This is a genomic window from Enterobacter sp. 725m/11, assembly GCF_011683705.1.
Taxonomy (GTDB): Bacteria; Pseudomonadota; Gammaproteobacteria; order Enterobacterales; family Enterobacteriaceae; genus Enterobacter; species Enterobacter bugandensis.
Window position 1 is genome coordinate 1 of record NZ_JAAQOK010000027.1, and the last position, 57,671, is coordinate 57,671.

The following is a 57,671-nucleotide window of genomic DNA, read 5'->3' on the forward strand; positions in this document are numbered from 1 at the left end:
TCCGTCGTCGGCAGCGTCAGATGTGTATAAGAGACAGATATCGCAGATAACAAAAAAACCGCACTCACTATGAGGGCGGTTTTTTTTTGCGTAAATTACTGGGCTTTTTTGTACTGGGCAATCAGTTCAGGTAAAGGATCGCACCCGCTGGTATCGGCTTTTTTGACCTCGTCCAGCGCGCTTGCCACGGTGTGGCGCGCTAATACCGCGAGCGAGGCCTGCTCTGCTTCTTCGGAAATAGATTTGAAGTACCAGCATGCGTTCGCGCTGACCACGCAGCGGGCCGGCACGTCCGGGCGCGACGCCCAGAGTTTTTTATCTTCGGTGACTGAAAGGTAGATATCGCGCAGGGTAATCTCTTCCGGCGGACGTCCAAGATGAATTGAGCCGTTGCGGCCAAGCGTTGAGACGATAATGCCGTCACGCGTGAGTGGAACCATCAATTTGCGGATAAAGCTCGGGTTGGCTTCCAGGCCGTAGGCCAGAATCGCACTCGTCGAACGTTCACCTAGTTGCTCCGCCATCGCTACGCTGAGAACCATCTGCAAAGCTGTCGGGAAGCGGTAATCTAACATTTTTCTTTCCTGGGTTGCGGTGAATCTTGTTCTTTTTGGCACCGCAGAGGTGAATAAGCAATAAACAACAATATAACAAATACAGTAATTTTTTTGAAGCAATCTGCGGCATTTGCGATCAAACACCCTGTTCCGGTTTAGCTATACGTGCGGTTCGGGAAGTCAACCTTCACCAGGAGGCCACCTTCTGCGGAAGTACTCAGGTTTACGCTGCAGCCGTGCTGCTGTGCAACGGCTTTGACAATGGCAAGCCCCAGTCCGCTCCCGCTTTGCAGCTGATTGGGGTCGCGGAAAAACCGGTCGAATACGCGCTCGCGCAATTCAACCGGGATACCCGGCCCCCGATCGGAGACGCGTAGCTGGGCTGAATTATCTGCTGAGCGTACCTCTACCTGAATCCGCCCGCCCTCAGGACTGTACTTCACGGCGTTTTCAATGAGATTGTCTATAAGCGACATCAGACGCTCCCTGACGCCAGCGATCCAAATCTCATCCTCAGCAAAGAATTCCAGCTCAATCTTGCGCCCGGACGCTAGCGGCTCCAGCGCAGCCATTCGCTCTTGTATGAGCGAGGTTAGCGGCACGGGCTCCATCGCGGTGTCAATGCGCGCTTCACTGTGCATCATCAGCAGCAGCTGGTTGACGAGACGGGCCGCCCGGCTATTGCTGCGCACAATCCCTGCAAGCAGCTGCCGCTGGCTCTCGCTGCTCACCCAGGACTGCAGCGCCTCCACGTTGATGCGCATCGCGGCCAGCGGCGTACGCAGTTCGTGCGCGGCGTCCGCAATGAAAACCCGTTCGCGTTCAGCGCTTTCCCGCACTCTGGCAAGAAAGTCATTAATCGCGTCCACCATCTGGCGGAGTTCCTTATGCCTGGGAACAGCCTTTAAAGGGGAGAGATCGTCAGGCGAACGTAATGAGATCTCATTAACCACCTTGCTCCAGGGGCGCATCGCAATGCGGATTGACAGCCACGCAGGAAACAGAAGAAAAGGAATGCATACCAGCAGCGGCATAATGTAGTAGCCCCGCGAGTTCAGGTAGATAAAGAAGTTCCAGCTTCCGGCAGGGGTGAAAAGGGTAACCTCCACGTTGGAGTGGGGGGATTTAAGCGTGCGGCTCGTCCAGGCGTGACCTTCACTCTGAACGCGCTGCATTTCGCCCAGTCTGGTGTTTTTTACCCCCGTAGGTGCACCATCAGAAGAGAAAATAACCTCGTTGTTTTTGCGAACGATCAGATTAATCGACAGCTCCGGATCTTCACCGCCGCCATAGCCTTCCCGCAACGCTTTGCTGAATGCTTCCAGGACATCATTACGATCCTGCGGGCGCTCGTCACTGAGATCAACCAGAGTAAAAATGGTTTCGTAAGTCTTACTTCCCGTGAGTATCGGAGGGCTACGCAGGTCTTCCAATAAAATAAAGGTTAAAAAAAGACACCACAGCAGGGTAAGTAGCAGCATCTGGGCGATGATAATTCGCCGTACCAGCGTTGGGCGCCTCAGTTGGTGCCAGACATTTCGCATTAATCTGTCACCTTCTGGATAGCGACGGTATCAATGACATACCCGACGCCCCGCACCGTTCGTACATAGCCGTCACCAATTTTTCGCCGCAAATTCCCCATATGCACGTCGAGCGCATTGCTGAGATTTTCCTTCGCGCCAAATATCCTCTCTTCCAGGAACCGCCGCGTGGTCACCCGGTCAGCGCGCAGCATCAACGTTTCAAGCAGCGCATATTCACTGGCCGTCAACTCAACGTGACGCGCGTTCACCGTTACGCGACGCGTCGGGATATGAAGCGATAAGCTCCTGATTTCTATCGCTTCATTTTCAAAACCGTAGCTGCGTCGCGCAAGGGCTCTGACTCGCGCCAGCAGTTCGGCGAGAACGAAGGGTTTGACAAGATAGTCGTCTGCGCCAGCATCCAGCCCGCACAGGCGATCCTGCAGGGTGCCTCGCGCCGTCAGGATAATGACGGGGATCCCCTTAAGCTGCTGGCGCAAACGCGTCATCAGGCTCATGCCGTCGCCGTCGGGCAGCCCCAGGTCGAGCAGAATAAGTTCCGGCACGCCGACCTCAAGCTGATGCAGCGCATCCTCTTTACGGCGAACCCATATGACATCAAATCCTTGATCTGAAAGGGCGATACGTACGCCATTGCCGAGATCCAGGTCGTCTTCGATTAGTAAGATTTTCACATTGGTAACTGTATCAACAGTGAATGAAGAACAACTTAAGAAAAAAACGGTAGCAGGAAATCCGTTCGGTTGACAGCGCACGCACGCGCTTCAGCCTTTCTTCATTTTCGGCTCATAAGAACCTCAGGGTGAGTATTCAGAATGAGTGCTCTGGCGTGTAAACCGCTTGCATTGCAATCATTTGAATCCAAAGGACTTCTTCAATGAGTAACATCGAACTGCGTCATTCTTTCCCCTATTTACTTCCGAGCCGCAGACTGAAAAACATCGTGCCGGGCGTTATTCTGGCGTTACTGGCTACCCCGGTACTGGCGGCAGAGCAGAAACAGGGCAATGTCTTAACCCTGGGGGGAGGCGTTGACGTCGCGCCACGCTACTCGGGTTCGGATAAAAGCCGGGTCTCGGCAGCTCAGGTAGTAGATTATTCCATGGCAAATGGTTTCTTTATCAGCACCACGCGGGGTATCGGTTACGGAAACAACATTGGCAACCTGGATTACAACGCCGCAGTGAGCTACCGAACAGGCCGTAAAGATAAAGACGTGAGCAGTGATTCGATCAGCTCCGGCAGCGACTACCTGCGGGGGATGGGCGATATCAAAGGTTCCGCTATCGTGGTGCCGGGTCTGGGGTATAAGGTGACCGACTGGCTCAATCTGCAGCTGCAGGCTGAGATCCCGGTTTCTGAGAGAGACAACGGTGAGGCGGTGCATTTCGGCATTTCCAGCCCGCTCTACACATCGTCGAAAAATGCGGTGACGCTGGGGCTGACGGGCAGCTGGGGTTCCGGCAAGTACATGCAAACGTACTATGGGGTTAATGCTGCCCAGTCCGCCGCATCGGGATTTGCCCGACATGACGCCGGAGCGGGAATTTACGCCTGGTCGATGAACCTTGACTGGACCTACAGGCTCACCTCGCGCTGGAGCGTTCTCACCTCCGCGGGCGTAACGCAGCTGACGGGGGATGCGGGTGATAGCCCGATCGTGCAACGTAAAACGTCGCCAACGGGAAGCCTGAAGGTGACGTACAGTTTCTGATTGCGGGTTGCTTATAAATATGAGCGCGCAATAGCGACGAATTTGAGCCGCCCCGGAAAGATGATGGGGCGGTAGTTTTTAAATGATGTTTAACAGCAGTCAGAATAATGAGTTGACTGACGTTTTATTAAGAACTGAGAGGCATCGACCTGACTCCGGAGCATTTGGAAACCAGAACCTCACTGAGAAGTGTGCCAATATGACGTGGCTATCATCCCTGTCCGGAGAATAAAGTGCTCGGAAAATTATTGTTAAAGTACATGCCAGGGTTACAAAATTTGTTAGCCTACGATAAAAGCTGGCTAAAACATGATGTTAAAGCTGGATTATCCGTTGCGGCTGTAGCGCTACCCGTTGCTATTGCTTATGCTGAATTGGCGGGTGTTGGGGCAATAGTGGGGCTCTATTCCTGCGTTTTACCGATGATAGCTTATGCACTGTTTGGTTCTTCACGTCAGCTTATTGTTGGCCCTGATGCAACGACCTGCGCCGTGATTGCAGCCGTCGTGTTTCCTCTTTCTGCAGGCAATCCTGAACTGCACTGGCAACTGACGATCGTCATGACGTTGATGATGGGCGGGTGGTGCCTGCTTGCCAGTAAATTCCATCTGGGTGCACTTGCCGATCTCCTTTCTCATCCCATTCTTACAGGGTTGCTTAATGGCGTAGCCGTGACGATTATTGTCGGGCAATTAGGCAAGGTTTTGGGGATCAAGCTCGATGAAGCGCAGGTTATTGAGAAAATACTGGCCTTGCCAGGCCGACTTTTAGACAGCCATGTATTAACAATAGGGATATCACTTTTAACGTTAATTATTTTAATGGTTATCAAAACGTATCGCAGCCACTGGCCAGCACCTCTGATTGCCATTGTGATGACAACGATACTGGTATGGGGAACATCTGCGCAACAGTATGGTATTGCCACGATTGGGGGGGATGGCTTCCAGCCTGGTTTACCCGTCGTTAACTGGGGTGCGTTCCAGCCCGGTCCGATGCGAGAATTAGTGATCCCGGCGCTGAACCTGGCTTTAGTGAGTTTTGTCAGTCTGATGCTGACCGCTCGCAGTTTCGCCGCAAAAAATGGCTATGAAATTAATGCTGATGCAGAGTTCCGGGCACTGGGTATTGCGAACATTATGTCTGGGCTATCTCAGGGATTTGCCATCAGTGGAGCCGATTCCCGGACCGCGGTTAATGATTCCGTTGGGGGGAAAAGTCAGCTGGTTTCCATAGTCGCAGCCTTACTGATAGGTTTAGTGGTGGTATTTTTCACGCAGCCATTACAATTTATTCCGGTATCTGCATTAGGTATTGTTCTAATGTATGCATCGTGGTCATTAATTGATTTACGTGGTTTATGGAACCTGAGGCGAAGAAATAAACAGGCATTTCGCCTGGCCTTCTTTACGTTTGGCTGTGTTTTAATCATCGGTGTAATTCAGGGGATCGGCCTTGCGGTGTTGCTTGGCCTGTTACAGTTCCTGCGTACGGTATTTCGTCCCTCTGAGCACTTACTGGGGACTGACGAAAATGGAATGATCCACTCATTAGGGAATACAACCGATATTAAAATGGTCCCGGGCGTGCTGATGTATCGATTTAACTCACCGTTGACCTATTTTAATGTGGCTTATTTTAAACGTCGGGTATTGAACCTGGTTGATGGTGCAGCATTACAACCTAAATGGGTGGTTATTGATGCCGTGGCTTGCTTCACCTATTCAGATATCAGTGTCCTGGCAACCATTAATGAGTTAAAGCGTGACCTGAAAGCCCGACAGATTATGTTAATCCTTGCGGGCAGGAAAACGGAATTAACACGTTGGTTTAAAGAAAGTCGGCCAACGATGAATGATGATGACATGATTCTGGCGCCAGACCTCTATTTGGCACTCCGGTTCATTCAAAGCAAAGAGAGTGTGAGTGAATCAGGTGGTGATGCACAACCAAACCCTGGTTAAAGGCTTGCTCGCCACCCGCGGGCAAGCCATATCCCTTAGCGGTACAACGTCTTTTCCGCAACCGGAACAACCAACGCCGATCGCCAGTCCGCCAGCGTCAGCTGCGCAAGCCTGCCGAGCGCGATATAGAACGGATGCCCGGCATTGTCGACAAACACCGACAGAAAGCGAGTGCTCCACGGCAGCAGATGCCACGCCAGAAGCCGATCGCACTCCGACTCGCGGCCATTCTCGGCCAGCCATGCCGCCAGCAGCAGCAGGGTGCCGAAATGATCTTCCGGTTCATTTTGCTGCATCTGAAACGCGATATTGTTTTCCCGCATCCACTGGCGCAGCGCGAGAGTCGAATCGCCAAACAGCACGGATTCACGGTCCAGCCAGACGGAACCCCACGGCGGAGCGGGCAGGGCATAAGGACCAATAAACAGCCGTTGCCAGGCATCCGTCAGCGGCTCATCGGAAGATGAGGCAAAGGTTTCGGCAACGGGCAGCAGCGTTTCCGGCGGCAGGGGCCAGTCCTCTATCCATTCGCCAGCGGTAAGTGCCTGCACCAACGGGGCTGTCTGCTCGCTGTCAGGGGCGAAGTAAAATAGCGCGCCCAGTACGCGGGCGCTGAACGCGAACGAGTCACGGTGTGAGACGTCTTTCATTAAACCTTCCTTGCTCGCGCGGTTATGTCCGCGCGACGTGGTTAACCATTAATACAGACCAAAGCATAAACCAGGGTCATAGAATTCACCCCTTACACCTTCTCAATCTGCACCAGATTGGTGTGCTGCGGGTTGCCTTTTGCCAGCGGTGACGGGCGGTGCGTGGTCAGGGTGTTGATACACGAGCCGTGGTCGATACGATCGCCATTCATATTGGCATCGTGCCAGGCTCCCTGGCCCATGGCGCTTACGCCTGGCATGATGCGCGGCGTGACTTTGGCTTCTATTCTCACCTCACCGCGATCGTTAAAGACGCGCACCGTATCGCCGTTTTTAATGCCACGTTTCGCGGCATCAACGGGATTCAGCCAGACCTCCTGGCGGCAGGCCGCTTGCAGCACGTCGACGTTACCGTAGCTCGAGTGGGTGCGGGCTTTAAAATGGAAGCCAAACAGCTGCAGCGGGAACTGCGCGCGCTCGGGCGCATCCCAGCCGTCAAAGGTGGATGCATAGACGGGCAGCGGGCTGATGGTCTCATCTTTTGCCAGCTCCCAGGTCGCCGCAATATCCGCCAGCTTGCTGGAATAAATTTCAATCTTGCCTGAGGGCGTTTTAAGCGGGTTGGCTTCCGGGTTCTCGCGGAATTTTTTATAGGCCACAAAGTGTCCGTTCGGATCTTTGCGCTTATAGATGCCCATTTTTTTCAGCTCGTCATAGGACGGCAGCGTGGGATCTTTAGCGAGCATTTTGGCATACAGATACTGCAGCCACTCTTCCTGCGTTCGCCCTTCGGTAAATTTCTGATAGATATCCGGTCCGAGGCGTTTCGCCACTTCGCTCATGATCCAGTAGATAGGCTTGCGCTCAAACTTCGGCGCGGTCACGGGCTGGAGAAAAATCAGGTAACCCATGTTCCCGGCGTAATCGTTAGGGATAATGTCTTCCTGCTCGACGGTCATTAAATCTGGCAGCAGGATATCGGCGTATTTCGCCGATGAGGTCATAAAGTTGTCGATCACCACGATGGTTTCGCACTTGCTTTCGTCCTGCAGAATATCGTGGGTTTTATTGATATCGGAGTGCTGGTTAATAATGGTGTTGCCCGCATAGTTCCAGATGAACTTAATCGGCACGTCCAGCTTATCTTTACCGCGTACCCCGTCGCGCAGAGCGGTCATTTCCGGGCCGCGGGCGATGGCGTCCGTCCAGCTGAAGCAGGAAATTTGCGTTTTGACCGGGTTTTCCGGCAGCGGCATACGTTCGATAGTGATGGTGTAGGTCGACTCACGGGCGCCGCTGTTGCCGCCGTTGATCCCCACGTTGCCGGTCAGAATCGGCAGCATCGCGATGGCGCGGGAGGTCAGTTCACCGTTCGCCTGACGCTGTGGTCCCCAGCCCTGGCAGATATAGGCCGGCTTCGCGGATCCAATCTCGCGGGCCAGTTTAATGATGCGGTCTGCAGGAATGCCGGTGATGCGCGAGGCCCACTCCGGCGTTTTCGCCGTGTTGTCCTCACCCTGGCCGAGAATGTACGCTTTATAGTGACCATTCGCGGGGGCACCTTCCGGCAGCGTTTTTTCATCGTAGCCAACGCAGTATTTGTCCAGGAACGGCTGGTCAACCAGGTTTTCGTCGATCAATACCCAGGCAATCCCCGCCACCAGGGCGGCATCGGTACCCGGACGGATCGGGATCCACTCGTCTTCGCGTCCGGCTGCCGTATCGGTATAGCGCGGGTCGATGACAATCATGCGTGCGTTAGAACGCTCGCGGGCCTGCTCCAGATAGTAAGTAATCCCGCCGCCGCTCATGCGCGTTTCCGCCGGGTTATTGCCGAACATCACCACCAGTTTGGTATTTTCGATATCCGAGGTGCTGTTGCCGTCGTTGCTGCCGTAGGTATAAGGCATCGCGCAGGCGATTTGCGCCGTGCTGTAGGTGCCGTAGTGGCTCAGGAAACCGCCGTAGCAGTTCATCAGGCGCGCCACCAGCGAAGCGTAAGGGGAGGAGCGGGTGATATTGCCGCCGACAATCCCGGAGGAGTAATTAATATACACCGCTTCGTTGCCGTACTTGCTGACCACGTCTTTCAGGCTGGCGGTGATGGCGTTCAGCGCTTCGTCCCAGCTGATGCGCTCGAACTTGCCTTCACCCCGCTTACCCACGCGTTTCATCGGGTAGTTCAGACGGTCAGGGTGGTTGATGCGGCGGCGAATAGAGCGCCCGCGCAGGCAGGCCCGGACCTGGTGATTGCCGTAGATATCCTCACCGGTGTTATCCGTTTCGACCCAGTACACTTCGTCATCGCGGACGTGCAGACGCAGCGCACAGCGGCTGCCGCAGTTGACCGAACAGGCGCCCCAGACCACTTTATCTTCTGCCGGTTTCATTGCATTTTGTACCGCGGCTGCGGCGCTTTTCAGTCCAAAAGGCAACGAAATTCCGCCAGCGGCAAGCGCCAGAGAACCTATCGCCGTAGATTTCACGAGTGTTCGACGGCTAATCCCGCCGTGATGTTCGATATCGGACATGGCTCACCCCACCATTGTGATTACATATTATTTTTCCCGAAACGATAACCGGGCTAATGATGGGGTGAGTGTTACTTATTTGGAGGTATTAAATATTAATCCTTGTCAAATCAAAGGGGATTGACGGTGATTTACTGAGGTTCAGCCGGCGCATTATCCTGATTGCCGGACGCCGCCCCGCTGCCCGTACGGGTGTACAAAATTTTAAAGGTGTCGTTGGCACAGTGGCCCACCACCTGAGCGTCCGGCTGGTCAGCCTGATCGTTCGGCACAATGTTCAGCGTAAAACCTGACTCCGGCACGCCGTTGTTGATGATCTTCTGCTGAATGTCGCTTTTCACGCGCTCGCAGGAGTCCGGTGCCGCCAGCGCGGCCGTTGAGGCACTCATTAACAGCAGGGCGGTAATCCAGGGTAACCGTTTCATCTGTAGCTCCTTTTCTCTGTGTAGAGATTAATTTTAGCAGGCTTCGTGTAAACAACTGTATTTGCTAATATGATTGGGAATAATCTCTCTGTATTGGTAAAGAATGTGAAGAAATATGCAGCGATAACGCTCCTGGCAGCTACTCTCGCAGGGTGTGATAACAACTCCGCGCCGCTGTCGTTTACGCCCGAGATGGCGAGTTTTTCGAACGAATTTGATTTCGACCCTCTTCGCGGCCCGGTCAAGGATTTTACCCAGACGCTGTTCAACGAGAAGGGTGAAGTGTCCAAACGGGTCACCGGCACCGTGTCGGCGGAAGGGTGTTTCGATACGCTGGAGCTGCACGACCTGGAGGCTAACACGGGCGTAGCGCTGGTGCTGGATGCAAACTACTACATCGATGCAGAAACCCAGCAGCGTAAGGTGAAGCTGCAGGGCAAATGCCAGCTGGCCGAACTGCCGTCAGCCGGGGTGACGTGGGATACCGACGACAACGGCTTCGTGGTGGCCGCACATGGTAAAGAGATGGAGGTGAAGTACCGCTACGATGCGGATGGCTACCCGCTGGGCAAAACCACCGTCTCCGGGGATCAGCATTTATCGGTACAGTCGACGCCGTCTAAGGATCTGCGCAAAAGAATGGATTACTCGGCCGTGAGCCTGTTAAACGATAAGCCGCTGGGCAACGTGACGCAGAGCTGCGACTACGATCGCCACAATAACCCGGTGAGCTGCGATCTGACGATCACGGACGACAGCGTCAAACCCGCCGTTGAGCGCAAGTACACCATCAAAAACACGATTGAGTATTACTGAGAATGAAACCGCGCAGGCTACTGCGCGGTTGGTTTCAGCAGGCTGGCACCTGACGGCTTGTGACCGGCCAGATGCTGATGCTGGAAAATGCACATGCGGATGGTATTCCGGTATTCACCGTTGATAAAGAACTCATGAATCAGCTCGCCTTCTACCATAAAGCCCAGCTTGCGGTAGATATGGATCGCTTTTTCGTTCTCTTTATCCACGATCAGATAAAGCTTGTAGAGATTCAGTACGTTGAATCCGTAATCCATCGCCAGCTTCGCCGCCCGGGAGGCCAGGCCTTTCCCCTGGTGCTCCGGCGAAATAATGATCTGGAACTCCGCCCGGCGGTGAACATGGTTGATCTCAACCAGCTCCACCAGCCCGGCTTTGTCGCCTTCACACTCCACCACAAAACGACGCTCGCTCTGATCGTGAATGTGCTTGTCGTAAAGATCCGACAGCTCGACAAAGGCCTCGTACGGCTCTTCGAACCAGTAGCGCATCACGCTGGCGTTATTGTCGAGCTGGTGGACAAAGCGCAGGTCTTCACGCTCCAGCGGCCGGAGTTTTACGTCACAGGGCGCCGACATTATGGGGCTACCGTACGACCAGTGCGGCGATCCAGGCAGCGCAGGGTGTTCGGCTCCCAGTAGGCATTGACGTTCGCACTTTGCTGACACTTATCGCGTGCGTCAAAGGCGACATCTTCTTTGTCCCATTCTTTTTCAGCACGTTTGTTGACCTTCTGACGAAGGCTGCGGGTGTCATTCCATTGTTCTTTGTCCATCGCGGCGTTCTGGCGGCTTTGCGCGCTGTCACCAGACTCAATAATGAGCTTGCTGGTTTCCGCTGTCGCAGAGGCGGCAAAGGCGAACGATGACAGCGCCAGCAGGGCTGTCAGACAAAGGCGTTTGCTTAATGTAGTCATAGCGTTTCCTTTTAAATGGGTGCAGATGAGCAAGTTTCCCCGTTCAGATTCTACACCAAAGAGCAATAACGGCATACCCGCGACACGGGTATGGAAAAGTAAAAGATATCTTCAGGTACGCTGCCTAAATGAATCGTCACCTGAAGTGAAACAGGCACAAAATGATGGGTTTTAGGGGGACGAGCAGGCGACCGTTTTTGTGATCGTTAGCCGATTTTATGATCATCATACTTGTATGGTAGTTATATGAGTGGGTAAATTTCCGTCATCACAACGAACGATGTAAGGAAAGCAATTATGAAGATTGTCGCGGCTGACGTGTTTGTTACCTGCCCGGGGCGGAACTTTGTCACCCTTAAAATCACTACCGATGAAGGGATCGTTGGCCTCGGTGACGCCACGCTGAACGGGCGTGAGCTCTCCGTTGCTTCCTACCTGAAAGATCACCTCTGCCCGCAGCTGATTGGCCGCGACGCGCACCGTATCGAAGATATCTGGCAATTCTTCTATAAGGGCGCCTACTGGCGCCGCGGGCCGGTCACCATGTCGGCAATTTCCGCCGTGGATATGGCGCTCTGGGACATCAAAGCCAAAGCGGCCAATATGCCGCTCTATCAGCTGCTGGGCGGCGCATCCCGTGAGGGCGTAATGGTCTACTGCCACACCACCGGGCACACCATTGACGACGTGCTGGAAGATTACGCCCGCCATAAGGAGATGGGCTTTAAGGCGATCCGCGTCCAGTGCGGCGTGCCGGGTATGAAAACCACCTACGGCATGGCTAAAGGGAAGGGGTTGGCCTACGAGCCCGCCACCAAAGGCGACTGGCCGGAAGAGCAGCTCTGGTCCACCGAGAAATACCTCGATTTCACGCCAAAACTGTTTGACGCGGTGCGCAGTAAATTTGGCTTCAATGAGCATCTCCTGCATGACATGCACCACCGCCTGACGCCCATCGAAGCGGCGCGCTTCGGCAAGAGTATCGAAGCGTTCCGCATGTTCTGGATGGAAGACCCAACGCCTGCGGAAAACCAGGAGTGCTTCCGCCTGATCCGCCAGCATACCGTCACGCCAATTGCGGTGGGCGAGGTGTTCAACAGCATCTGGGACTGCAAGCAGCTTATCGAAGAGCAGCTTATCGACTATATCCGCACCACTATTACCCATGCGGGGGGGATTACCGGGATGCGCCGCATCGCGGACTTCGCGTCGCTCTATCAGGTGCGTACCGGCTCGCACGGCCCGTCCGATCTGTCGCCGATCTGCCACGCAGCCGCGCTGCATTTCGACCTGTGGGTGCCGAACTTCGGCGTGCAGGAATATATGGGATACTCCGAACAGATGCTGGAAGTCTTCCCGCACAGCTGGCGCTTTGATAACGGCTATATGCACCCGGGCGAGAAGCCGGGGCTGGGCATTGAGTTTGATGAAAAGCTGGCGGCGAAATACCCGTACGATCCGGCCTATCTGCCGGTAGCCCGTCTCGAAGACGGCACGCTGTGGAACTGGTAACCGAGGAGCGAACGATGAAAAGCGTAGTGATTCAACAGCCGAACCAGCTGGTGATTGAAGAGCGTCCGCGCCCGGAGCCAGGCGCAGGGGAAGTCCGCGTCAAAATCAAGCTGGCCGGGATCTGCGGGTCAGACAGCCACATCTACCGCGGGCATAATCCGTTTGCAAAATATCCGCGCGTGATTGGCCACGAGTTTTTTGGCACGATCGACGCCGTGGGCGAGGGCGTAGAACCGTCCCGGTTAGGGGAGCGCGTTTCGGTGGATCCGGTGATCAGCTGCGGGCACTGCTACCCGTGCTCCGTCGGCAAGCCTAACGTCTGCACCTCGCTGGTGGTGCTGGGCGTCCACCGCGACGGCGGATTCAGCGAATATGCCGCCGTGCCCGCTAAAAATGCCTGGCGCATCCCGGATGCGATCCCGGATAAACACGCCGTGATGGTTGAACCTTTCACCATTGCCGCCAACGTGACGGGGCAGGCTAGCCCTACCGAACAGGACGTTGCGCTGATCTACGGCGCAGGGCCGATGGGACTGGTCACCGTACAGGCGCTGAAGGGCGTCTACAACGTGAAGCAGGTTATCGTCGTCGACAGAATCAATGAGCGTCTGGCCATGGCCCAGCGCAGTGGCGCGGACTGGGTCTTTAATAACGGCGAAAAGTCGCTGCAGGCCGCGCTGGACGAAAAAGGCATCAAGCCGACGCTGATTATTGATGCCGCCTGTCATCCGTCGATTTTGCAGGAGGCGGTCACCCTGGCTTCCCCGGCGGCGCGCATCGTGCTGATGGGCTTCTCCAGCGAGCCGAGCCAGATAGTCCAGCAGGGGATTACTGGTAAAGAGCTGGCGATCTTCTCCTCGCGCCTCAATGCCAACAAATTCCCGGTCGTCATCGACTGGCTTGAAAAAGGGCTGATCGATCCGGAAAAACTGATCACCCATACCTTTGACTATCACCATGTAACAGACGCCATCGAACTGTTTGAAAAAGACCAGCGGCAGTGCTGCAAGGTTTTACTGACGTTCGGGCAATAACCCTACACGCGGTTAAGGGCCCGCGAAGACGGGCTCTCAGTGGTACGCATCTTACCTTTAGAGATAGCCATTATGACGCAAGCACAACCTCAAAGAACCACCTCAGATCTGGTGAAAGCCGCCGTTTCCGGCTGGCTGGGCACCGCGCTGGAGTTTATGGATTTCCAGCTCTACTCGCTGGGGGCGGCGCTGGTATTTCATGAAATCTTCTTCCCGGAACAGTCGGCCGCGATGGCGCTGATTCTGGCGATGGGAACCTACGGCGCGGGCTACATCGCGCGTATCGTCGGGGCCTTTATCTTCGGCAGAATGGGCGACAGCATTGGCCGTAAAAAGGTGCTGTTTATCACCATCACCATGATGGGGATCTGCACCACGCTGATTGGCGTGCTGCCGACCTACGCGCAGATCGGCATTTTTGCGCCCGTACTGCTGGTGACGCTGCGTATCATTCAGGGGCTGGGTGCCGGGGCGGAGATCTCCGGGGCCGGGACCATGCTGGCGGAGTACGCCCCAAAAGGGAAACGCGGCATCATCTCCTCGCTGGTGGCGATGGGGACTAACTGCGGGACGCTGAGCGCCACGGCGATCTGGGCCATTATGTTCTTCGCCCTCGATCGTGAACAGTTGCTCGCCTGGGGCTGGCGCGTGCCGTTCCTTGCCAGCGTCGTGGTGATGATCTTTGCCATCTGGCTGCGAATGAACCTCAAGGAGAGCCCGATCTTTGAGAAAGTAAACGATGCAGAAACAGTGCAGCCGGACACCTCGCTGGGTTCAATGGTGAAAAGTAAATCCTTCTGGCTGGCGACCGGCCTGCGCTTCGGTCAGGCGGGCAACTCCGGGCTGATCCAGACCTTCCTCGCGGGTTATCTGGTCCAGACGCTGCTGTTCGATAAAGCGATTCCCACCGACGCGCTGATGATAAGTTCTATTCTCGGGTTTATCTCCATCCCGCTGCTGGGCTGGCTTTCCGACAAAGTGGGGCGCAGGCTGCCGTACATTATCCTCAATATCTCCGCCATTATTCTGGCGTACCCGATGCTGTCGATTATCGTCGATAAGAGCTATGCGCCGGGGACAATCATGCTCTCGATCATCGTTATCCATAACTTCGCCGTGCTGGGGCTGTTTGCGCTGGAAAATATCACCATGGCGGAGATGTTTGGCTCGCGAAATCGCTTTACCCGTATGGCTATCTCCAAGGAGGCGGGCGGTCTGGTGGCGGTGGGCTTTGGCCCGGTACTGGCGGGGATTTTCTGCAATATGACGGGTTCCTGGTGGCCGATTGTAGCCATGCTGGTGGCCTATTCCGTGATTGGACTGGTTTCGGCGTTCCTGATGCCGGAAGTCCGCGACCGCGACCTCAGCGCGGCTGAAGATGCCGCCGAGGCCGCGCCGAAAGAGCGCGTGGGTTACGGCGCGGTCTCCACGCGACGCTAGCGGTTTACATCTTTCGTGACTTATCACACAACTTTTTGTTTATGTCACACCACCTGAGCAAAAGTTAATATAAATCAAAAACTCAAACGGCAGTATCAGTATGGTTGATGGCAGTAATGTTTTACCCCGGCTGCCATTCTAGTTGGTGTAGTCAGCAGGCGCTGCCGCTCTGGACTGGGGGCGGCAGCGATCCACAGCTTTCTAATTAGCGAGTCTTAATCATGGAAAACACCTTATTACAGGCCAACGCGACGCTGCCTCAGTACGATCGCGACAGCCTTAAAGCACGCATTGTACATTTAGGCTTCGGCGCATTTCACCGCGCGCATCAGGCGGTGTATGCGGACATCCTCGCGGCTGAACACGGCAGCGACTGGGGGTACTGTGAGGTTAACCTGATTGGCGGCGAGCAGCAGATTGCCGACCTGAAGGCGCAGGATAACCTCTACACCGTAGCGGAAATGTCTGCCGATGGCTGGACGTCCCGCGTGGTTGGCGTAGTCAAAAAGGCCCTGCACGCGCAGGTCGACGGGCTGGAAAGCGTGCTGGCGGCAATGTGTGAACCGCAGGTGGCGATTGTCTCGCTGACCATCACCGAAAAAGGCTACTGCCACTCTCCGGCAACCGGGCAACTGATGCTCGATCATCCTTTCATCGTTGCCGACCTGCAAAACCCGCATCAGCCGAAATCCGCGCCGGGCGTGGTGGTGGAAGCGCTGGCGCGCCGTAAAGCGGCGGGGCTGCCCGCGTTTAGCGTGATGTCCTGCGACAACATGCCGGAGAACGGTCACGTGATGCGCAATGTCACCTGCGCGTACGCCCGGGCGGTAGACGGCGAGCTGGCGGACTGGATCGAGGCTAACGTCACCTTCCCGTCAACCATGGTGGACCGCATCGTACCGGCGGTCACACCCGATACGCTGGATAAAATCGCGCAGCTGACCGGCGTACGCGATCCGGCGGCGGTGGCCTGCGAGCCGTTCCGCCAGTGGGTTATCGAGGATAACTTTGTGGCCGGGCGTCCGGAATGGGAAAAAGCCGGAGCCGAACTGGTTTCAGACGTGATCCCGTTTGAAGAGATGAAGCTGCGCATGCTCAACGGCAGCCACTCTTTCCTGGCGTACCTGGGCTATCTGGCCGGTTATCAGCACATCAATGAGTGTATGGAAGACGAACACTATCGCGTCGCCGCGCACGCGCTGATGCTCAACGAGCAGGCGCCGACCCTGAAAGTGAAGGGCGTTGATTTAGAACGCTACGCTGACCTGCTGATCGCCCGTTACAGTAACCCGGCCCTGCGCCACCGTACCTGGCAAATTGCGATGGACGGCAGCCAGAAGCTTCCGCAGCGGATGCTGGATCCCGCGCGCTGGCACCTGGTGCACCAGACGCCTTTCCCACTGCTGGCGCTGGGCGTGGCTGGGTGGATGCGCTATGTCGGCGGCGTGGACGAGCAGGGTAACGCCATCGACGTGAGCGATCCGCAGCTGGCGGTGATTCAGGCGGCGGTGAATGGAAGTGCCGAAGGGGAAAGCCGGGTTAACGCGCTGCTCGGCATTGAGGCCATTTTTGGGAAAGAGTTGCCGCGAGAAAAAGCCTTTACAGATGCCGTGATGAGCGCGTATCAGACGCTGCTGCAGAAGGGGGCAAAGACCACGGTGGCGGAGTACGTGTCCCACCTGTAATTCAACACATGCCGCCGTTCGCGGCGGCATGTTGGCGCACAATTTAGTGCATACCCAGACGAATCAGTTCAATTGGTTCGAACTTACCTTCGCATCCTTCCACTTCCACCGTTTTGCCACGGCGCACCTGCGCGGCATCCAGCCCGTCGCTGTGGATCGCCTTAATCACGCCGGTTTTGCCGGTGCCGCTAATCATGACGCGGCTGCCGGTGGTGATTGCATTGCGGTTACGGTCGTATGTCATCATGGTATTTTCTCCTCTCTAAACTATCCGTTACGGCGCTATTTCAGGTTTTGCCGTTCACGGGGCACTATAAATACGCCTGTCTGCCAGTCATGTTTTTGTTTTTGATCAAACTCACACTTTTTTCTTTATTACATGGGGCGTTGACGCTTAACGACGGCAATTTACAAAGCAGACCGTTATTTTCACTTATTGATAGTTTCTACGGGGAAGCGTTGAGGATTGGTTTATATTCCCGATGCCATTCTGGTTGCAGGAAATAACCCTTCATCGGAATAAGGAGTCAGGCTTATGTATAAGAAGATTTTGATGCCTGTTGACGTGTTTGAAATGGATTTAAGCGACAAAGCGGTTCGCCACGCGGCTAACCTCGCGAAGGCCGAGGGCGCGTCGATTACCCTGGTCAATATTCTGCCTGCCAGCAGCCGGTCTCTGCTGCGCGGATTCAACGCCGATATTAAAAAGTTTGAAGAGTATATGAGCGCAGAATCCGGGAAGAAAATGAACGAGTTAAAACGACTGTTCGATATCTCCCCGGAGAATATTCACACTCTGGTTCGTTTTGGCAGCGTCCGCGATGAAATTATCAAGCTGAGCAAAGAAGGGGAATATGACGTGATTGTCATCGGGTCAAAAAATCCGGGCATCACCACCCATCTGTTGGGGTCAAATGCTGAATCTATTCTGCGCTACGCCACAATTCCGGTGTTAGTCGTTCGCTAATTACGGCGCCGCCCGCGAAAAGGGCGGCAAATATCACTCCTCGCTAAACCACTCGCTATTTTCCTGACGAATAAGCTGCACGGATTCGCCTATCTCCTGCAGATGCAGGGTCATCGCTTTTTCCACGCCGTCCGGGTCGCGTTTTTCCAGCGCGCTGAAAATATCGTGATGCTGGCGGAGCAGCATTTCCGGCGGGGAGACGTGATCGAGGCTCATGTAGCGCACCCGGTCAATGGTGGCCTTGATATTCTCGATGGTATCCCAGGCCAGCTGGCAGTCTGCAATTTGCGCCAGCTTCTGGTGAAACTCATCATCAAGCTGGAAGAAATCGTTGAGCTGTTTACGGTCAATCGCAATGCGCTGCTGATGCAGGTTTTGCTCAAGCAGGTAACACTGGTTGTCATTAATGAGCGTCGCGGCACGGCGCACCACCGCGCATTCAATCGCCTGGCGTACGAAACAGCCGTTGCGCACCTGTGAGAGTGAAATTTTGTTCACGTAGCTGCCGCGCTGCGGGCGGATCTGAATCAGGCCGTTCTCCGCAAGCTTAATAAACGCTTCACGCACCGGCTGACGAGACACGTCAAAACGCACGGAGACCTCTTTTTCAGAAAGCGGCGTTCCCGGTGGGATCAGGCAATGGACAATATCACGTCGCAAAATGCGATAGATTTGCTGGTTTACGGGCTGGGTGGGATTGAGTTGCGATTCAGCGGCCATGAGTTGTCATTTCTCAGAGAGTTAGCCCGAACATACTACCATTCTTTTATGACCCGAAACAGACCCGGCCCGCGGGCCGGGAAGGGCTTGTTTAGCCACGATGGACGCTAAGTCCGGCAAAACTCTGGCTGACCGGCATCATTTCCACGGTATTGATGTTGACGTGTTTTGGCAGCGTCGCGACCCACCAGACCGTTTCAGTGATGTCTTCCGGCGTCAGGGCGTTGGCGTTTTCGTAGGTTTTATCCGCTTTCGCGTCATCGCCCTTGAAGCGCACGTTGGAGAATTCGGTGCCGCCTACCAGCCCCGGCTCGATATCGGTGACGCGAATGGCGGTGCCGTGCAGATCGGTGCGCAGGTTCAGGCTGAACTGGCGCACAAACGCTTTGGTCGCGCCGTAGACATTACCGCCCGCGTAAGGCCAACTCCCGGCGGTAGAACCGATGTTGATAATGTGGCCGCGGTTGCGCTCGACCATGCCCGGCAGCACCGCGCGGGTCATGTACACCAGCCCTTTGTTGTTGGTGTCGATCATGTTTTCCCAGTCTTCAACGCTGGCTTTATGGGCAGGCTCCATGCCCAGCGCCAGACCTGCGTTGTTGACCAGCACGTCGATGGCGCGCCACTCTGCCGGCAGGCTGGCAATCATCTCTTCAATGGCCGCACGGTTACGCACGTCCAGCTGCGCGGTCAGGATACTGTCACCTAAATCGTCCTTCAGCTCCTGAAGGCGCTCCTGACGACGACCCGTTGCAATCACCTTATGCCCGTTGGCGACGAAGCGACGCGTGATGCTTTCACCAAAACCTGCCGTTGCCCCGGTAACTAAAATAATCATCTCACTGTTCCTCAACGCTTTTTGTGTGGTACTAACATAGCACGCCCGCAGAGGGTGCGTTAAGGCAACATTTGTATGACGGCGTTGCAGGCGATGGCGGCCTGGCCTACTCTGGGAAGATATTCGTTCGGAGGAGTGAAAGATGACGGCCACCAACCCCTTTTTTGACATCAGCCTGCTGCCTTACCAGGCTCCCCATTTTGATACCATCAAAGACGAGCATTATCGTCCGGCCTTCGATGAAGCGCTTCGCCAGAAGCGGGCGGACATAGAGGCGATAGTCTCTCACACCGCTGCGCCAGACTTCACTAACACCGTGCTGGCGCTGGAGAAAAGCGGCGTCATGCTTGCGCGCGTCAGCAGCGTTTTCTTCGCCATGACCTCCGCGCACACCAATGCGTACCTGCAGGAACTGGAGGAGCAGCTCTCCACCGAACTTGCCGCGCTGGCGAACGACATCTGGCTGAACGACACCCTTTTCGCCCGCGTCGAGAGCGTCTGGCAGGACCGCGCCGCGCTGGATGCCGAATCCCGTCGGCTGGTCGAGGAGACGTACCAGCGCTTTATTCTGGCCGGCGCGCGCCTGAATGAAGCTGAAAAAGCCGAGCTGAAGGCGCTGAATACCGAGGCCGCGTCCCTGACCAGCCAGTTTAACCAGCGCCTGCTGGCCGCTAACAACGCGGGCGGGCTGGTGGTGGATTACGCGCACCAGCTTGAAGGCCTGAGCGCCGAAGAGATTGCCGCCGCGGCGCAGGCCGCCGCGGAAAAAGGGCTTAACGACCGCTGGCTGATCCCGCTCCTGAATACGACACAGCAGCCTGCGCTAGCCGCGCTGCGCAATCGGCAGACGCGCGAAAACCTGTTCAACGCCGGCTGGACGCGCACCCAGAAAGGGGATGAAAACGACACCCGCACGCTGATCCTGCGCCTTACGGCGCTGCGGGCGCGCCAGGCCCGTCTGCTCGGCTTTGAGGATTACGCCAGCTGGAGCATCGCCGACCAGATGGCGAAAACCCCGGCCGCCGCGCTGGAATTTATGCGCGGCATTGTGCCCGCCGCCCGCGCCCGCGCGGAACGCGAGCAGGCCGATATTCAGAAGGTCATCGACGACGAGCAGGGTGGCTTCACCGTGCAGGCCTGGGACTGGGCCTTTTATGCCGAGCGCGTGCGTCAGGCGAAATATGCCCTCGATGAATCGCAGATTCGACCCTATTTTGCGCTCAATACCGTATTGCAGGATGGCGTATTCTGGGCGGCCAGCCAGCTGTTTGGCATTCGTTTTGTGGAGCGTTTCGACATTCCGGTTTATCACCCTGACGTCCGCGTATGGGAAATTTTTGACCATACCGGTGAGGGCATGGCGCTGTTTTACGGCGACTTCTTCGCCCGCGATTCCAAGCAGGGCGGGGCCTGGATGGGCAATTTCATCGAGCAATCCTTTGAGCTTGCTGCCCGCCCGGTGATCTACAACGTCTGCAACTACCAAAAGCCGGGTAACGGCGGCGTCGCGCTTCTGTCCTGGGATGACGTGATAACCCTGTTCCACGAGTTTGGCCATACCCTGCACGGTCTGTTTGCCAGCCAGCGCTTCGCCACGCTGTCCGGTACCAATACGCCGCGTGATTTCGTTGAATTCCCGTCGCAAATCAATGAGCACTGGGCCAGCCATCCTCAGGTGTTTAGCCACTATGCCCGTCATTACGAAACCGGTGACCCCATGCCGGACGCGCTGCGGGAAAGCATGCTCAACGCGACCCATTTCAACAAGGGCTATGACATGACGGAGCTGCTGAGTGCGGCGCTGCTGGACATGAACTGGCACGGCATCAGCGAGGCCGTGTCGAGCGTTGAAGAATTCGAAGCCGCCGCGTTGAAAAAAGAGGGGCTGGATCTGCCCGCTGTACCGCCGCGCTATCGCAGCAGCTACTTTGCCCATATTTTTGGCGGCGGCTACGCGGCGGGGTATTACGCCTACCTGTGGACGCAAATGCTGGCGGACGATGGCTATCAGTGGTTCGTGGAGCAGGGTGGATTGACGCGTGAAAACGGGCAGAAATTCCGCGAGGCGATTTTGTCCCGTGGTAACAGTACGGACTTGGCTGAACTGTATCGCAGCTGGCGCGGGCACGATCCGAAGATTGAACCGATGCTGGAGAATCGCGGGTTGAGCGCATAAAGTCACTTTTAGCTAAGAAGATAACCGGGCCCCGCGCCCGGTTTTTTTTTTAAGGTCTGAAAGCCCGAAAATGGTCAAAAAAAGAGCTAAAATTTACATTTGTTAACGGTTTGAAATATATTTGTATTAAATGTGCTTAAATTTAGGCGCTTTTACCAATCTCAAATTTATAATGCTCGCAAGTTTATTTAATTATTTATGCTGACTGAAGCATGGCCGTTTATTGCATATAAGAATCATCGCAAAAAGATGATTATTATATTTTTATCTCAGCCTAAAGTATTAATTTTCTCTGCCGATTAGCATGGGTGTGGTCGTGGTGGAAACCCATTTCCATTAACCACAAAAAATAAGCCGTTATTAAAATTCATCTCCAGAAGATGAACCTATGCTAATTATTAAGGAAGAGTCATGTTTAAAAATCTCAACATCGGCACCCGGCTTACCATAGCATTTGGCGCAATTGTGGTTTTAATGTCAGTCGTCTGCGGGCTGCTCTATTTGAGCTTTGACAGAGTGACGGCCGTCAGCAAGCTCAACGTTCATAGCTATAAAGTGGTCGATAACCTTCGCTCCGTAACCGAAAACCTGATCAACATGGAAACCGGCATTCGCGGTTTTGCGCTCACCGGTAATCAGGACGTTCTTCAACCCTTCACGCAGGGGGATGAGAGGTTTAAAAGCAAAGTTGACGAAATTGCAGGGCTTACGCGTGATAACCCGTCGCAGCAGCAAAAATTAACCACCCTCTCCAGGCTTGAAGAAGAATGGAAAAGGTCATTTGCGCTGCCGTTAATCCAGCGAAGAGAGAACGTATCCCGCGGGGGGGAAGATATGGATGCGTTCATCAGTAGCCTGGAGCGTAATACCGGAAAAGAGCAAATGGACGCCATGCGGGGCGTTATTCAGCAAGCGCTGAACGACGAGTACCGCATTATGGCTGAACGTCAAACCCGACTGGCTGAAGAACGCTTCCGTACGCGCATGATGATAATCCTGGGAATGATTGCGGCGGTTGTCACCGCGCTGCTGACGGGCATTTTGCTGTCGCGCAGTATTCTCCGGCCGCTAAAGCAGGCCGTGAATACGGCGAACACTATTGCCGCCGGCGATCTCACCTCAACCATACGTATTACCCGGATGGATGAAACCGGCACGCTGCTTGCGGCTCTGGACAACATGCAGACCCAGTTGAAAACCCTTGTCACTGAAATCAAAGAGGCCGCGACGTCGGTGGATCTGGCTGCCGGTGAGATCGAGCAGGGCAATATGGAGTTATCGTCTCGTACCGAGGAGCAGGCGGCGGCGTTGCAGCAGACCGCCGCCAGCATGGAACAGCTGACGATGACCGTTCGGAACAATACCGAGGTCGCGGAGCATACGGCAACGTCAGCAAGAAAGACGGAAGCACTGGCACGTGAAGGTGAGTCTGCCGTGGGCGAAATGAGCGAAACGATGCAGAATATATCGGCTAACGCTTTGAAGATTAAAGAAATCACCAGCGTTATAGAAGGGATTGCTTTCCAGACTAATATTCTGGCGCTGAATGCGGCGGTCGAGGCTGCACGTGCCGGTGAGCATGGTCGTGGCTTCGCCGTGGTGGCGACGGAAGTCAGAAATCTTGCTCAGCGCAGCGCAACGGCGTCCAAAGAAATTGGGGCGCTGATTGAGCATGCCGTTGAGGATGTCGATAACGGTGTATCGGTGGCATCCAGAACAGCAGAGACGATTTTGCGGGCTGCGAGCAACGTGGCTACGCTTGCTGAAACTATGGACAGTCTTTCAATGGCCTCGGTTGAGCAAATGCAGGGCATCATGCAAATCAGCGCTGCTGTCACCCAGATGGATGGCGTGACGCAGGGTAATGCGGCGCTCGTTGAGCAGTCCGCAGCGGCATCGCAGGCGCTGACCGAGCAGTCCAGGGCACTGAAGCAGATGACGGAAAACTTTGCTATTTGAGCAGCAAAAGCATAATCAAAAGGTAAAGCTCCGGCGTTTTAAACGAGAATTTTAATCAAACCAGCACGGGGGCGTCTTAATAAAAAGGGGCGTCCCCGTGAATAATGAAGAAAATAGCCGAGCGTCAGTGACAAATTAAAAATACTGACTACGATTTCGTAAAACGAAAATTTAAAAGGAGTTTCTGATGTCGATTGCTGTGGTGACAGTTTTACTCTTCGTGTTGATGTTCCCGGCGGCTATTCACATTTTGCTACAGCTCGTTGGAGGCTGGTGTGACGCGTAGCTTCCCCGGTTAATCCGGTCTTTTGGGCCGTCATCTGATTTTCAATAAGCAGCGCTACGCTACATTTTTAATTTTATTGTACGATCGTCTGGACGCGGGTCATCGCGAAACGCGAGCCGGATAATTTACAGGCAGGAAGTATGTCTCTTCGTTCGCTGCGGGCGTTATGCCTGACGAGTTTTTTCATTGCGGATGTCCGTGATGGCCTTGGTCCTTTTCTCGGTATCTTTCTGACAGAACGACACTGGAGCCCCGATGATATCGGCATCCTGATGACTGCCGGTGGGCTGGCGGGATTGCTGGCTACGCTCCCGGCGGGGGTAATTACTGACACTTCGCGGAACAAACGCGCCGTACTGGCGCTGCTCTGCACTTTGATCACTCTCAGCACGCTGCTGCTCTGGTTTAGCCAGCAGACCAGCGTTGTTGCCGTCTCACAAATGGTCACCGGCATCTGCGCGGCGTTTGTCGGACCGCTCATCGCCGGGATTACGCTGGGCCTGACCGGCCAGCGCGGGTTCAGCGCGCAGATGGGCAAAAATGAGGCGTTCAATCACGGCGGCAATTTTGTCACCGCAGTGATGGCAGGCGGCATTGCCTGGTACTGGGGCGTCGGGGGGATTTTCCTGCTGATGACCTGCACGACGCTGCTGACGCTCTGCGCGCTGCTTGCCATCCGCAACGGGGACATTGATAACGATGCGGCGCGAGGGCTTTCATCCTCAGGTAGCGTTCCTGTCCCCGGCTTCGCGGTGCTGATTAAAAACCGGGCGCTGTTTGTGACCGGACTGACGCTACTGCTGTTCCACCTGGCGAATGCCGCGCTGCTGCCGATGCTGAGCATGAGGGTGGCCGCGGCACCCGCCTCGATCAACCTTGGCCTGTACGCGGCAGGCACCGTCATCATCTCGCAGGCGGTGATGATCCCCGTTGCCATCTGGGTTGCAGGCCGAATAGAACGCTACGGCTACTGGCGCTTGATTATGCTGGCGCTGCTGGTTATGCCGGTGCGCGCGGCGCTGGCGGCATCGACCGACGCGCCGTTAATGATGATCCCGGTACAAATTCTCGACGGTCTCGCCGCCGGGATCCTGGGTGTCGTCGTACCGTCGTTTATTGTGGTGCTGCTGCGCGGAAGCGGGCACGTTAATGCCGGGCAGAGTGTGGTGATGCTGATGCAGGGAGTGGGGGCAGCCATGAGCCCTGCGTTAACCGGGACGATCGCCGGTCATTACTCGTTTGCGACGGCATTCAGTGTCCTGAGCGCGATTGCGCTGGCCGCCGTCCTGCTCTGGTGGCGCGTTGCTCACCGAAGCTGGGAAACAAACGCGCCGGATGAAGCTTAGCCTCACCCGGCGTAGCATTTAAGCCAGTTCGTTAGGACACGGTTCACCCTTTTCTAACTGCTGAAGATTCCCCAGCGTGGTTTCCGAAATGCTGATCAGCGCTTCGGCAGTCAAAAACGCCTGGTGGCCAGTAAACAGGACGTTATGGCAGGCAGACAGACGGCGGAACACGTCGTCCTGGATCACATCGTTGGACTTGTCTTCAAAGAACAGATCGCGCTCGTTCTCATACACGTCCATCCCCAGCGCGCCAATTTTCTGGGTTTTCAGCGCTTCGATAGCAGCCTGAGAGTCAACCAGACCGCCGCGGCTGGTGTTGATGATCATCACGCCGTCTTTCATCTGGTCAAACGCCGCCTGGTTAAGCAGGTGGTAGTTTTCCGGCGTCAGCGGGCAGTGCAGGGAGATCACGTCGGACTGCGAGAACAGCGTTGGCAGGTCGACGTACTCCACGCCCAGATCCAGCGCTGCGGCGCTCGGGTACGGATCGAATGCCAGCAGACGCATGCCGAAGCCTTTCAGAATGCGCAGGGCAGCCACGCCAATTTTACCGGTGCCGATCACGCCCGCGGTTTTGCCGTACATGGTAAAGCCGGTCAGCCCTTCCAGCGAGAAGTTGGCGTCACGCGTACGCTGATAAGCGCGGTGAATACGACGGTTGAGCGACATCATCATGCCAATCGCATGTTCTGCTACCGCTTCCGGGGAGTACGCCGGGACGCGAACCACCTTCAGACCCAGCTCTTTTGCCGCGTCGAGATCCACGTTGTTGAAGCCGGCGCAGCGCAGGGCGATATACTTCACTCCCTGCTTTTTCAACTCTTCCAGCACCGGACGACTGCCGTCATCGTTAACAAAAATGCAGACGCCTTCACAGCCGTGCGCCGTTTTGGCGGTTTTTTCGGACAGCAGAAAGTCGAAAAATTCAAGCTCAAACCCGTAAGCTTCGTTAACATGTTGCAGATACTTTTTGTCGTACTGCTTTGTGCTATATACCGCGAGTTTCATAAGACTTTCTCCAGTGATTTTGCATTCACGTTAGCATGATTAAAATTATCTTACAATTTCTAAAATATTATTGAATTCAATAAGTTCTATCAATTATTCTAGAGCATATATACACCCTAACTCCATGATATTCATATCCAACGTTTTCTTAAGTGCGTGTTATACAAAAGACATGCCTGTTAGTTTCAATTTTCAGGAACGCAAGGGTTACCAAAGCCTGAAAACGTGGCTAAGCTTAGTTGTTGATATGACGTAGCTCTTTGAATGTATTAACATCAAAGGTAGTATTAGCATTATCGTTTAAAAATGACAGGGAGACCGAATGTACAACCATAATCGGGATAAAAGTCATTTCGAAGGGAAAGTAGTTGAGATTGAAAATCTCGCGCAACGTATTGCCACAAAGCATTTGCTTTATGGTACTTCAGGCATGTTTTTTGAAACTCAACAGCTTGTTGATCATCTGAAACGAGAGATCGAATCGCATTGCCTGACGTGGTCAGGTGGGATTCAAATACTTGATGAACAGATTCATCATCTCAAGGATCAGGATGATTTACTTACCTTCAACAAGGCTAAGCTCTACATCGTTGTTGAAAAAAATCGGACCACAACGACGACCTTAGCCCTCAAACAAATTGGTTTCGTTGCGGGTGGGGCGCAAGTGTATGGTGGCGCTAGTTTATGCGTCGGATCGCTGGGACTGGCCTGCGCCGCATATGGTGCACCTATGATTACTCATGGGTTAAACAATATGTATGAGAATGGATACTATCTTCTTTATCGGGAAGATCGGTCAGGCACGCTGAGAGATGCTTATCGTTTCGCGGCAGCGAAGCTCGGCTATGGGAATAACGAAGCTGATATTGTTTATGGCGTTGTTGATATATCATTATCAGCCTACGGTGCTGGCAGGAGAGTTCTGGCTCCCAGAGAAAAATCGTGGAGTTTGTTTCGCAACATTGAATCTGATTATATCAGAGGATGGCAGGAAGCGTCTAAAACAGCGATGGCTCTGGATTTGACCAGTGGGAGCGTCACAGGTTGGCAGATGTACCAGATAGCTAAAGAGAATTAATTATGTCGCAACAGTTTGAGTTGTCATTAACTCCCCCCATTCTACCTGCTTTATGCTATTTCATTGTTTCTATTTTAATTTTTTTCCTGTTGTACGTTGGAAAACTCAAGGTCAATAGGCTCCGTAAATATCCATTGTTCATTGCCTATACGCTGTTTGTGATAGCGATTGCAGCCATCCAGATTAATGTTTTTGCCAACGGCTATGAGTTTGTTCGCGGTTTTTTACATATCGATTTTGATCCATGGCGGTACGATTCAGTGTATTGGGGGTCGTTGATATTTGCCATGCTCTACCTATTGGCAATGCCCAGGAACAGGTATTAGTTACGCAGTGTTTTCCCGTTTTTACGTCTGAGATAATGCGTAACCCACTGAATCTAAAATGTGTTCTGTAGGTTACGCATAGCAAAAAAGTTTTCTCATACTCTTTACAGCATCTATCCTTTATCTTGGGGTTAACTTCAACTCAACCGCCAAACATGCGACAATATTCGGCATTGCCGGCTTAATTCTTTCGAAAAATCAGGACATTAACTGCCCATGAAGGGTAAATACAAAGCCGCCATTGCGGTTTTACTGCTGTTGATTTTGGTGCCGCTGACGCTGCTGATGACGCTCGCCCAGTGGGTGCCGACGCTCGCCGGGATCTGGCTCCCCGTCGGGACGCGCATTGCTTTCGAAGAGAGCCCAAAACTGACTCGCCACGCGCTGGTGATCCCCGATCTTCGCTATCTGGTGGAAGACTGTGAAATTGCCCGCATCGATAACGTGACGCTGTCACATCCTAGCCGCTGGAAACTGGATATCGGCGCGCTGGATCTTAACACCGTCTGCCTGAGCAAAATTCCCCAGTCTGCACCCTCAACGGTCGCCCCCAAAACGCTGGCCCAGTGGCAGGCTGTGTTGCCCAATACCTGGCTCACCATTCACCGTCTGACGCTCTCGCCCTGGCAGCAATGGCAGGGCGAGCTTAATGCGTCACTGACGCCCTCCAGCCAGGAGATCGCTTACCGAGGCGAACAGGTCAGCATCAAAGGCACGCTTCGCGGCCAGACGCTCTCGGTCAGCCAGTTCGATGTTCAGCTCCCTGACCAGGCGCAGCCGATTAAGCTGGTGGGCGAGTTCACTTTGCCGCTGGTGCCGGACGGCGTGCCGGTGAAAGGCCATGCGGTCGCGACCTTTAACGTGCCACAGTTAACGTCTCTGGTCGATGCCGATCTCGACTGGGAAGACAATCAGGGACAGCTGGTGGTGATGGCGCGGGATAACCCCGATCCGCTTCTCGACCTGCCGTGGCAGATCACGGCGAAACAGCTGAACATCAGCGACGGGCGCTGGAACTGGGATCTTTCGGGTATGCCGTTGAGCGGACGTGTGTCCCTTCGCGCCGACAACTGGCAGCAGGGGCTGGAGAAAGCCACCCTGACCGGACGACTGAACGTGTTGACGCAAGGCGATGCGGGTAAAGGTAACGCGGTACTGAACATTGGGCCCGGCAGGCTCAGCATGGAAAACAGCAACATGCCGCTGCATCTGAGCGGCGAGGCGAAGCAAAACGATCTCATTCTTTACGCCAAATTGCCCGCCACACTGACCGGCAGCCTGTATGAACCGCAGCTTGCTTTTGAGCCCGGCGCGCTGCTCCGCTCGCGCGGGCGCATTATTGACTCACTCGATATCGATGAAATCCGCTGGCCGCTGGCGGGCGTGAAGCTCACCCAGAAGGGCGTGGACGGGCGTCTGCAGGCTATTCTGCGTGCCCATGAAAACGAGATGGGCGGTTTTGAACTCCACCTGGACGGTCAGGCCAACGACTTTTTACCTGATAACGGCCTGTGGCAGTGGCGCTACTGGGGAAAAGGCGGCTTTACGCCGATGCATGCCCGCTGGGATGTCGCCGGGAAAGGCGAGTGGCGCGACAACCTTATTGAGCTGACGGCGCTCTCCACCGGTTTTGACAAGCTTCAGTACGGCACCATGGAGGTCAGCAAGCCGCGTCTGGTGCTGGATCGGCCTGTACGCTGGCTGCGCGATGCCGAAAAACCTGCATTCAGCGGCGCGCTGTCGCTTAATGCCGGGCAAACCCGGTTCTCCGGCGGCAGCGTATTGCCGCCCTCGGTCCTGACCTTCAGCGTCGACGGTACCGACCCGACTGTTTTTCAGTTTAAGGGCGACCTCCATGCGGACAACATCGGCCCGGTACAGGTGAACGGACGCTGGGATGGCGTGCGCCTTCGCGGGCAGGCCTGGTGGCCGAAACAGTCGCTCACCGTCTTCCAGCCGCTGGTTCCGCCGGACTGGAAAATGACGCTGCGTGATGGACAACTCTATGCGCAGGTTGCCTTCTCGGCGGCCCCCGATCAGGGCTTTGAGGCGGGCGGACACGGCGTGCTGAAATCCGGCAGCGCCTGGATGCCGGACAACCAGATCAACGGCGTCGATTTTGTGCTGCCGTTTCGCTTCAGCGAGGGGACCTGGTCCCTGGGCACGCGCGGCCCGGTCACGTTGCGCATTGGCGAAGTGGAAAACCTGGTGACCGCGCGCAACATTACCGCGGACCTGCAGGGGAATTACCCCTGGACGGAGGACAACCCGCTGCTGCTCACCAACGTTAAGGTGGAAACGCTCGGCGGGAAGATCACCATGCAGCAACTGCGGATGCCGCAGCACGATCCGGCCCTGCTGCGCGTGGACAATATCTCCTCAAGCGAGCTGATCAGCGCCGTCAACCCGAAGCAGTTTACCCTGTCGGGCCCGGTGAGCGGGGCGCTGCCGTTCTGGCTGGACAATGAAAAATGGATCATTAAAGATGGCTGGCTGACCAACCCGGGGCCAATGACGCTGCGCATCGACAAAGATACGGCAGACGCCATCGTGAAGGATAATATGGTCGCGGGCGCAGCGATTAACTGGCTCCGCTACATGGAAATTTCGCAGTCGTGGACGAGAATCAATTTAGATAACCTGGGTGAATTAACCATGCAGGCGACCATCAAGGGGACCAGCCGCGTGGACGGCAAAAGCAGCTCCGTCAATCTGAACTACACCCATGACGAGAATGTCTTTACCCTGTGGCGCAGCCTGCGTTTTGGCGACAACCTGCAAACCTGGTTTGAGCAACACGCGGCGATTCCCGGTCTCCGCAGTTCGACTGGCAAGGAAAGTGAGGAACAACAATGAAAAAGATGGCTGGTGCGCTCACCGTTGCCGCGCTACTGACTGGCTGTACGCCGCGCATTGAAGTCGCTGCGCCAAAGGAGCCGATTACCATCAATATGAATGTCAAAATCGAACACGAGATCCACATCAAGGTCGATAAAGACGTTGAAGCCCTGCTGAAATCGCGCAGCGATCTGTTCTGAGGATGCCATGAAACGATTAGCGTTGATTTTACTGGCCCTGAGTATAAACGTGCAGGCGGCTGCGCTGACCTTAAACGATGCCCGCGCGCAGGGGCGCGTGGGTGAAACCCTGAGCGGCTATCTTGCTCCGATCCAACAGGATGCCGAAACGCTGGAGCTGGTGAATCGCATTAACGCAGCGCGCACGGAGAGCTATCAGAAGCTGGCCGACAGCAATAATTTGCCGGTTGATGAAGTGGCGAAAATGGCGGGGCAAAAGCTGGTGGCCCGCGCGCAGCCGGGCGAGTACGTGAAGGGCATTAACGGTAAGTGGCTGAAAAAATAGCTAGCGGTAGCGCTTGCGGTATTCACCCGGCGAGACGCCAAAACGCTGCTTAAAGGCCGTTGAAAAGTGGCTATGGTCGGTGAATCCCCAGCTGTAGCCAATGCCCGCCAGCTTTTCATCGTCGCCGGTTGACTGCAATTCCTGCGCGCAGAGATCCAGACGACGGTTTTTAATGTACTGCGCTACCACCAGCCCCTTCTCGGCAAACATGCGGTAGAGGCTGCGTACGGACATTCCGCTCTCGGCGGCAATCCATTCCGGACGCAGCGATTCAGACTGAATATGGTTGTCAATCAGCGCCACAACGTGCTGAAACTGGCGCTCCTTGCGCGGCTGAATCACGTCGCGCTGCTGGAACGCGGGGCGCAGCAGGCAGACCATCGCCTCAAGCGCCGCTTCACTCTCCCGGTCACTCAGGTCGGGGTTGTTCATACTCTCCATCAGCAGGCGATGGCTCAGCTGTACCGTGGGTAAGGTGCGGGAAAGGGCGAGCGCGCAGCTTACCTCCTGAAAGCGGCACTGCTGCTCGATAATCTGACGGGGAACCAGCAGCGAAATCTGGCGGGACTTTTCCAGCCAGTTGATCGAGCAGGGACGAGAGGCGTCAATCAGCGTGATATCCCCGGTTCTGAGCACCGCGCGACGCTCATCCTGCTCAATTTGCGCGCTGCCTTCAAGCTGGAAGACGGTGTAGAACCAGGCATCATTACTCTGTGCGATCTCCCGTCGGGAGCGGAACAGGTTAACGCCGCCGGCGGTGACGGTACTGAGCTTCAGGCTGCGCGCGTAGCTGGTCTCCAGTTCGCCGAAGAATTTGCCTTCGGTGGGCTGGGCGTTGAAACGCCCGCAAACCTGGTTAATTTGCGCCAGCCACTGCTGGTACTGTTCCTGCTCGCTTGCACACGCCATCGTTTCTCTCGCTGCACCGTCAACGTTTTCGCATTGTTGCATTTGTGTTGCATTTTGTCAGAGCTATGAGGCTGACTATAGGAAAGAACACTCACCGGTAACAGCGATATAAGCGGCGATTATCGCGATTTGCGGCACCTGTCACAGGTGGCAAAGCGAATGTCACAGAGACAAAAGCGAGAATGCAAAACCCCACATAGACTGGATGAACACCCTGCGAAGAATAACGAAGGAGTATCCTATGTCTGAATCACAGGTGGCTGTTCTGCCTGCCGTGCAGCAGTTTTTAGACCGACACCACGGCCTGTGGATTGAAGGGCGTCAGGCCGCGTCGGACAGTGAAAAGCGGCTGAATGTCTACAATCCGGCCACGGGCGAGGTGATTGCCTCGACCGCCGATGCCAGCGTCGATGACGTTGACCGGGCCGTTATGTCCGGCTGGCGCGCCTTTGTCGCCCGCAGCTGGGCCGGAAAATTACCGGCGGAGCGCGAGCGGATCCTGCTCCATTTCGCCGATCTGGTCGAACAGCACGGCGAGGAGCTGGCCCAGCTTGAAACGCTGGAGCAGGGCAAATCAATTAACATCTCCCGTGCTTTTGAGGTGGGCTGCACCCTCAACTGGATGCGCTATACCGCCGGGCTGACCACCAAAATTACGGGCAAAACCCTCGACCTTTCTATTCCTCTGCCGCAGGGAGCGCGCTATCAGGCGTGGACGCGTAAAGAGCCGGTTGGTGTGGTGGCCGGGATTGTGCCCTGGAACTTCCCGCTGATGATCGGGATGTGGAAAGTGATGCCAGCGCTGGCTGCGGGCTGCTCTATCGTCATTAAGCCGTCTGAAACCACGCCGCTGACCATGCTGCGCGTGGCGGAGCTGGCCAGCGAAGCGGGCATCCCGGACGGGGTGTTCAACGTAGTAACCGGCAGCGGCGCGGTGTGTGGCGCAGCGCTGACCTCGCACCCGCATATTGCGAAGGTGAGCTTTACCGGCTCAACGGCAACGGGTAAGCAGATTGCCCGTGCGGCGGCGGACACGCTAACCGGAGTGACCCTGGAGCTGGGCGGGAAAAACCCGGCAATTGTACTCAAGGATGCGGACCCCGCATGGGTGATAGAAGGATTAATGACCGGCAGCTTCCTGAACCAGGGGCAGGTGTGCGCGGCGAGCTCGCGCATCTACATTGAAGCGCCGCTGTTTGACACGCTGGTGAGCGGGTTCGAACAGGCGGTGAAATCCCTGAGCGTCGGGCCGGGCATGTCGCCGGAGGCGTTTATCAACCCGCTGGTGTCGCGCGCCCACTGCGATAAGGTACAGACCTTCCTCGACGAAGCAACGTCGCGCAATGCGGAGCTGATCGTCGGTAACCGCGGCCCGGAGGGCAAAGGCTATTACGTGTCGCCTACGCTGGTGGTGAACCCGGATGCCGCGCTGCGGTTAACCCGAGAAGAGGTGTTTGGTCCGGTGGTCAACCTGGTGCGAGTATCCGACGGAGAAGAGGCGCTCCAGCTGGCAAACGACACCGAATATGGCCTGACGGCCAGCGTCTGGACGCAGAATATCAGCAAGGCGCTGGAGTACACCGATCGGCTGCAGGCGGGCACCGTGTGGGTGAACAGCCATACGCTGATTGACGCCAACCTGCCGTTCGGTGGGATGAAGCAGTCCGGTACAGGACGTGATTTTGGCCCGGACTGGCTGGACGGCTGGTGCGAAACCAAGTCGGTTTGCGTGCGGTATTAAAAAACAAGCCGGGTAAGGCGTAGCCGCCACCCGGCTTTATTTACAGCGACCACCGATCCCGCCCGGCCTCTTTCGCCCGGTACAGCGCCGCATCGGCGCGGGCAATAATCTCGGTACCCGCAAGCCCCTCGACCATACCCGCAATCCCCATACTCACGGTGACACGATCGCTGACGGATGACGCGCTGTGCGGTATCGACTCCGCGCGCAGGCCGTCCTGAATGCGTACCGCAACTTTTTCCGCGATATTCTCCGGGCAGTTAAACAGGATCACCACAAACTCCTCGCCGCCGTAGCGTGACACCACATCGTCGGGCGTTCGCACTGACTGCTTCAGCACCCGCGCCACGCGCGTCAGACAGTCGTCACCCGCCTGGTGACCGTAGGTATCGTTGTAGCGTTTGAAATAGTCAATATCCAGCATAATCAGTGAGAACGGTTTCTTCTGCTCAACCGCGTTCTCCAGCACCACTTCCATCTTCCGGCGGTTGGCGGTTGTGGTTAACGGATCCTGATGCGCCAGCGCATCCAGTCGTGAGATCAGCAGCTGGTTTTGCTGGTTACGTCGCCAGGCCTCGTCAAACCAGCTTAAGAGGATGAATCGCCCGCAGATCAGGATCAGCGAAAAGACGCTCCAGATGATAACGAAGTGAAGATTAAGGCCATCATTCAGTGCCCAGCTTGCAATCGGCAGGGTTATCCAGAGCGGGAGCACGAAGGCGAGCAACCCCACAGGGTAAAAGTAGAGGGCCGTTAACCCAGCGAGTAATAAAATAACGCACAGCGGCCAGACGTGGGGCAGCAGTAAATCGGTGATAAACCAGAAGCATGATATCGACCAGATAGCGCTACAGATACACAGCACTACGCTGATACCGGCGATGCGCCGCCAGCCCATAAGGATCAGTGCAGCCGAGAGGATAATAATGCCGAGCATCGATGCGTCGACCATTTTCATCATATGCGGCAAGTGGGGATAAAGGGGATCGCTGGCGTTAAGCAGAACATGGCGCAGCAGAATCATCACGGCGAAGCTGATGTTGACGAAAGCCAGCCAGGGCAGGTTCATCGCCAGCCCGTGCATAACCATGGCGTGGCGCGTCGGCCAGGTTGCCCGTTCCAGCGTCGGTTTTTTTCTTTTTTCCATAAAGCCCTTTCCCGTCCGGGGGAAAAATCATGCAGGTGAGATATCAGTAACTATAAGCAAGCCAGGACGATCCTCAAACGCCAGGGCAAAAAAAACCGGGCAATTGCCCGGCGGATGGTTATTTTTCGTCTTTTTTCTTCCCGAGCGTTGGCGTCTCGTCAAAGAAGTTCCACGGTTTAAGCAGGGTATGCACCCATTCCGTCGGCATGATCGGCCACTCTTCCGCGCGCGCCACGTGGGTGGTGCCGGTGGTCATCCACACCACGTCGTCCTGGTCGTTGAGCGACTCGTTATCCTTGCTGTACTGGCCCAGACCCGTATCGTGGATGGAGCGGTTAGGGAATTTCCCTTCCGGATACAGCTCGTCCGGGTGGTAACGCGTCACCCACAGCTGTTTATCCATAAAGCTCAGACGATGGTAGATCCACTCGTCCGGCGCAAATTTCGCGCCTGTCGCCACCGGATGAGTACCGCCCGCGTAAGGGATAATCTGGTACGAGACCGGGTTGCCCATGCGGTTCTCCTTGCTGGTATTGCTCAGCAGGCGGATGGTGCCCGGGTCAAACTTCTGTGCCGCCTGCTGTTCGGTATCAATATCGTACTGATTGACCTGCATGGTGCTGGTGCGCGGGCCGCCGGCGGTATTCGGCTTCACCTCCGGATCCATCGCCACCAGCTTGTTGTTGATGCCGTCCACGTCCATATCAAGACGGAAGTTATAGATGTGCTGGTGCGTGGTGCCCACGATATTATGATCGATCAGCGTGCCGTACTTTGTGTCGTCTTTGGCGGTGGCATCATGCATGGTTTTCGCCTGCACGCCTTTCACCGCCTCGATACCCGTTGCACCGGCATCAATGCCGATGGTGCCGTTTTCGTGGAACACCCAGTCGAAGATGTAATCGTAGTTGCCCACGGTACTCACCCAGCGCACCACCAGCTCGCGGCGTTCGGCGCTGACGTTCGGCTTGCCCATCTCCTGATGTTTATATTCTGGCCCCGCGTAGCGTTCGAAAATGGCGATCGCGCGCGGGATCTCCATCGGCGTGCCGGTGTAGTCTGGGATGGTTTCGTTGAGCATCACGGCGTTGGACGGCACGTCTTTACCGCGCACCAGCGGCGAGGTCAGGGTGCCCATGCCGTAGTCGCCGGAGTCGAGATAGGCCTTGAAGTACCAGCCCACGTCCGGATCGCCGTACGGGACAATCATGCCGCCGAGCGATCCCTGATACATTACCTGACGCTTTTTCCCGTTGTCGTTGTAAGTGACGGTCGAAATCATCGGGCCGACGCGGGAATCCAGGCTCAGGTGGAAATCCCAGTTCTGCCAGTGCACCATGTCGCCGGTAATGGTGTAGTTCTTGCCTTCCGGCTCAATGATGTCGAGCGGCTTTTTCGGCGTCTCGACACGGTCGCGGCCGTCATAGGGGCGCGGAGTCATCGGAACCGGCACAACGGCACCTTCTTCGATCTTCTGAATTTTTTTCTGCTCAAGATCGACCACGGCCACGAGGTTCTCGATCGGGTGGGCCCAGTAGTTGCCGTCGCCGACGTCCAGATAGCTCACCACCTTAAGCAGGCGGTCTTCCTGCTTCAGGCCGTCTTTACCGTCGAAGTAGCCGACGGTAAGCGGCGTGGTGATCACTTTTTTCGGGTCGGTGATGCCGTGTTTTTTAAGCACCTCGGCAAACTCCGGGCTCTCGTTAATGATCTGCTGAACCGCGGTGAAATCATCCAGCAGCACCATGCCGTGCGCGTCCTTCACCGGCTCCCAGCGCAGGATTTTTTTATCCTTCAGGTCCACTACGCTTTCGATAACGTGCTTGCCGTCGAGCATGACGATCTTTGCCTGGCGAGGGGCGTCCACTGCCGTACCGTTGAGCACAAAGTCCCACACTTTGGCTTTCTCTGGTTCCGCAAGGGCGATCTGGGTAAAGCGGGTATTGGGTTTAAAATCCGCAGAGGCTTTCACAATCCCGACAGCCTGCTTAATTTCGTCCGCCGTGAGCGCGTTTAGCGGGTGAGGGCGTTTTTCAACGTGGAAGGTCTGGTCAAGACCAGACTGGAAAACATCGTTGATGAAGGTCTCCGAGATAAAGGCTTTTTTGTCCTTCATCACTACCGGCACTTCAAGCTTGAGGGGGTGACCGTTGACGATGGCCGTCTTTGCGCCCGGTTTGACCTTCACGAAGGCGCCGTCTTTCGCAATGGTGAACATCTGTGCGTAATCATCCCACTGAACGTCCGCGCCAAAATCCTGCAGTGTTTTGTCCATCGGGACCATATGCGCCTCGCTGCCGTGGGCGAAAGCAGGGGATTGCCAGGCGCAACACAGCGCAACGGCCATGGCCAGTGCCGTTCTACGGGCAGAAAAAGAAGAATTGCTTCCCATCGTAGACCTCATCTTGTTGTGTTTTTAGGGTTTATTGTGTTGTGACAGCCTTATCCTGACAGGCGCCTGAGAAAAGCGTTTGCCTGCATCTGCCAGGTTATTTGTTGGTCTTGCCAGGTTAAAAAAGGCGCTGAGATAAATCACAGGTCGTGCAGAGCAATCTCCTCTCCCCGTTGGGGAGAGGGGCAGGATGAGGGCGAACGTTAGCTGAAATCACCCCGCTGGCGCGCCACCAGCGTCAGAATGGAGTAGAGCGCCACGGCCTGCTGGTGCTGGTTGAAAATCTCTACCGCCCATTCCACCACGCCGGTCGGTTTTTCCTCGGCGGTACGCTGTTTCTTCAGCGTTTTGCGCTTGCAGGTCAGACGCACCTGGATGGTGTCGCCCGGCTTGACCGGCTCGATAAAGCGCAGGTTTTCCATGCCGTAGTTGGCAATCACCGGCCCGACGCCTGCATCAACGAACAGTCCCGCCGCGGCGGAGATCAGGAAGTAGCCGTGAACCACGCGCTCGCCAAAGATCGACTCTGCCGCCCCGATCTTGTCCATATGGGCGTAGAAGTGGTCGCCGCTCAGGCAGGCAAAATTGACGATGTCCGCCTCCGTCAGCGTGCGGCGCGGCGTCAGCAGGCTGTCGCCCGGCTGCAGTTCCTCAAAGTATTTACGGAACGGATGGACGCGATCTTCCTGCACCGCTGCGCCACGCACCCACTGCTTGCCGATGGCGGCCAGCATCGTCGGGCTGCCCTGAATCGCGGTGCGCTGCAGGTAGTGCTTCACCGCGCGCAGGCCGCCCAGCTCTTCGCCGCCGCCCGCGCGGCCAGGGCCGCCGTGCATTAGCTGAGGAAGCGGGGAGCCGTGGCCGGTAGACTCTTTTGATGATTCTTCGTTAAGGATCTGAATTCGCCCGTGGGCGCGTGCCGCGCCGGCAATAAACTGGCGGGCAATGTTCAGGTCTGCGGTGACAAGCGTCCCCGCCAGGCTGCCGCCGCCCGCGCGGGCAAGCTGCATGGCGTGCTCTGCACTGCGATACGGCATCAGCGTGGCGACCGGGCCGAAGGCTTCGGTATCGTGCACCGCCGGGGTTTCATCCGGCTGCGGGCAGAACAGCAGGGTCGGCGGGAAGAACGCCCCCGCGGCCTGCAAATCCGCTTTGCCGCCCAGACGGATCTGGCAGCCTGCGGCGACCAGCCGATCCACTTTCTCCTGCACGTCTGCGCGCTGTTCAGCGTTGACCAGTGCTCCCATCTTCACTCCTTCCTGCGCCGGGTCGCCCATCACCACTTTTTCCAGACGGGCAATCAGCGCCTGGCTGACGGCATCAACCTGGCTTTGCGGGACGATAATCCGGCGAATGGCGGTACATTTCTGCCCGGCCTTGGCGGTCATTTCGCGGACCACCTCCCGAATGAACAGGGCAAACTCCGGCTGCTCCGGCGTGACGTCTTCACCCAACACGCAGCAGTTCAGGGAGTCGGCTTCCATGGTGAACGGAATCGAATTCGCCACAATATTAGGGTGCACGCGCAGGCTTTGCCCGGTGCTGGCGGAGCCGGTAAAGGTCACCACGTCCTGGCTGTCGAGCTGGTCGAGCAGATCGCCCGCGCCGCCGCAAATCAGGCTGATGGCGCCGTCCGGCACCAGTCCGCTGTCCACGATGGATTTGACCAACGCCTGCGTCACCTGCGCGGTAGCGGTGGCGGGCTTGATGATGGCGGGCATCCCGGCAAGCCAGGTCGGCGCGAGTTTTTCCAGCATTCCCCAGCAGGGGAAGTTGAAGGCGTTGATGTGTACCGCCACGCCGGATTTCGAGGTCAGAACGTGGCGCGCCGCAAAGCCGCCTTCTTTCGACAGGGGGATGAGCTCATCTTCCGGCCACAGCGTGTCGTCCGGCAGCTCGCGGCTGCCCAGGCTGGCATAAGTGAAGAGGGTGCCGATGCCGCCTTCAATATCGACCCAGCTGTCCGCCTTCGTCGCGCCCGTCTGGGCGGACAGGGCATAAAACGCCTCTTTTTCGCCGAGCAGGTGTTTCGCCACCGCTTTCAGCATGGCGGCACGTTCAATAAAGGTCATGGCGCGCAATGCCTCGCCACCATGCTCAATGGCATAGCGACGGGCGGCCGCCATGTCCAGCCCTTCGCTGGTCACTTCCCAGAGTGCTTCGCCGCTGATGGCGTGATGAATCGCGCGTTCGCGGCCCCGGCCAGACTGCCAGGTACCGGACAAGAAGCTGGCTAACTGCTGCATCGCTTATCTCCAAATGTTTCGTGATTTCACTATTAATAGTTTGATCGCGAATCATAAAAATCAAGCTGTGTTTTTAATGAATTGTTAACGTTGTGATCTGGCTGGACGAATCGCATCGCGTAAAGGCGCTTTATAAAAGGCCTGGCGTAAAAGCCTTGCGAGCAGCATCACAAAACCGGGAAACAATTCTTGGGGTTATATTTAACCTTTGTGTAACTTTTAAAAAACAAAGTGATTCAACATTTCGCTTTAATTTGCAAACTAACGAATCATAAAGGTGATGACGTGACGCAAGAACAACGGTTTGAGCAGCGCATAGCGCAGGAGACGGCGATTGAGCCTCAGGACTGGATGCCGGAAGCCTACCGTAAAACGCTGATCCGCCAGATTGGTCAGCACGCGCACTCCGAAATTGTCGGCATGCTCCCGGAAGGGAACTGGATAGCCCGCGCGCCGACGCTGCGCCGAAAAGCGATCCTGCTGGCGAAAGTGCAGGACGAAGCCGGACACGGGCTTTACCTCTACAGCGCGGCGGAAACGCTGGGCTGCGCGCGGGAAGACATCTACCAGAAGATGCTCGACGGCAAGATGAAATACTCCTCCATCTTCAACTATCCGACCCTGAGCTGGGCCGATATCGGCGTGATCGGCTGGCTGGTGGACGGGGCGGCCATCGTCAACCAGGTGGCGCTGTGCCGGACCTCCTACGGCCCGTATGCCCGGGCGATGGTGAAAATCTGTAAAGAAGAGAGCTTCCACCAGCGTCAGGGCTTTGAGGCCTGCATGGCGCTGGCGCAGGGCAGTGAGGCCCAGCGTCAGATGCTGCAGGACGCCATCAACCGCTTCTGGTGGCCGGCGCTGATGATGTTCGGGCCGAACGACGACAACTCGCCTAACAGCGCCCGCAGCCTGGCCTGGAAAATCAAACGCTTCGGTAACGATGAGCTGCGCCAGCGCTTTGTCGACAACACGGTGCCGCAGGTGGAGATGCTCGGCATGACGGTGCCGGATCCGGACCTGCGTTTCGATGAAGAGAGCGGTCACTACCGCTTCGGCGAGATCGACTGGCAGGAGTTTGACGAGGTCATTAACGGGCGCGGCATCTGTAACCACGAACGTCTGGCCGCGAAACGCAAAGCCTGGGACGACGGGGCGTGGGTGCGGGAAGCCGCGCTGGTGCACGCCGAAAAACAACGTACCCGTCAGGCCGCATAAGAGGAAATAACCATGAGCAATGTCTACTGGCCGCTGTACGAAGTGTTCGTACGCAGCAAACAAGGGTTATCCCACCGTCACGTGGGCAGCCTGCATGCCGCCGACGATCGCATGGCGCTGGAAAATGCCCGTGATGCCTACACCCGCCGCAGCGAAGGGTGTTCTATCTGGGTGGTGAAGGCGAGTGAAATTGTGGCCTCCCAGCCGGAAGAGAGCGGCGAGTTCTTCGACCCGGCGGAAAGCAAGGTTTACCGCCATCCGACGTTCTACACCATCCCTGACGGCATCGAGCATATGTGAGGCAAAGAATGAACTCAGTGACTGCCTATGCCCTGCGTCTGGGCGACAACGGTCTGGTGCTCTCCCAGCGTCTCGGCGCCTGGTGCGGCCACGCGCCTGAACTGGAAATTGACCTCGCGCTCGCCAATATCGGCCTCGACCTGCTGGGGCAGGCGCGCAATTTTCTGACCTATGCCGCGGAATTAGAAGGCCATGGCGATGAAGACACGCTGGCGTTTGGCCGCGACGAGCGCCAGTTCCGCAACGTCCTGCTGGTGGAGCAGCCGAACGGCAGCTTCGCCGACACGATTGCCCGCCAGTACCTGATGGACGCCTGGAACGTGGCGCTGTACGAACGCCTGACACAGAGCAGCGACGGCCAGCTTGCTGCCATCGCCGCCAAAGCGATCAAAGAGGCGCGCTACCACCTGCGCTTCAGCCGCGGCTGGCTGGTGCGGCTGGGCGACGGGACCGAAACCTCCGCGCAAAAAATGCAGCAGGCCATCGACAGCCTGTGGCGGTTTACGGCGGAGCTGTTTGACGCCGATGAGGTCGAGCTTGAGCTGATTGACGCCGGCGTGGCGGTGGATCCGCGAACCCTGCGCCAGCCGTGGGAAAGCGAAGTGTTTGCTGGTCTGAAAGAAGCCTGTCTGCAGGTTCCCGCAGAGGTGGCGTACCGCACCGGGGGCAAGAAGGGGCTTCATACCGAACATCTGGGCCCGATGCTGGCGGAAATGCAGTATCTCCAGCGCGCGTATCCCGGTCAGCAGTGGTAAAGGAGAACGCTATGCAACGCCTCGTCGACATCGCGCCTGCGCAAATTCCGCAGATCTGGTCGCTGTTAAGCCAGATCCCCGATCCGGAAGTGCCGGTGTTAACCATCACCGATTTAGGCATGGTGCGCAGCGTGAAGGCGCAGGGGGAAGGCTGGGTGATTGGCTTCACGCCCACCTACTCGGGCTGCCCGGCAACGGAACACCTGCTGGGGGCGATCCGCGAGGCGATGACCGCGCACGGCTTCACTCCCGTGCACATCGTGCTCCAGCTTGAACCTGCCTGGACCACCGACTGGATGACCGCCGACGCGCGCGAACGCCTGCGGGCGTACGGCATCAGCCCACCGGTGGGGCATAGCTGCCACGCGCACGCCCCGGCAGAGGTGAGCTGCCCGCGCTGCGCCAGCACCGACACCTCCCTTATCAGTGAATTTGGCTCGACGGCCTGCAAAGCGCTCTACCGCTGCAATACCTGCCGCGAACCCTTCGACTATTTCAAATGTATTTGAGGCTGCCATGACAACGTTTCATTCATTAACAGTGGCAAAAGTGGAACCCGAAACCCGCGACGCGGTAACCATCACCTTCGCGGTGCCGCAGGCGTTGCAGGAGGCCTACCGCTTCCGCCCCGGCCAGCACCTGACCCTGAAAACGACGCTGGGCGAAGACGAGCTGCGCCGCTGCTACTCCATCTGCCGCAGCACCGCGCCGGGTGAGATCAGCGTGGCGGTCAAAGCGATTGAGGGCGGGCGCTTCTCCCGCTATGCCCGGGATGAGATCAAAGCGGGCATGGCGCTGGAGGTGATGGTTCCTCAAGGGCAGTTTGGCTACCAGCCGCAGCCTGAACGTGAAGGCCACTACCTGGCAATTGCCGCAGGCTCCGGGATCACCCCGATGCTGGCGATTATTTCCGCCACGCTTTCGATCGAATCCAACAGCCATTTCACCCTGATCTACGGCAACCGCAGCAGCCAGAGCATGATGTTCCGCCAGGCGCTGGCGGACCTGAAGGACAAATACCCACAGCGGCTGCAGCTGCTTTCCATCTTCAGCCAGGAGCGGCTGGACAGCGACCTGCTCTATGGCCGCATCGACGGGGAAAAGCTGCAGGCGCTGGCGAAGACCCTGATCAACTTCCGCCAGTATGACGAGGCCTTTATCTGCGGCCCGTCGGCGATGATGGACGACGCCGAAGCGACGCTGAAAGCGCTGGGGATGCCGGAAAAATCCATTCACCTTGAGCGCTTTAACACCTCCGGAATCACCGTTAAGCGCGCGGTGCACGTGCAGGCGGAAGGTCAAAAAGTGACCGTGCGCCAGGACGGGCGCGATCGTGAAATCACCCTGACGGCGGACGACGAAAGCATTCTTGATGCCGCCCTGCGGCAGGGAGCGGATCTGCCGTATGCCTGCAAGGGCGGCGTGTGCGCCACCTGCAAATGCAAAGTGCTGCGCGGCAAGGTGGACATGGCAACCAACTACAGCCTGGAGCCGGACGAGCTGGCCGCCGGGTACGTACTGAGCTGTCAGTCGCTGCCGTTAACCGCCGACGTGATTGTCGACTTTGACGCGAAGGGGATGGCATGAGCGAGCTGATTGTTACCCGTCATGGCCGCGTGCTGCAGCTGACGCTGAACCGTCCGGCGGCGCGCAACGCCCTTAACAACGCGCTGCTGGCGCAGCTTGCGGAACAGCTTGAGGCTGCCGCCGTGGATGCCGATATCGCCGTCTGCGTAATTTACGGTAGCGAGCGCTGCTTTGCCGCCGGGGCCGATCTCAACGAAATGGCGGAGAAGGACCTGCCCGCCACCCTGAACGATATCCGCCCGCAGCTATGGGCGCGCATTAACGCGTTTAACAAACCGCTGATTGCCGCCGTGAACGGCTTCGCGCTGGGCGCAGGCTGCGAGCTGGCGTTGCTGTGCGACGTGATCATTGCTGGCGATAACGCCCGTTTCGGCCTGCCGGAAATCACGCTGGGCATCATGCCCGGCGCGGGCGGCACCCAGCGTCTTATCCGCAGCGTCGGTAAATCCCTTGCCAGCAAAATGGTGCTGACCGGCGAGAGCATTACCGCAGAGCAGGCGCTGGGCGCCGGGCTGGTGAGCGATCTCTTCCCGGCGTCTCTGACACTGGAGTACGCCCTGAAGCAGGCGGCGCTGATGGCGCGCCACTCTCCGCTGGCGCTGCAGGCGGCGAAGCAGGCGCTGCGCCAGTCTCAGGAGGTGCCGCTCCAGGCCGGGCTCGCCCAGGAGCGCCAGCTGTTTACGCTGCTTTCCGCCACCGAAGACCGCCGGGAAGGTATCGACGCCTTCTTACAAAAACGCACCCCCGACTTTAAAGGACGCTAATTGTGGAATTTATTCTCAGTCACGTAGAACAGGGCGTAATGACCATTACGCTGAACCGTCCGGAGCGTCTGAACAGCTTTAACGACGTGATGCACCAGCAGCTTGCCGATTGCCTGAAGCAGGCCGAACGCGATGATGCCATCCGCTGCCTGCTGATCACCGGGGCAGGACGCGGGTTCTGCGCCGGTCAGGATCTGAACGACCGTAACGTCGACCCCAACGGCCCGGCGCCGGATCTGGGGATGTCTGTCGAAACCTTCTACAACCCGCTGGTGCGCCGCCTGGCAAAGCTGCCGAAGCCGGTCATCTGCGCGGTTAACGGGGTGGCGGCTGGCGCGGGCGCCACGCTGGCGCTCGGCTGTGACATGGTGATTGCCGCCCGGTCGGCCAACTTCGTGATGGCCTTCAGCAAGCTCGGCCTGGTGCCGGACTGCGGCGGCACGTGGCTGCTGCCGCGCGTGGCCGGACGCGCCCGCGCCATGGGGCTGGCGCTGCTCGGGGACAAACTCAGCGCCGAGCAGGCGCAGGCGTGGGGGATGATCTGGCAGGTGGTGGACGACGACCAGCTCTCCGCCACGGCGCAGCAGATGGCGCTGCACTTTGCCTCGCAGCCGACCTTCGGCCTGGGTCTGATCAAGCTGGCGATCAATGCTGCGGAAACCAACACCCTCGACGCGCAGCTTGACCTGGAGCGCGACTATCAGCGTCTGGCCGGTCGCAGCGACGACTACCGCGAGGGCGTCAGCGCTTTCCTCGCGAAGCGCGCGCCTAACTTTACGGGGAAATAAGATGCTCAACATACGGACTGTCGCCGTGATTGGCAGCGGCACGATGGGCGCGGGGATTGCAGAAGTGGCGGCCAGCCACGGGCATCAGGTGCTGCTCTACGATATTTCCAGCGATGCGATATCCCGCGCTATCGACGGGATCCGCCAGCGTCTGGCCTCCCGGGTGACGCGCGGAAAACTTTCCGCCGATGCCGGGAGCCAGATCCTCGCCCGGCTGCTTCCCGTCACGGATATCGACGCGCTCTCCGCGGCCGAACTGGTGATTGAAGCGGCCTCGGAACGGCTGGAGGTTAAAAAGGCGCTGTTTTCGCAGCTGGCGGAAATCTGCCCGCCGCAGACGGTGCTGACGAGCAATACCTCTTCGATCTCCGTCACGGCGATTGCTGCGGACATCCACCATCCGGAGCGCGTCGCCGGGCTGCACTTCTTCAACCCGGCGCCGGTTATGAAGCTGGTGGAGGTGGTCAGCGGGCTGGCGACCTCCCCGGAAGTGGCCGACGCGCTGTGCGAGCTGGCGCTGAACTGGGGCAAGCAGCCCGTGCGCTGCCAGTCGACGCCGGGGTTCATCGTCAACCGCGTCGCCCGTCCGTTCTATTCCGAGGCCTGGCGCGCGCTGGAAGAGCAGGTGGCCGCGCCGGAGGTGATTGACGCCGCCCTGCGCGAAGGCGGCGGCTTCCCGATGGGCCCGCTGGAGCTGACCGACATGATTGGTCAGGACGTTAACTTCGCGGTGACCTGCTCGGTATTTAACGCCTTCTGGCAGGAGCGTCGTTTTCTGCCCTCGCTGGTGCAGCAGGAGCTGGTGCTGGCGGGCAGGCTGGGCAAAAAAAGCGGGAAGGGCGTTTATGACTGGCAGGGCGACAGGCCCGGGGTGCGCTGGGCTGATACCGTGAACGACAGCTACAGCCCGATGCGCGTGGAAAAAAGACGTGACGGTGTCACGGAAATTGATGATGTGTACCTGATTGAAACGCAGGGCGAAACCGCGCAGGCCCTGGCGCTGCGGCTTAACGGCCCGGTGGTGGTGGTGGACCGCATCGAGCGCGACGTCGCGGTCATCGCCGCAGCTGCCAGCAACCCGCATACGGCGACGCAAAAGGCCATCCGCTACCTGCAGCAGCAGGGGCTTCGGGTGGTGCAGATTGCCGATTATCCCGGCCTGCTGGTCTGGCGCACGGTGGCGATGATTGCCAACGAAGCGCTGGATGCTCTGCAAAAAGGGGTCGCCAGCGAGAAGGACATCGATACCGCCATGCGCCTGGGCGTCAACTACCCGAGCGGGCCGATCGCCTGGGGCGAGCGTCTGGGCTGGCAGCGCCTGCTGACGCTGCTGGAGAACCTGCAGCGTCATTATGGCGAAGAACGCTATCGCCCCTGTTCCCTTCTGCGCCAGCGCGCGCTTCTGGAGAGTAGCTATGAGTCATAACGCCTGGCACAACGCCCGCGCCATGTACGAACGGGACACCTGCGCGCAGGCGATGGGGATGGACATTGTCGATATGGACGACGGCTACGCGGTGGTGTCCATGACCATCACCCCGCAGATGCTCAACGGCCACCAAACCTGCCACGGCGGACAGCTGTTTTCGCTGGCAGACACCGCCTTTGCCTACGCCTGCAACAGTCAGGGGCTGGCGGCGGTGGCCTCCGGCTGTTCGATTGATTTTCTGCGTCCGGGCTTTGCCGGGGACACGCTCACCGCCACCGCGCGGGTGAAACATCAGGGCAGGCTGACCGGCGTGTACGACATTGAAATTCAGAACCAGCAACAGAAAACCGTCGCCCTTTTTCGCGGAAAATCTCACCGCATCGGCGGCAATGTGACAGGAGAGGCCTGATGCGTGACGCATTTATTTGTGATGGCGTTCGAACCCCGGTGGGGCGCTATGGCGGGGCGCTTTCCGCCGTTCGGACTGACGATCTCGGTGCCGTGCCGCTCCGCGCGCTGCTGGCACGCTATCCGCAGCTCGATCTGGAGCGGATTGACGACGTGATCTTCGGCTGCGCGAACCAGGCGGGTGAAGATAACCGCAACGTGGCGCGTATGTCGTCGCTGCTGGCCGGGCTGCCGCAGACGGTGTCCGGAACCACCATTAACCGCCTGTGCGGGTCGGGGCTGGATGCGATTGGTTTTGCCGCACGCGCCATTAAGGCGGGCGACGGCGACCTGCTGATTGCGGGCGGCGTGGAGTCCATGTCCCGCGCGCCGTTTGTGATGGGCAAAGCCACCGCCGCGTTCCAGCGACAGGCGGAGATCTTTGATACCACCATCGGCTGGCGATTTGTGAATCCGCTCATGCATCAGCAATTCGGAACTGACAGCATGCCGGAAACGGCAGAGAATGTAGCGGAATTGTTAAATATCAGCCGTGCCGATCAGGACGCGTTCGCGCTGCGCAGCCAGCAGCGTACCGCGCAGGCGCAGCAGAACGGCATTCTGGCGCAGGAGATTGTGTCGGTGCAGGTGCCGGGGAAAAAAGGGGCGGTCAACGAGTTCAGCGAGGATGAACATCCCCGCGCGGACACCACGCTTGAGCAGCTTGCCGGGCTAAAAACGCCGTTCCGCAGGAACGGGGTGGTCACGGCGGGAAATGCCTCCGGCGTCAACGACGGCGCAGCGGCGCTGATCGTCGCCAGCGAGCAGATGGCGCTGGCGCAGGGGCTGGTCCCGCGCACGCGGATCGTGGCGATGGCGACGGCAGGCGTGGAGCCACGTCTGATGGGACTCGGCCCGCTACCGGCCACGCGCAAGGTGCTGGAGCGCGCCGGACTCAGCATTAACGAGATGGACGTGATCGAGCTTAACGAAGCTTTCGCCGCGCAGGCGCTGGGCGTGCTGCGTCAGCTGGGATTGCCGGATGATGCCGCACACGTCAACCCGAACGGTGGCGCGATAGCGATTGGTCACCCGCTGGGGATGAGCGGCGCCAGGCTGGCGCTGGCCGCGAGTAATGAACTGCACCGACGCGGCGGGCGCTACGCGCTGTGTACGATGTGCATCGGTGTGGGTCAGGGCATTGCCATGATCCTTGAGCGTGTTTGAGCATAAAAACAATGTGAGTACCCTGCGATGACAAATACAACAAAGCTTGATCCGATCGAAACTGCGTCCCTTGACGAACTGCAGGCGCTGCAGACCGCGCGTCTGAAATGGACGCTGCACCACGCCTATAACAACGTGCCGATGTACAAACGCAAGTTTGACGCCGCGGGCGTTCACCCTGACGATTTCAACGAGCTGGCGGATATCCGTAAATTCCCGTGCACCACCAAGCAGGACCTGCGGGATAACTACCCGTTTGATACCTTTGCCGTGCCGATGGAGCAGGTGGTGCGCATTCACGCGTCATCCGGCACCACCGGCAAGCCGACGGTTGTCGGCTACACGCAGGGCGACATCGACAACTGGGCCAACCTGGTGGCGCGCTCCCTGCGCGCGGCGGGCGGCAGCGCGAAGGACAAAATTCACGTGGCCTATGGCTATGGCCTGTTTACCGGCGGGCTGGGCGCGCACTACGGCGCCGAGCGTTTGGGGGCGACGGTGATCCCGATGTCCGGCGGCCAGACAGAGAAACAGGCGCAGCTGATCCGTGATTTCCAGCCGGACATGATTATGGTGACGCCATCCTACTGTCTCAACCTGATTGAGGAGCTGGAGCGCCAGATGGGCGGCGACGCCAGCACCTGCTCACTGCGCGTTGGCGTTTTCGGCGCGGAGCCGTGGACGCAGGCCATGCGTCGCGAAATCGAAAAACGCTTAGGCATTACGGCGCTGGATATTTATGGCCTCTCCGAGGTGATGGGGCCGGGCGTGGCGATGGAGTGTATCGAAACCGCCGACGGCCCAACCATCTGGGAAGATCATTTCTACCCGGAGATCGTCAACCCGAACGACGGCACGCCGCTGGATGACGGTCAGCAGGGCGAACTGCTGTTCACCACGCTGACCAAAGAGGCGCTGCCGGTGATCCGCTACCGCACCCGCGACCTGACGCGTCTGCTGCCGGCAACCGCTCGCAGCATGCGCCGTATGGACCGGATCAGCGGCCGCAGCGACGATATGCTGATCATCCGCGGCGTCAACGTTTTCCCGTCGCAGCTGGAAGAGGAGATCGTGAAGTTCGAACACCTTTCTCCGCACTATCAGCTGGAGGTGAATCGTCGTGGGCATCTTGATTCACTTTCCGTGAAGGTGGAGCTGAAAGAGAGCAGCTTAACGCTGACGCACGAACAGCGTTGCCAGGTGTGCCACCAGCTGCGCCACCGCATAAAGTCGATGGTCGGGATTTCCACCGACGTGATGATTGTGAACTGCGGCAGCATCCCGCGCTCGGAGGGGAAAGCCTGCCGGGTGTTTGATCTGCGTAAAGCGGCGGCGAACGGTTAAAACACCTGGCCCTCTCCCCTTTAGGGAGAGGGCCAGGGTGAGGGGCTTATGCTATGATTCATCCAGGACAAAAATAACAAAAGAATGAATCACATGAATAAACTCGACGCCTTTATCCAGCACGCGGTCAGCTCGGTTCCCGTCAGCGGAACGTCACTTATCTCCTCTTTATACGGTGACGCGCTTTCCCACCGCGGCGGCGAGATTTGGCTCGGCAGCCTGGCCGCCTTACTGGAAGGCATGGGATTTGGCGAGCGCTTCGTGCGCACCGCGCTGTTTCGCCTCAACAAAGAGGGCTGGCTGGACGTCTCCCGCATCGGGCGGCGAAGCTTTTACCGCCTGAGCGATAAGGGGCTGCGGCTGACGCGTCGCGCGGAGAATAAGATTTATCGCTCAGAGCTGCCCGCCTGGGACGGCAAATGGCTGCTGCTGCTCTCCGAAGGGCTGGATAAAACTACGCTCGCGGATGTGAAAAAACAGCTCATCTGGCAAGGATTTGGCACGCTGGCACCGAGCCTGATGGCCTCGCCGTCGCAGCATCTGGCGGACGTGCAGTCCCTGCTTCACGATGCCGGCGTGGCGGAAAACGTGATCTTCTTTGAAGCCCACTCGCCGCTGGCGCTCTCCCGCGCCGCGCTGCGTTCGCGGGTGGAAGAGTGCTGGCAGTTAACCGAGCAAAACGCGATGTACGAGTCGTTTATCAACTCGTTCCGCCCGCTCCTGCCGCTGCTGAAGGAGGCCGCGCCGGAGGAGCTGACGCCGGAGCGCTGCTTCCAGATCCAGCTGCTGCTGATTCACTTTTATCGCCGCGTGGTGCTGAAAGACCCACTGTTGCCGGAGGAGTTACTGCCCGCGCACTGGGCGGGGCAAAGCGCCCGACAGCTCTGCATTAATATCTATCAGCGCGTCGCGCCGGGGGCGCTGGCGTTTGTCAGCGAGAAGGGCGAAACCTCCGTGGGTGAACTGCCCGTGCCCGGCACGCTCTACTATCAACGCTTTGGTGGTCTTACAAGCGCATAAGGAGTGAAAATGCCAGTTTATCAAATTGACGGTCTGACGCCGGTGGTACCTGACGAAAGCTATGTTCACCCAACGGCGGTGCTGATTGGCGACGTAATTCTGGGTAAAGGCGTTTATGTTGGTCCTAATGCCAGCCTGCGCGGTGATTTTGGCCGTATCGTGGTAAAAGATGGTGCGAACATTCAGGATAATTGCGTGATGCACGGTTTCCCGGAGCAGGACACGGTGGTGGAGGAAGAGGGGCATATCGGCCACAGCGCCATCCTGCACGGCTGCATCATCCGCCGCAACGCGCTGGTGGGTATGAACGCCGTGGTGATGGACGGGGCAGTGATCGGTGAAAACAGCATCGTCGGCGCGGCGGCGTTCGTGAAGGCGAAAGCGGAGATGCCTGCCAACCACTTGATTATTGGCAGCCCGGCGAAAGCGATTCGCGAGCTGAGCGAGCAGGAGATGGCGTGGAAGCGGCAGGGCACGCGGGAGTATCAGGTGCTGGTGGAGCGCTGCAAGCTAACTATGCACCAGGTTGAGCCGCTGCGCGAGGCTGAGCCTGACCGGAAACGGCTGGCGTTTGACGAGAACTTAAGGCCGAAGTCGGCGATGTAGGGGTAAGGCCGTCTTTTTTCGCCATATCCATCAGTAGCGCGATGCCAATATAGTTGCTCCAGTTAAAGATATTCTGCAGCACCACCACCGCATTGCCTTTCTCTTTGTCATAGCCGATGAAGCTGGAGTAGCCACCGATATAGCCGACCTGATAGGTGATTTTTTCCAGACCGATAAAGTCGGTGGTCCAGGCAATGCCCTGCACCCCGTCGGGGCGTTGAATATCGGTATTTCTGACTTCGTCAAAGACGCTGTCCAGCAAGGGATTGTGGGTCGTAGAGACGTGATAGCAGGCATAGGCCGCCAGATCTTCGGCGTTACTGTAAAGGCTTGCCGCCGCCACCATGTTGTTGGAAAAATGCCAGTCTGGCGTCAGCTGCCCGCGCGGGATGAATTTTGGCTGATCGCCCGCGTGGCCAAGCGCCCGCTGTGGGTATCCTTTGAGCTTCTGGGGCGTAAAGCTGCTGTTAGCCATATGCAGCGGACGGAAAATATAGCGCGAGGCTAAACTCTGAATATCTTCGCCGGTTTTGTGCTTCAGGATATAGCCAATCAGGGCGTAGCCGGTATTGGAGTATTGCGGCGTTTTATTTCTCGGCGCGCGCCAGTTCGCCAGATAACGCAGCACATTATCGCTGTCCAGTTCACCGTAGAAATTATCACCCGTGCCTAAGTAGCGGATGAATTTTCCGAGCATCGGAACATCCATATTTTGGCGCGGAAGGCCGGAGGTGTGGGTTACCAGCTCCAGCAGGGTGATTTTTTGTGCATCCTTACTTAGCGGCGTTCCCGGCGGTAGCAATGTCGCCAGGCTGTCGTTCCAGTTCAGTTGCCCCTCACTCACCAGACAGGCCACCACTTCCGCCGTGATCCCTTTGCTGAGCGAGCCGAGCGCAAACAGGGTATCGGGCCTGACCGGGTAGCGGTTGACCGCATCGGTAACGCCCCAGGTGTAAAACTGAGGCGAGCCGTGATTATGGATTACCGCGACCGTCATTCCTGGAACGGACTTTTGCGCCATGTAGTGGCGCACCACGCTGTCAACGTCGCCATCCAGCGATTCATGGGTGAGGAGTTCCTGGGTACCTTCCGGGGAGGACATTTGCGAGAGCGTGCCACAACCGCTGAGTAATGGGATAGCAAGCAGAAGCCAGCGAATTTTTTTTGTGATGTTCTGCATACCTGATAGCGAGTGTGGTGGTCATTGGCGCGGCGGGAATGTATCACACTTAGCCTGTTTGAATGTAAACTTTCTGTACGGAGGCCGCCGCGTGGGTGGTCATAGCAGCTTTTCGGCCTGCTTTGAGGATTTCAGCATGACACGCTTTCATCAGCTTACCGCCACCCGCCTGGATGGCAGTCTTATCTCAATGGCCGACTATGCGGGGAAGGTGGTTTTGGTCGTCAACACCGCCAGCCAGTGCGGCTTTACGCCCCAGTATGCGGGTCTCGAAGCGCTATACAAGAAATACGCCGAACAAGGGTTAGTGGTGCTGGGCTTCCCCTGCAACCAGTTTGGTAAACAGGAACCCGGCGACGCCGATGAAATCTCAAAGACCTGTTACATTAACTACGGCGTCAGTTTTCCCATGTTCGGGAAAGTTGAGGTCAATGGCGCCGCAGCACATCCGATTTTTCGTTATCTGAAAAGCGAATTGCCTGGCGTGCTGGGTGGGCGGATCAAGTGGAACTTTACCAAGTTCCTGGTCGGACGCGACGGAAAGCCGCTCAAGCGTTTTGCACCGATGACGACGCCAGAGAAAATGGAGGGGGCAATTGTTGCGGCACTGGGAAGGTGAGTGTTTTTGTCGCCAGAGCCATCCATTTGCCGGGTATAGCCGAAATTCATTATGTCCGCTCTGTGCCAGGAGCGGACGTTGGTACAGGTAGCCCAGTAGTCGCCGCGATGGATGGGTTTACTGGAGCAGCATCGCCAGTAGCACCAGGCACAGCAGTATTACATAGATTCGCGCGTGCCATATGTCAGGTAAAGCAGGTATAACCCGACGGCTAAAAACTATTCCAGCCCAGCCCGTCAGTACCAACAGGCCTAAAATTTTCAGGCTGATAAAACCGAGAAATCCACTCACCGGAATATTTTGCCAACCAATGACTGCATACGTCACGGCACCACACAGCGCGACAGGCAGAGAAAGCGGGTTAGAAGCGCTAATACATTCACCCATCGCATAGCCGTGTCGCCGTAATAATGGCACTGTCATCACGCTGCCACCCACGCCCAGCAATGCGGCTATCATGCCGATGATCACTCCGCCGCCCGTTACCACAGAAAGTGACAAGCGACGCGGGGAACTGCGGCTAAAAAAACCTTTGCGCAACAAACAATCGCCAATGGTTACCAGCATATAAAGAATGAACAGTGCGCGAACAATATTCTCGCTGAAGACTCCCGCCAGACAGGAACCCACGACAGCCCCGATGGCGATAAACCATAATAATGGGAACAATGTCTGCGCTGAAAGTTTGCCGGCGCGCCAGTTTCGGTAGCTGACCCAGCCCGCGTTAAATATCATCACCGCCGTTGAGGTAGCAACCGCGATATGCATGGCGTTTCCTGCCAGCTCAGACTGCCGCAGCATCAGTTGATAAACAAATGGCACCACGACAAAACCGCCCCCAAAACCAAAGAGCACCGTGGTGATACCGGTAGTAAAGCCTGCCAGTGCAATAATTGCGATATCGTTCAAAAGAATATCCCCGACCTGAAAATGAGCGAGCAGCTTATACCGGTAGCATCCTGCTTCCCATTTGCGCAGCGCTCAATTACCTTTGTAAATCGTTCAGACGGAGACCGGTGTGCGCAACGTAAAAATTGAAGATGTCGATAAGCTCGATCGTGAAGTGGTGGCGTTAGGCAATGACTATGCGCAGGGATTTATACTGCCACAACACCAACATCGCCGCGCGCAGCTGCTGTATGGCGCAACGGGTCTCATGTACGTCTCAACCTGTAACGGAGAGTGGGTTGTTCCCCCACAACATGCAGTATGGATCCCACCCGAAACCCCTCACGCTGTCCGGTTTGTAGGTGTGACCACGCGTAGCTTATATATTGAACCAACATGCGTGACGGGATCGATTAAGTATCGACACTGTAAGGTGATCAGCGTATCGCCATTGTTACGTCAGTTGTTGCTTGATGCTGTGGATTTGCCGCTGATGTATGACAGCGCACGCGACCGTGCACTGGTAAATCTGCTGTTACTGGAACTGGCGGAAATGCCGGTTCGCGAATTCGATATTCCGCTGCCACAACATCCGGCTCTGTTGGCTCTTTGTCAGGCGTTTTTACTTAACCCCTCAATCCATGATCCTGCTGAGCGCTGGGCCAGTACGCTGTTTATGAGCGCCAGTACCTTTCGTCGACTTTTCTTACGGCAAACCGGCATGTCATTTTCTGCATGGCGACAGCGAGCCTGTGTCGTCAGTGCGCTGACGTTGCTGATAACAGGTAAACCGGTGAATGAAGTGGCACTCACTCTCGGATACGACAATGCATCATCTTTCTCCACGATGTTCCGCCGTGTCACGGGACAGCCGCCTTCGTATTATCGGCTTGATTTCAAAAGCTTCACAGGGCACCGTTCATAACATCAGTTATGTGACCACAGCGGACGTTCTGAGCTGTGTTAGCGTTAATCAGGTTATCTTGTGCTGAGTGCTAGTTTAGCCGCAAAGCACAAAAACAATCCTCCTGTAGCTCTGTCCATTCCCCTGATAACACTGCTTTTCTTCAGTATGGCTGATGCAAAGTGCGTGGATAAAATGAGCGTGACTGACCACATTGTCCCTATTGCGACATGAATGCTGACAAGTATAAAAGTCCATACAAAAGGGGAATGCCCGGCAGGTATGAATTGAGGTAAAAAAGAGACATAGAAAATACCCATTTTAGGATTGAGTACATTTCCCAGCATTCCTTTTATAAACCAGTTCCCGGCTGAAGGATTAACGCCATCGCCGTGATTGAAAGATGAACGTGGCCGCCTCAGCAGTTGCAAACCCAGCCAGCAAAGGTAAGTCGCACCACAAATTTTCAGCATGGTATAAGCGAGCTCTGACACCGCCAGCAGCGCTCCCAGTCCCAGCGCAACAAGTGCGCCCCAGATAAAACAGCCAGTATCAATTCCAAGAGCTGCCTGAAAAGCTTTCTTTCCACCTTCAGCACCTGCCGTTCGTAGAATGAGTGCCGTATCCAGGCCCGGAGTGAGGGTGAGCAGTAGTGCAGCGAGAGAGAAGGCAAGGAGAGAATCAGTAACAGACATTTTCTTTATCCGAAAGAGTGGATGTTACCCCCTTACTTTGCGCCAATCAATTAGACAAAGGCAGTTATGTGAATAAATTGTAAATTGCTTTAATGAGGCAAGCCCTGCTGGCATACCGGGCTACAACTCAGGACGCTTTCTCATGCACTGTCATGATGAATACCAATGGGTTCTTCTCCCGGTTTTCATAGAAATGAGGAAGGTCCGTTCTGGCAGTTGCCGAACAGCCAGTTTTTATCTGATACACGTGATCCTGTACGCCGAGTGTGAGCGTGCCCGACTGAACATAAAACAGTTCAAGCGTTCCTTCCGCGTGGCCGGGTGACGCAAACTTTTCCCCGGGCTGCATTTCCCACATCCAGAGCTCGGTCATATCAGGGCCACCCGACCCTGCGAGCAATCTCGCTCTCCCGCCTGTTTCACCTTGCCACAATTCTGGGATCTCATCTTCAGCAATGAGATGCACGGTCGGTTTGGCACTGACATCCACAAAATCAGCCACCGAAACCCCCATCGCGGCAGCCAGGCGACATAACAGGGCAATGCTGGGATTCGCCCGGCATCCCTCTATCTCAACCAACGCTCCCTTACTTACACCCGCCTGACGCGAGAGTTCATCCAGGGAGATTTTCTTTTGCTTACGATACAGTTTAATTCGCTGCGAAACGGCTTCATTCACGGAGCTGGCGATCGAATTTGCATCGGTCATTAAATTGACTTTTTTGGTCATTGGTCATTATCATGGAATAAATTGGTCATTACAGGATTATCACGTGTTAACAGTATCTCCGTCAATTTCTCCTGAAATTTATCGTATTGCTCCCGGTTTTCGGGCGCTCAGTATCCGCGTAAAAGCTGCGCCAGTGCTTAATCCCGGCACTGGAGAAACGGCGCTGCGAGAAGCCTGTGAGGCGGTTCTGGCCGGTGAGCCTGCCTGGGCGGAATCTCATCTGGCGGCATGGGCCGACGTTTTTCAAAAATTTGGGGCTAAACCTAAACGCACCCCTTGCTCAGCGGATGCGTTACGCAAGCGCGTCTTACGTGACGGAACGATGCCAGCGCTCGATCCTGTCGTTGATCTTTATAATGCCGTCAGTCTCCGCTATGCCGTTCCGGTTGGTGGAGAGGATCTCTCTGCCTATCAGGGGGCGCCGCGTCTGACTGTGGCCAAAGGAAGAGAGCCTTTTGATACGGTCAAAGAGGGAGAGACCACCGTTGAGTATCCTTCACAAGGTGAGGTTATCTGGTGTGATGATATCGGCGTGACCTGCCGTCGCTGGAACTGGCGACAGGGGATCAGAACCCGCTTAGGCGTGGAAGCGCAGCAAATGTGGTTCATTCTGGAGAGTCTCCCGCAGATGCCGCTGGAGACGCTTCACGAAGCCGGAAAAATGCTGACCGACGGCCTGGAAAAAATGATGCCCGGTCTGTGGTTTGACGTTGCTCTCATAGAAGAACAACAGCAGTAATATCCTTCAGGAGAAACATGTATGTTTACCGGCTTGTCGGCATTTCCATTAACCCCAGTCACCGCCAGCGGCGTGGATGAAAAGGGTTTCAGCCATATCCTTTCCCGTCTTACAGACGCTCGGGTTGATTCTATGGGCATCCTGGGGTCAACCGGAAGCTACGCCTATCTGACCCGGGAGCAGCGCAAGCGCGTAGCAACGCTGGCCAAACAGCATGCAGGGAACATCCCCGTGATGGTGTGTGTGGGAGCGGTCAGTACCGATGCCATTCTGCATCTGGCAGATGATGCACAGGCCGCTGGTGCAAATGCGCTGTTACTCCCGGCGGTCAGCTACCAGCCACTCCGTGACGAAGAAGTCTTCTCACTCTTTGAGACCGTTACCCGGCACGTGTCTGTACCGGTGTGTATCTATGATAATCCGGGCACGACGCATTTTACCTTTACGGATGAACTCCACGGTCGTCTCTCATCACTTGAGGGTGTTCGCTCGGTCAAGATCCCTGGCGTCCCGAATAGCCCCGCTGCAGCAACTGAGCGGGTGAAGGGGTTACGTCAACATCTGCATCCTGGCGTAACAATCGGTATCAGTGGCGACGCTTATGCGGGACTGGGATTAAACGCCGGTTGTGAAGTGTGGTATTCCGTGTGTGGAGGTCTGTTCCCTGAGATGGCGAAACAAATCACTGAAGCCGCGGCGGCAAACGATCGTCAACGCGTTACAGCCCTGACAACCCGCCTTGAGCCATTGTGGTCGCTGTTCCGTAAACATGGCGGAAGTATTCGCGTTATTGCCGCTGCGGCTGGCGTGCTTGGTCTTACCGACATGGATTGCCTGCCTCGACCTCTGCAACCATTGTCAGCTGGCGACATCGCGGATATTTCCCATGTAATAAGCACGCTGGAGCTGAAGTGATCTCCGCAGGACTGGGTGTCTACCGGTCCTTACAGCAAAATTTTATTATTGAAGTGACTCTTCTTCGCCTGATAGCTTATCTGCATCAGGAGAATAATGCTGGCAAACGCACGCCAGTTTATGCCCGTCAGGATCGCGCAGATAGGCAACATAAAAGTCGGGGCCGTAGGCGGTTCGTGTACCGGGCACGCCTTCATTTTTCCCACCCGCACGGAGGCCCGCTGCATGGAAGCGTCTGACAATGTCCGCGTTATCTGCTCTGAAAGCGAACATTGTCCCGTTTCCC

The 57,671-nt window shown here is 56.7% G+C and carries 54 protein-coding genes (1 of these 54 running past the window's edge); 33 read left to right on the top strand and 21 right to left on the bottom strand.

The annotated features are described in order from the left end of the window. Positions 1-95: 95 nt before the first annotated feature. The 3 genes from HBA26_RS13130 to HBA26_RS13140 form a co-directional block, all read right to left on the bottom strand. The gene (locus HBA26_RS13130) at positions 96-575 is read right to left on the bottom strand and encodes an Rrf2 family transcriptional regulator (RefSeq protein WP_028012993.1); all 480 of its coding nucleotides are present in this window, start codon (positions 573-575) and stop codon (positions 96-98) included. A 137-nt stretch (positions 576-712) separates the two neighbouring features. Further along, positions 713-2,101 carry an ATP-binding protein gene (locus tag HBA26_RS13135; RefSeq protein ID WP_126346038.1) on the bottom strand — a complete coding sequence of 463 codons (1,389 nt, stop codon included), beginning with the start codon at positions 2,099-2,101 and terminating at the stop codon, positions 713-715. Then, positions 2,101-2,778 (bottom strand): response regulator, encoded by a 678-nt coding sequence (locus tag HBA26_RS13140; RefSeq protein ID WP_126346039.1) that lies wholly within the window; start codon positions 2,776-2,778, stop codon positions 2,101-2,103. Before HBA26_RS13140 ends, HBA26_RS13135 begins: the two co-directional genes overlap by 1 nt. A gap of 203 nt (positions 2,779-2,981) precedes the next feature. Here HBA26_RS13140 and HBA26_RS13145 point away from each other — a divergent pair, with 203 nt between their 5' ends. Continuing rightward, positions 2,982-3,818: a MipA/OmpV family protein gene (locus HBA26_RS13145; protein WP_048956351.1), complete on the top strand. Its 837-nt coding sequence runs from the start codon at positions 2,982-2,984 to the stop codon at positions 3,816-3,818. Between the two features lie 233 nt (positions 3,819-4,051). Further along, positions 4,052-5,782, top strand: a complete 1,731-nt coding sequence (locus HBA26_RS13150) for a SulP family inorganic anion transporter (protein WP_048999440.1) — start codon at positions 4,052-4,054, stop codon at positions 5,780-5,782. A gap of 35 nt (positions 5,783-5,817) precedes the next feature. Here the strand turns inward: HBA26_RS13150 and dmsD are convergent, their stop codons facing one another. The 3 genes from dmsD to HBA26_RS13165 form a co-directional block, all read right to left on the bottom strand. Then, a complete protein-coding gene (gene dmsD, locus HBA26_RS13155) occupies positions 5,818-6,432 on the bottom strand; it encodes a Tat proofreading chaperone DmsD (protein WP_028012998.1) in 615 nt (204 codons plus the stop codon). Between the two features lie 92 nt (positions 6,433-6,524). Beyond that, positions 6,525-8,963: a selenate/tellurate reductase subunit YnfE gene (gene ynfE, locus HBA26_RS13160; RefSeq protein WP_126346040.1), complete on the bottom strand. Its 2,439-nt coding sequence runs from the start codon at positions 8,961-8,963 to the stop codon at positions 6,525-6,527. Positions 8,964-9,094: 131 nt separating this feature from the next. Then, complete coding sequence (locus HBA26_RS13165; protein ID WP_028013000.1) at positions 9,095-9,388, bottom strand: DUF1161 domain-containing protein; 294 nt, start codon at positions 9,386-9,388, stop codon at positions 9,095-9,097. 105 nt (positions 9,389-9,493) lie between these two features. On the opposite strand from HBA26_RS13165, the gene HBA26_RS13170 reads away from it, so the two are divergent. Then, entirely contained in the window at positions 9,494-10,204 is a 711-nt protein-coding gene (locus HBA26_RS13170; RefSeq protein WP_028013001.1) for a YnfC family lipoprotein, read from the top strand. Positions 10,205-10,221: 17 nt separating this feature from the next. Here HBA26_RS13170 and speG read toward each other — a convergent pair whose 3' ends face one another. Both speG and HBA26_RS13180 read right to left on the bottom strand, forming a co-directional pair. Then, complete coding sequence (gene speG / locus HBA26_RS13175; protein WP_041910220.1) at positions 10,222-10,782, bottom strand: spermidine N1-acetyltransferase; 561 nt, start codon at positions 10,780-10,782, stop codon at positions 10,222-10,224. Beyond that, positions 10,782-11,120, bottom strand: coding sequence for a DUF1283 family protein (locus HBA26_RS13180; RefSeq protein ID WP_008502414.1), 339 nt, complete (start codon positions 11,118-11,120; stop codon positions 10,782-10,784). Before HBA26_RS13180 ends, speG begins: the two co-directional genes overlap by 1 nt. A gap of 297 nt (positions 11,121-11,417) precedes the next feature. On the opposite strand from HBA26_RS13180, the gene manD reads away from it, so the two are divergent. From manD to HBA26_RS13200, 4 genes are all read left to right on the top strand, one after another. After that, positions 11,418-12,632: a D-mannonate dehydratase ManD gene (gene manD, locus HBA26_RS13185; RefSeq protein WP_028013004.1), complete on the top strand. Its 1,215-nt coding sequence runs from the start codon at positions 11,418-11,420 to the stop codon at positions 12,630-12,632. A 14-nt stretch (positions 12,633-12,646) separates the two neighbouring features. Then, positions 12,647-13,666 carry a Zn-dependent oxidoreductase gene (locus tag HBA26_RS13190; protein WP_045631620.1) on the top strand — a complete coding sequence of 340 codons (1,020 nt, stop codon included), beginning with the start codon at positions 12,647-12,649 and terminating at the stop codon, positions 13,664-13,666. Between the two features lie 72 nt (positions 13,667-13,738). After that, positions 13,739-15,106, top strand: a complete 1,368-nt coding sequence (locus tag HBA26_RS13195) for an MFS transporter (RefSeq protein WP_063437310.1) — start codon at positions 13,739-13,741, stop codon at positions 15,104-15,106. 221 nt (positions 15,107-15,327) lie between these two features. Beyond that, positions 15,328-16,791, top strand: a complete 1,464-nt coding sequence (locus HBA26_RS13200; RefSeq protein ID WP_126346042.1) for a fructuronate reductase — start codon at positions 15,328-15,330, stop codon at positions 16,789-16,791. 43 nt (positions 16,792-16,834) lie between these two features. Here the strand turns inward: HBA26_RS13200 and ydfZ are convergent, their stop codons facing one another. Further along, positions 16,835-17,038: a putative selenium delivery protein YdfZ gene (gene ydfZ / locus HBA26_RS13205; protein WP_028013008.1), complete on the bottom strand. Its 204-nt coding sequence runs from the start codon at positions 17,036-17,038 to the stop codon at positions 16,835-16,837. 288 nt (positions 17,039-17,326) lie between these two features. Between ydfZ and HBA26_RS13210 the strand changes: the two genes are divergently transcribed. Continuing rightward, positions 17,327-17,758: a universal stress protein gene (locus HBA26_RS13210; RefSeq protein ID WP_041910207.1), complete on the top strand. Its 432-nt coding sequence runs from the start codon at positions 17,327-17,329 to the stop codon at positions 17,756-17,758. Between the two features lie 33 nt (positions 17,759-17,791). Here the strand turns inward: HBA26_RS13210 and HBA26_RS13215 are convergent, their stop codons facing one another. Both HBA26_RS13215 and ydfG read right to left on the bottom strand, forming a co-directional pair. Beyond that, entirely contained in the window at positions 17,792-18,478 is a 687-nt protein-coding gene (locus HBA26_RS13215) for a GntR family transcriptional regulator (RefSeq protein WP_028013010.1), read from the bottom strand. Positions 18,479-18,569: 91 nt separating this feature from the next. Next, the gene (gene ydfG / locus HBA26_RS13220) at positions 18,570-19,316 is read right to left on the bottom strand and encodes a bifunctional NADP-dependent 3-hydroxy acid dehydrogenase/3-hydroxypropionate dehydrogenase YdfG (protein ID WP_048960516.1); all 747 of its coding nucleotides are present in this window, start codon (positions 19,314-19,316) and stop codon (positions 18,570-18,572) included. Between the two features lie 142 nt (positions 19,317-19,458). Here ydfG and dcp point away from each other — a divergent pair, with 142 nt between their 5' ends. The 3 genes from dcp to HBA26_RS13235 all read left to right on the top strand — a co-directional run bounded on the left by dcp (position 19,459) and on the right by HBA26_RS13235 (position 25,083). Continuing rightward, on the top strand, positions 19,459-21,492 hold the full coding sequence (gene dcp / locus HBA26_RS13225) for a peptidyl-dipeptidase Dcp (protein ID WP_126346043.1): 2,034 nt from the start codon (positions 19,459-19,461) through the stop codon (positions 21,490-21,492). Between the two features lie 411 nt (positions 21,493-21,903). Then, positions 21,904-23,451 (top strand): methyl-accepting chemotaxis protein, encoded by a 1,548-nt coding sequence (locus HBA26_RS13230; protein WP_126346044.1) that lies wholly within the window; start codon positions 21,904-21,906, stop codon positions 23,449-23,451. 426 nt (positions 23,452-23,877) lie between these two features. Beyond that, entirely contained in the window at positions 23,878-25,083 is a 1,206-nt protein-coding gene (locus HBA26_RS13235) for an MFS transporter (RefSeq protein ID WP_126346045.1), read from the top strand. Between the two features lie 18 nt (positions 25,084-25,101). Here the strand turns inward: HBA26_RS13235 and HBA26_RS13240 are convergent, their stop codons facing one another. Next, positions 25,102-26,091 (bottom strand): 2-hydroxyacid dehydrogenase, encoded by a 990-nt coding sequence (locus HBA26_RS13240; protein WP_028013015.1) that lies wholly within the window; start codon positions 26,089-26,091, stop codon positions 25,102-25,104. Between the two features lie 322 nt (positions 26,092-26,413). Here HBA26_RS13240 and HBA26_RS13245 point away from each other — a divergent pair, with 322 nt between their 5' ends. The 4 genes from HBA26_RS13245 to HBA26_RS13260 all read left to right on the top strand — a co-directional run bounded on the left by HBA26_RS13245 (position 26,414) and on the right by HBA26_RS13260 (position 30,858). After that, complete coding sequence (locus HBA26_RS13245) at positions 26,414-27,169, top strand: DUF4225 domain-containing protein (protein ID WP_048999433.1); 756 nt, start codon at positions 26,414-26,416, stop codon at positions 27,167-27,169. A gap of 542 nt (positions 27,170-27,711) precedes the next feature. Beyond that, positions 27,712-30,351: a YdbH family protein gene (locus tag HBA26_RS13250; protein WP_126346046.1), complete on the top strand. Its 2,640-nt coding sequence runs from the start codon at positions 27,712-27,714 to the stop codon at positions 30,349-30,351. Further along, positions 30,348-30,533: a YnbE family lipoprotein gene (locus HBA26_RS13255; protein WP_028013019.1), complete on the top strand. Its 186-nt coding sequence runs from the start codon at positions 30,348-30,350 to the stop codon at positions 30,531-30,533. Before HBA26_RS13250 ends, HBA26_RS13255 begins: the two co-directional genes overlap by 4 nt. A 7-nt stretch (positions 30,534-30,540) precedes the next feature. Then, the gene (locus tag HBA26_RS13260; protein WP_028013020.1) at positions 30,541-30,858 is read left to right on the top strand and encodes a YdbL family protein; all 318 of its coding nucleotides are present in this window, start codon (positions 30,541-30,543) and stop codon (positions 30,856-30,858) included. Here HBA26_RS13260 and feaR read toward each other — a convergent pair whose 3' ends face one another. Further along, a complete protein-coding gene (feaR, locus tag HBA26_RS13265) occupies positions 30,859-31,767 on the bottom strand; it encodes a transcriptional regulator FeaR (protein WP_088205378.1) in 909 nt (302 codons plus the stop codon). Positions 31,768-32,008: 241 nt separating this feature from the next. On the opposite strand from feaR, the gene HBA26_RS13270 reads away from it, so the two are divergent. Then, positions 32,009-33,508 (top strand): aldehyde dehydrogenase family protein, encoded by a 1,500-nt coding sequence (locus HBA26_RS13270; protein WP_126346047.1) that lies wholly within the window; start codon positions 32,009-32,011, stop codon positions 33,506-33,508. Positions 33,509-33,548: 40 nt separating this feature from the next. On the opposite strand, the gene HBA26_RS13275 is transcribed toward HBA26_RS13270, so the two are convergent. From HBA26_RS13275 to paaZ, 3 genes are all read right to left on the bottom strand, one after another. After that, positions 33,549-34,655: a GGDEF domain-containing protein gene (locus tag HBA26_RS13275; protein WP_088205379.1), complete on the bottom strand. Its 1,107-nt coding sequence runs from the start codon at positions 34,653-34,655 to the stop codon at positions 33,549-33,551. Between the two features lie 118 nt (positions 34,656-34,773). Then, entirely contained in the window at positions 34,774-37,047 is a 2,274-nt protein-coding gene (tynA, locus tag HBA26_RS13280) for a primary-amine oxidase (RefSeq protein WP_126346048.1), read from the bottom strand. Positions 37,048-37,250: 203 nt separating this feature from the next. Then, positions 37,251-39,293 carry a phenylacetic acid degradation bifunctional protein PaaZ gene (gene paaZ, locus HBA26_RS13285; RefSeq protein ID WP_166720919.1) on the bottom strand — a complete coding sequence of 681 codons (2,043 nt, stop codon included), beginning with the start codon at positions 39,291-39,293 and terminating at the stop codon, positions 37,251-37,253. A 285-nt stretch (positions 39,294-39,578) separates the two neighbouring features. Here paaZ and paaA point away from each other — a divergent pair, with 285 nt between their 5' ends. The 13 genes from paaA (at position 39,579) to paaY (ending at position 50,715) form a co-directional block, all read left to right on the top strand. Further along, positions 39,579-40,508: a 1,2-phenylacetyl-CoA epoxidase subunit PaaA gene (paaA, locus tag HBA26_RS13290; RefSeq protein WP_192979045.1), complete on the top strand. Its 930-nt coding sequence runs from the start codon at positions 39,579-39,581 to the stop codon at positions 40,506-40,508. Between the two features lie 12 nt (positions 40,509-40,520). Then, the gene (gene paaB, locus HBA26_RS13295; RefSeq protein ID WP_003857353.1) at positions 40,521-40,808 is read left to right on the top strand and encodes a 1,2-phenylacetyl-CoA epoxidase subunit PaaB; all 288 of its coding nucleotides are present in this window, start codon (positions 40,521-40,523) and stop codon (positions 40,806-40,808) included. An 8-nt stretch (positions 40,809-40,816) separates the two neighbouring features. Next, positions 40,817-41,563, top strand: coding sequence for a 1,2-phenylacetyl-CoA epoxidase subunit PaaC (gene paaC / locus HBA26_RS13300; RefSeq protein WP_126346049.1), 747 nt, complete (start codon positions 40,817-40,819; stop codon positions 41,561-41,563). Positions 41,564-41,574: 11 nt separating this feature from the next. Continuing rightward, complete coding sequence (gene paaD, locus HBA26_RS13305; RefSeq protein WP_028013029.1) at positions 41,575-42,072, top strand: 1,2-phenylacetyl-CoA epoxidase subunit PaaD; 498 nt, start codon at positions 41,575-41,577, stop codon at positions 42,070-42,072. A 7-nt stretch (positions 42,073-42,079) separates the two neighbouring features. After that, complete coding sequence (gene paaE / locus HBA26_RS13310; RefSeq protein ID WP_126346050.1) at positions 42,080-43,150, top strand: 1,2-phenylacetyl-CoA epoxidase subunit PaaE; 1,071 nt, start codon at positions 42,080-42,082, stop codon at positions 43,148-43,150. Beyond that, positions 43,147-43,914 carry a 2,3-dehydroadipyl-CoA hydratase PaaF gene (gene paaF, locus HBA26_RS13315; RefSeq protein ID WP_048960752.1) on the top strand — a complete coding sequence of 256 codons (768 nt, stop codon included), beginning with the start codon at positions 43,147-43,149 and terminating at the stop codon, positions 43,912-43,914. Before paaE ends, paaF begins: the two co-directional genes overlap by 4 nt. Further along, on the top strand, positions 43,914-44,702 hold the full coding sequence (gene paaG, locus HBA26_RS13320) for a 2-(1,2-epoxy-1,2-dihydrophenyl)acetyl-CoA isomerase PaaG (protein WP_126346051.1): 789 nt from the start codon (positions 43,914-43,916) through the stop codon (positions 44,700-44,702). Before paaF ends, paaG begins: the two co-directional genes overlap by 1 nt. A gap of 1 nt (position 44,703) precedes the next feature. Next, positions 44,704-46,128, top strand: a complete 1,425-nt coding sequence (gene paaH / locus HBA26_RS13325; protein WP_047368478.1) for a 3-hydroxyacyl-CoA dehydrogenase PaaH — start codon at positions 44,704-44,706, stop codon at positions 46,126-46,128. Next, positions 46,118-46,540 (top strand): hydroxyphenylacetyl-CoA thioesterase PaaI, encoded by a 423-nt coding sequence (gene paaI, locus HBA26_RS13330; RefSeq protein WP_126346052.1) that lies wholly within the window; start codon positions 46,118-46,120, stop codon positions 46,538-46,540. The genes paaH and paaI overlap by 11 nt, the downstream gene beginning before the upstream one ends. Further along, on the top strand, positions 46,540-47,745 hold the full coding sequence (pcaF, locus tag HBA26_RS13335) for a 3-oxoadipyl-CoA thiolase (protein ID WP_126346053.1): 1,206 nt from the start codon (positions 46,540-46,542) through the stop codon (positions 47,743-47,745). The genes paaI and pcaF overlap by 1 nt, the downstream gene beginning before the upstream one ends. Positions 47,746-47,772: 27 nt before the next feature. Beyond that, positions 47,773-49,089: a phenylacetate--CoA ligase PaaK gene (paaK, locus tag HBA26_RS13340; protein WP_045261420.1), complete on the top strand. Its 1,317-nt coding sequence runs from the start codon at positions 47,773-47,775 to the stop codon at positions 49,087-49,089. Positions 49,090-49,173: 84 nt separating this feature from the next. After that, complete coding sequence (gene paaX / locus HBA26_RS13345; RefSeq protein ID WP_126346054.1) at positions 49,174-50,109, top strand: phenylacetic acid degradation operon negative regulatory protein PaaX; 936 nt, start codon at positions 49,174-49,176, stop codon at positions 50,107-50,109. A 9-nt stretch (positions 50,110-50,118) separates the two neighbouring features. After that, positions 50,119-50,715: a phenylacetic acid degradation protein PaaY gene (gene paaY, locus HBA26_RS13350; protein WP_028013037.1), complete on the top strand. Its 597-nt coding sequence runs from the start codon at positions 50,119-50,121 to the stop codon at positions 50,713-50,715. Here the strand turns inward: paaY and HBA26_RS13355 are convergent. Beyond that, positions 50,624-51,895 carry a serine hydrolase domain-containing protein gene (locus tag HBA26_RS13355; RefSeq protein WP_126346055.1) on the bottom strand — a complete coding sequence of 424 codons (1,272 nt, stop codon included), beginning with the start codon at positions 51,893-51,895 and terminating at the stop codon, positions 50,624-50,626. The two genes, paaY and HBA26_RS13355, sit on opposite strands and share 92 nt — an antisense overlap. Before the next feature lie 136 nt (positions 51,896-52,031). On the opposite strand from HBA26_RS13355, the gene HBA26_RS13360 reads away from it, so the two are divergent. Then, entirely contained in the window at positions 52,032-52,514 is a 483-nt protein-coding gene (locus HBA26_RS13360) for a glutathione peroxidase (protein WP_126346056.1), read from the top strand. A gap of 117 nt (positions 52,515-52,631) precedes the next feature. Here the strand turns inward: HBA26_RS13360 and HBA26_RS13365 are convergent, their stop codons facing one another. Then, positions 52,632-53,423, bottom strand: a complete 792-nt coding sequence (locus tag HBA26_RS13365) for a sulfite exporter TauE/SafE family protein (protein ID WP_126346057.1) — start codon at positions 53,421-53,423, stop codon at positions 52,632-52,634. 109 nt (positions 53,424-53,532) lie between these two features. Here HBA26_RS13365 and HBA26_RS13370 point away from each other — a divergent pair, with 109 nt between their 5' ends. Then, positions 53,533-54,327 carry a helix-turn-helix transcriptional regulator gene (locus HBA26_RS13370; RefSeq protein WP_126346058.1) on the top strand — a complete coding sequence of 265 codons (795 nt, stop codon included), beginning with the start codon at positions 53,533-53,535 and terminating at the stop codon, positions 54,325-54,327. Positions 54,328-54,380: 53 nt separating this feature from the next. Here the strand turns inward: HBA26_RS13370 and HBA26_RS13375 are convergent, their stop codons facing one another. Both HBA26_RS13375 and HBA26_RS13380 read right to left on the bottom strand, forming a co-directional pair. Beyond that, positions 54,381-55,001 (bottom strand): LysE family translocator, encoded by a 621-nt coding sequence (locus HBA26_RS13375; RefSeq protein ID WP_126346059.1) that lies wholly within the window; start codon positions 54,999-55,001, stop codon positions 54,381-54,383. A 127-nt stretch (positions 55,002-55,128) separates the two neighbouring features. Continuing rightward, positions 55,129-55,731, bottom strand: coding sequence for an XRE family transcriptional regulator (locus HBA26_RS13380; protein ID WP_126346060.1), 603 nt, complete (start codon positions 55,729-55,731; stop codon positions 55,129-55,131). Between the two features lie 43 nt (positions 55,732-55,774). Here HBA26_RS13380 and HBA26_RS13385 point away from each other — a divergent pair, with 43 nt between their 5' ends. Beyond that, positions 55,775-56,470: a B3/4 domain-containing protein gene (locus HBA26_RS13385; protein WP_126346061.1), complete on the top strand. Its 696-nt coding sequence runs from the start codon at positions 55,775-55,777 to the stop codon at positions 56,468-56,470. A 21-nt stretch (positions 56,471-56,491) separates the two neighbouring features. Further along, a complete protein-coding gene (locus HBA26_RS13390; RefSeq protein ID WP_126346062.1) occupies positions 56,492-57,385 on the top strand; it encodes a dihydrodipicolinate synthase family protein in 894 nt (297 codons plus the stop codon). Between the two features lie 45 nt (positions 57,386-57,430). On the opposite strand, the gene HBA26_RS13395 is transcribed toward HBA26_RS13390, so the two are convergent. Beyond that, a protein-coding gene (locus tag HBA26_RS13395; protein WP_063154467.1) for a VOC family protein crosses the window boundary here: on the bottom strand, positions 57,431-57,671 show its 3' portion. 197 nt of this gene lie beyond the right edge of the window; the window shows 241 of its 438 coding nt (coding positions 198-438); its start codon lies off the right edge, out of view; its stop codon occupies positions 57,431-57,433.

Coding starts and splice junctions, on each gene's coding strand:
- HBA26_RS13130 (WP_028012993.1), bottom strand. CDS start 575: ATGTTAGATTACCGCTTCCCGACAGCTTTGCAGATGGTTCTCAGCGTA.
- HBA26_RS13135 (WP_126346038.1), bottom strand. CDS start 2,101: ATGCGAAATGTCTGGCACCAACTGAGGCGCCCAACGCTGGTACGGCGA.
- HBA26_RS13145 (WP_048956351.1), top strand. CDS start 2,982: ATGAGTAACATCGAACTGCGTCATTCTTTCCCCTATTTACTTCCGAGC.
- dmsD (WP_028012998.1), bottom strand. CDS start 6,432: ATGAAAGACGTCTCACACCGTGACTCGTTCGCGTTCAGCGCCCGCGTA.
- ynfE (WP_126346040.1), bottom strand. CDS start 8,963: ATGTCCGATATCGAACATCACGGCGGGATTAGCCGTCGAACACTCGTG.
- HBA26_RS13165 (WP_028013000.1), bottom strand. CDS start 9,388: ATGAAACGGTTACCCTGGATTACCGCCCTGCTGTTAATGAGTGCCTCA.
- speG (WP_041910220.1), bottom strand. CDS start 10,782: ATGTCGGCGCCCTGTGACGTAAAACTCCGGCCGCTGGAGCGTGAAGAC.
- HBA26_RS13180 (WP_008502414.1), bottom strand. CDS start 11,120: ATGACTACATTAAGCAAACGCCTTTGTCTGACAGCCCTGCTGGCGCTG.
- manD (WP_028013004.1), top strand. CDS start 11,418: ATGAAGATTGTCGCGGCTGACGTGTTTGTTACCTGCCCGGGGCGGAAC.
- HBA26_RS13190 (WP_045631620.1), top strand. CDS start 12,647: ATGAAAAGCGTAGTGATTCAACAGCCGAACCAGCTGGTGATTGAAGAG.
- HBA26_RS13195 (WP_063437310.1), top strand. CDS start 13,739: ATGACGCAAGCACAACCTCAAAGAACCACCTCAGATCTGGTGAAAGCC.
- HBA26_RS13200 (WP_126346042.1), top strand. CDS start 15,328: ATGGAAAACACCTTATTACAGGCCAACGCGACGCTGCCTCAGTACGAT.
- ydfZ (WP_028013008.1), bottom strand. CDS start 17,038: ATGATGACATACGACCGTAACCGCAATGCAATCACCACCGGCAGCCGC.
- HBA26_RS13210 (WP_041910207.1), top strand. CDS start 17,327: ATGTATAAGAAGATTTTGATGCCTGTTGACGTGTTTGAAATGGATTTA.
- HBA26_RS13215 (WP_028013010.1), bottom strand. CDS start 18,478: ATGGCCGCTGAATCGCAACTCAATCCCACCCAGCCCGTAAACCAGCAA.
- ydfG (WP_048960516.1), bottom strand. CDS start 19,316: ATGATTATTTTAGTTACCGGGGCAACGGCAGGTTTTGGTGAAAGCATC.
- dcp (WP_126346043.1), top strand. CDS start 19,459: ATGACGGCCACCAACCCCTTTTTTGACATCAGCCTGCTGCCTTACCAG.
- HBA26_RS13230 (WP_126346044.1), top strand. CDS start 21,904: ATGTTTAAAAATCTCAACATCGGCACCCGGCTTACCATAGCATTTGGC.
- HBA26_RS13235 (WP_126346045.1), top strand. CDS start 23,878: ATGTCTCTTCGTTCGCTGCGGGCGTTATGCCTGACGAGTTTTTTCATT.
- HBA26_RS13240 (WP_028013015.1), bottom strand. CDS start 26,091: ATGAAACTCGCGGTATATAGCACAAAGCAGTACGACAAAAAGTATCTG.
- HBA26_RS13245 (WP_048999433.1), top strand. CDS start 26,414: ATGTACAACCATAATCGGGATAAAAGTCATTTCGAAGGGAAAGTAGTT.
- HBA26_RS13250 (WP_126346046.1), top strand. CDS start 27,712: ATGAAGGGTAAATACAAAGCCGCCATTGCGGTTTTACTGCTGTTGATT.
- HBA26_RS13255 (WP_028013019.1), top strand. CDS start 30,348: ATGAAAAAGATGGCTGGTGCGCTCACCGTTGCCGCGCTACTGACTGGC.
- HBA26_RS13260 (WP_028013020.1), top strand. CDS start 30,541: ATGAAACGATTAGCGTTGATTTTACTGGCCCTGAGTATAAACGTGCAG.
- feaR (WP_088205378.1), bottom strand. CDS start 31,767: ATGGCGTGTGCAAGCGAGCAGGAACAGTACCAGCAGTGGCTGGCGCAA.
- HBA26_RS13270 (WP_126346047.1), top strand. CDS start 32,009: ATGTCTGAATCACAGGTGGCTGTTCTGCCTGCCGTGCAGCAGTTTTTA.
- HBA26_RS13275 (WP_088205379.1), bottom strand. CDS start 34,655: ATGGAAAAAAGAAAAAAACCGACGCTGGAACGGGCAACCTGGCCGACG.
- tynA (WP_126346048.1), bottom strand. CDS start 37,047: ATGGGAAGCAATTCTTCTTTTTCTGCCCGTAGAACGGCACTGGCCATG.
- paaZ (WP_166720919.1), bottom strand. CDS start 39,293: ATGCAGCAGTTAGCCAGCTTCTTGTCCGGTACCTGGCAGTCTGGCCGG.
- paaB (WP_003857353.1), top strand. CDS start 40,521: ATGAGCAATGTCTACTGGCCGCTGTACGAAGTGTTCGTACGCAGCAAA.
- paaC (WP_126346049.1), top strand. CDS start 40,817: ATGAACTCAGTGACTGCCTATGCCCTGCGTCTGGGCGACAACGGTCTG.
- paaD (WP_028013029.1), top strand. CDS start 41,575: ATGCAACGCCTCGTCGACATCGCGCCTGCGCAAATTCCGCAGATCTGG.
- paaE (WP_126346050.1), top strand. CDS start 42,080: ATGACAACGTTTCATTCATTAACAGTGGCAAAAGTGGAACCCGAAACC.
- paaF (WP_048960752.1), top strand. CDS start 43,147: ATGAGCGAGCTGATTGTTACCCGTCATGGCCGCGTGCTGCAGCTGACG.
- paaH (WP_047368478.1), top strand. CDS start 44,704: ATGCTCAACATACGGACTGTCGCCGTGATTGGCAGCGGCACGATGGGC.
- paaI (WP_126346052.1), top strand. CDS start 46,118: ATGAGTCATAACGCCTGGCACAACGCCCGCGCCATGTACGAACGGGAC.
- pcaF (WP_126346053.1), top strand. CDS start 46,540: ATGCGTGACGCATTTATTTGTGATGGCGTTCGAACCCCGGTGGGGCGC.
- paaK (WP_045261420.1), top strand. CDS start 47,773: ATGACAAATACAACAAAGCTTGATCCGATCGAAACTGCGTCCCTTGAC.
- paaX (WP_126346054.1), top strand. CDS start 49,174: ATGAATCACATGAATAAACTCGACGCCTTTATCCAGCACGCGGTCAGC.
- paaY (WP_028013037.1), top strand. CDS start 50,119: ATGCCAGTTTATCAAATTGACGGTCTGACGCCGGTGGTACCTGACGAA.
- HBA26_RS13355 (WP_126346055.1), bottom strand. CDS start 51,895: ATGCAGAACATCACAAAAAAAATTCGCTGGCTTCTGCTTGCTATCCCA.
- HBA26_RS13360 (WP_126346056.1), top strand. CDS start 52,032: ATGACACGCTTTCATCAGCTTACCGCCACCCGCCTGGATGGCAGTCTT.
- HBA26_RS13375 (WP_126346059.1), bottom strand. CDS start 55,001: ATGTCTGTTACTGATTCTCTCCTTGCCTTCTCTCTCGCTGCACTACTG.
- HBA26_RS13380 (WP_126346060.1), bottom strand. CDS start 55,731: ATGACCAAAAAAGTCAATTTAATGACCGATGCAAATTCGATCGCCAGC.
- HBA26_RS13390 (WP_126346062.1), top strand. CDS start 56,492: ATGTTTACCGGCTTGTCGGCATTTCCATTAACCCCAGTCACCGCCAGC.